The organism is Halomonas sp. AOP7-B1-5, assembly GCF_052353045.1.
GTDB classification, from domain to species: Bacteria; Pseudomonadota; Gammaproteobacteria; order Pseudomonadales; family Halomonadaceae; genus Vreelandella; species Vreelandella colorata.
Genome location: NZ_JBQTDC010000016.1, coordinates 1 through 57,467 on the forward strand (window position 1 = coordinate 1; position 57,467 = coordinate 57,467).

The 57,467-nt window shown below is 54.9% G+C and carries 52 protein-coding genes and 1 pseudogene (1 of these 53 running past the window's edge); 41 read left to right on the forward strand and 12 right to left on the reverse strand.

What is annotated here, in order from left to right; genetic code table 11:
• Positions 1-123: 123 nt before the first annotated feature.
• The 5 genes from ACT3XD_RS09660 (at position 124) to ACT3XD_RS09680 (ending at position 6,596) form a co-directional block, all read left to right on the forward strand.
• Entirely contained in the window at positions 124-633 is a 510-nt protein-coding gene (locus ACT3XD_RS09660; protein ID WP_192536825.1) for a CinA family protein, read from the forward strand.
• A 78-nt stretch (positions 634-711) separates the two neighbouring features.
• Entirely contained in the window at positions 712-1,536 is an 825-nt protein-coding gene (gene nadE, locus ACT3XD_RS09665) for an ammonia-dependent NAD(+) synthetase (protein WP_192536826.1), read from the forward strand.
• Between the two features lie 80 nt (positions 1,537-1,616).
• Complete coding sequence (locus ACT3XD_RS09670; protein ID WP_192536827.1) at positions 1,617-2,765, forward strand: exonuclease SbcCD subunit D; 1,149 nt, start codon at positions 1,617-1,619, stop codon at positions 2,763-2,765.
• A complete protein-coding gene (locus ACT3XD_RS09675; protein WP_192536828.1) occupies positions 2,762-5,824 on the forward strand; it encodes an AAA family ATPase in 3,063 nt (1,020 codons plus the stop codon). Before ACT3XD_RS09670 ends, ACT3XD_RS09675 begins: the two co-directional genes overlap by 4 nt.
• Before the next feature lie 52 nt (positions 5,825-5,876).
• Positions 5,877-6,596 carry a tellurite resistance TerB family protein gene (locus ACT3XD_RS09680; RefSeq protein ID WP_192536829.1) on the forward strand — a complete coding sequence of 240 codons (720 nt, stop codon included), beginning with the start codon at positions 5,877-5,879 and terminating at the stop codon, positions 6,594-6,596.
• An 88-nt stretch (positions 6,597-6,684) separates the two neighbouring features.
• On the opposite strand, the gene ACT3XD_RS09685 is transcribed toward ACT3XD_RS09680, so the two are convergent.
• A complete protein-coding gene (locus ACT3XD_RS09685) occupies positions 6,685-8,067 on the reverse strand; it encodes an NAD-dependent succinate-semialdehyde dehydrogenase (protein WP_192536830.1) in 1,383 nt (460 codons plus the stop codon).
• Positions 8,068-8,317: 250 nt separating this feature from the next.
• Entirely contained in the window at positions 8,318-9,214 is an 897-nt protein-coding gene (locus ACT3XD_RS09690) for a LysR family transcriptional regulator (RefSeq protein ID WP_192536831.1), read from the reverse strand.
• A gap of 129 nt (positions 9,215-9,343) precedes the next feature.
• Between ACT3XD_RS09690 and ACT3XD_RS09695 the strand changes: the two genes are divergently transcribed.
• The 10 genes from ACT3XD_RS09695 (at position 9,344) to ACT3XD_RS09740 (ending at position 22,175) form a co-directional block, all read left to right on the forward strand.
• The gene (locus ACT3XD_RS09695; protein WP_192536832.1) at positions 9,344-10,855 is read left to right on the forward strand and encodes a CoA-acylating methylmalonate-semialdehyde dehydrogenase; all 1,512 of its coding nucleotides are present in this window, start codon (positions 9,344-9,346) and stop codon (positions 10,853-10,855) included.
• Between the two features lie 37 nt (positions 10,856-10,892).
• Positions 10,893-12,548 (forward strand): GMC family oxidoreductase, encoded by a 1,656-nt coding sequence (locus ACT3XD_RS09700; protein ID WP_192536833.1) that lies wholly within the window; start codon positions 10,893-10,895, stop codon positions 12,546-12,548.
• Between the two features lie 208 nt (positions 12,549-12,756).
• Positions 12,757-12,963 (forward strand): cold-shock protein, encoded by a 207-nt coding sequence (locus tag ACT3XD_RS09705; protein WP_018916514.1) that lies wholly within the window; start codon positions 12,757-12,759, stop codon positions 12,961-12,963.
• Between the two features lie 192 nt (positions 12,964-13,155).
• A complete protein-coding gene (locus ACT3XD_RS09710) occupies positions 13,156-14,925 on the forward strand; it encodes an SLC13 family permease (RefSeq protein WP_192536834.1) in 1,770 nt (589 codons plus the stop codon).
• Between the two features lie 92 nt (positions 14,926-15,017).
• A complete protein-coding gene (locus ACT3XD_RS09715) occupies positions 15,018-15,683 on the forward strand; it encodes an alpha/beta hydrolase (RefSeq protein WP_192536835.1) in 666 nt (221 codons plus the stop codon).
• A gap of 121 nt (positions 15,684-15,804) precedes the next feature.
• Positions 15,805-16,437: a Na(+)/H(+) antiporter subunit B gene (locus tag ACT3XD_RS09720; protein ID WP_192536836.1), complete on the forward strand. Its 633-nt coding sequence runs from the start codon at positions 15,805-15,807 to the stop codon at positions 16,435-16,437.
• A complete protein-coding gene (locus ACT3XD_RS09725; protein ID WP_192536837.1) occupies positions 16,434-17,924 on the forward strand; it encodes a complex I subunit 5 family protein in 1,491 nt (496 codons plus the stop codon). The genes ACT3XD_RS09720 and ACT3XD_RS09725 overlap by 4 nt, the downstream gene beginning before the upstream one ends.
• Positions 17,921-19,426, forward strand: coding sequence for a proton-conducting transporter transmembrane domain-containing protein (locus ACT3XD_RS09730; protein ID WP_192536838.1), 1,506 nt, complete (start codon positions 17,921-17,923; stop codon positions 19,424-19,426). The genes ACT3XD_RS09725 and ACT3XD_RS09730 overlap by 4 nt, the downstream gene beginning before the upstream one ends.
• A complete protein-coding gene (locus ACT3XD_RS09735; protein WP_192536839.1) occupies positions 19,423-21,192 on the forward strand; it encodes a proton-conducting transporter transmembrane domain-containing protein in 1,770 nt (589 codons plus the stop codon). The genes ACT3XD_RS09730 and ACT3XD_RS09735 overlap by 4 nt, the downstream gene beginning before the upstream one ends.
• Positions 21,192-22,175, forward strand: a complete 984-nt coding sequence (locus tag ACT3XD_RS09740; RefSeq protein WP_192536840.1) for a YihY/virulence factor BrkB family protein — start codon at positions 21,192-21,194, stop codon at positions 22,173-22,175. The genes ACT3XD_RS09735 and ACT3XD_RS09740 overlap by 1 nt, the downstream gene beginning before the upstream one ends.
• Before the next feature lie 100 nt (positions 22,176-22,275).
• Here ACT3XD_RS09740 and ACT3XD_RS09745 read toward each other — a convergent pair whose 3' ends face one another.
• Together ACT3XD_RS09745 and ACT3XD_RS09750 are read right to left on the reverse strand one after the other, a co-directional pair.
• Positions 22,276-23,685 carry a PhoH family protein gene (locus tag ACT3XD_RS09745; RefSeq protein WP_192536841.1) on the reverse strand — a complete coding sequence of 470 codons (1,410 nt, stop codon included), beginning with the start codon at positions 23,683-23,685 and terminating at the stop codon, positions 22,276-22,278.
• 179 nt (positions 23,686-23,864) lie between these two features.
• Positions 23,865-24,734 (reverse strand): LysR family transcriptional regulator, encoded by an 870-nt coding sequence (locus ACT3XD_RS09750; protein WP_192536842.1) that lies wholly within the window; start codon positions 24,732-24,734, stop codon positions 23,865-23,867.
• Between the two features lie 125 nt (positions 24,735-24,859).
• Between ACT3XD_RS09750 and ACT3XD_RS09755 the strand changes: the two genes are divergently transcribed.
• A complete protein-coding gene (locus ACT3XD_RS09755; protein ID WP_192536843.1) occupies positions 24,860-25,726 on the forward strand; it encodes a cation diffusion facilitator family transporter in 867 nt (288 codons plus the stop codon).
• Positions 25,727-25,851: 125 nt separating this feature from the next.
• Complete coding sequence (locus ACT3XD_RS09760; protein ID WP_192536844.1) at positions 25,852-26,121, forward strand: hypothetical protein; 270 nt, start codon at positions 25,852-25,854, stop codon at positions 26,119-26,121.
• Positions 26,122-26,253: 132 nt separating this feature from the next.
• Here ACT3XD_RS09760 and ACT3XD_RS09765 read toward each other — a convergent pair whose 3' ends face one another.
• Positions 26,254-26,439: a DUF3008 family protein gene (locus ACT3XD_RS09765; RefSeq protein WP_018916526.1), complete on the reverse strand. Its 186-nt coding sequence runs from the start codon at positions 26,437-26,439 to the stop codon at positions 26,254-26,256.
• 122 nt (positions 26,440-26,561) lie between these two features.
• On the opposite strand from ACT3XD_RS09765, the gene ybaK reads away from it, so the two are divergent.
• From ybaK to ACT3XD_RS09795, 6 genes and pseudogenes are all read left to right on the forward strand, one after another.
• A complete protein-coding gene (gene ybaK, locus ACT3XD_RS09770; RefSeq protein WP_192536845.1) occupies positions 26,562-27,029 on the forward strand; it encodes a Cys-tRNA(Pro) deacylase in 468 nt (155 codons plus the stop codon).
• Between the two features lie 93 nt (positions 27,030-27,122).
• On the forward strand, positions 27,123-28,520 hold the full coding sequence (gene dbpA, locus ACT3XD_RS09775) for an ATP-dependent RNA helicase DbpA (protein WP_192536846.1): 1,398 nt from the start codon (positions 27,123-27,125) through the stop codon (positions 28,518-28,520).
• 151 nt (positions 28,521-28,671) lie between these two features.
• The gene (locus ACT3XD_RS09780; protein ID WP_192536847.1) at positions 28,672-29,547 is read left to right on the forward strand and encodes a PA4780 family RIO1-like protein kinase; all 876 of its coding nucleotides are present in this window, start codon (positions 28,672-28,674) and stop codon (positions 29,545-29,547) included.
• Positions 29,548-29,643: 96 nt separating this feature from the next.
• Positions 29,644-30,679 (forward strand): annotated as a pseudogene (locus tag ACT3XD_RS09785) (AbrB family transcriptional regulator).
• 37 nt (positions 30,680-30,716) lie between these two features.
• A complete protein-coding gene (locus ACT3XD_RS09790; protein WP_318782730.1) occupies positions 30,717-32,585 on the forward strand; it encodes an ABC transporter ATP-binding protein in 1,869 nt (622 codons plus the stop codon).
• Positions 32,586-32,663: 78 nt separating this feature from the next.
• Positions 32,664-33,671 (forward strand): zinc-dependent alcohol dehydrogenase family protein, encoded by a 1,008-nt coding sequence (locus tag ACT3XD_RS09795; RefSeq protein ID WP_192536848.1) that lies wholly within the window; start codon positions 32,664-32,666, stop codon positions 33,669-33,671.
• A 77-nt stretch (positions 33,672-33,748) separates the two neighbouring features.
• Here ACT3XD_RS09795 and ACT3XD_RS09800 read toward each other — a convergent pair whose 3' ends face one another.
• The gene (locus ACT3XD_RS09800; RefSeq protein ID WP_192536849.1) at positions 33,749-34,015 is read right to left on the reverse strand and encodes a hypothetical protein; all 267 of its coding nucleotides are present in this window, start codon (positions 34,013-34,015) and stop codon (positions 33,749-33,751) included.
• A 154-nt stretch (positions 34,016-34,169) separates the two neighbouring features.
• On the opposite strand from ACT3XD_RS09800, the gene ACT3XD_RS09805 reads away from it, so the two are divergent.
• Together ACT3XD_RS09805 and ACT3XD_RS09810 are read left to right on the forward strand one after the other, a co-directional pair.
• Complete coding sequence (locus ACT3XD_RS09805; protein WP_192536850.1) at positions 34,170-35,357, forward strand: hypothetical protein; 1,188 nt, start codon at positions 34,170-34,172, stop codon at positions 35,355-35,357.
• 8 nt (positions 35,358-35,365) lie between these two features.
• The gene (locus ACT3XD_RS09810) at positions 35,366-36,223 is read left to right on the forward strand and encodes a mechanosensitive ion channel family protein (RefSeq protein ID WP_192536851.1); all 858 of its coding nucleotides are present in this window, start codon (positions 35,366-35,368) and stop codon (positions 36,221-36,223) included.
• A gap of 83 nt (positions 36,224-36,306) precedes the next feature.
• On the opposite strand, the gene ACT3XD_RS09815 is transcribed toward ACT3XD_RS09810, so the two are convergent.
• Positions 36,307-37,038: a YebC/PmpR family DNA-binding transcriptional regulator gene (locus ACT3XD_RS09815; protein ID WP_192536852.1), complete on the reverse strand. Its 732-nt coding sequence runs from the start codon at positions 37,036-37,038 to the stop codon at positions 36,307-36,309.
• 202 nt (positions 37,039-37,240) lie between these two features.
• On the opposite strand from ACT3XD_RS09815, the gene ACT3XD_RS09820 reads away from it, so the two are divergent.
• Both ACT3XD_RS09820 and ACT3XD_RS09825 read left to right on the forward strand, forming a co-directional pair.
• Positions 37,241-37,864: a LysE family translocator gene (locus ACT3XD_RS09820; RefSeq protein ID WP_192536853.1), complete on the forward strand. Its 624-nt coding sequence runs from the start codon at positions 37,241-37,243 to the stop codon at positions 37,862-37,864.
• Between the two features lie 108 nt (positions 37,865-37,972).
• Positions 37,973-38,458 (forward strand): glutathione peroxidase, encoded by a 486-nt coding sequence (locus ACT3XD_RS09825; protein WP_192536854.1) that lies wholly within the window; start codon positions 37,973-37,975, stop codon positions 38,456-38,458.
• A gap of 17 nt (positions 38,459-38,475) precedes the next feature.
• On the opposite strand, the gene ACT3XD_RS09830 is transcribed toward ACT3XD_RS09825, so the two are convergent.
• Positions 38,476-38,862: a DUF7079 family protein gene (locus ACT3XD_RS09830; RefSeq protein ID WP_192536855.1), complete on the reverse strand. Its 387-nt coding sequence runs from the start codon at positions 38,860-38,862 to the stop codon at positions 38,476-38,478.
• Positions 38,863-39,022: 160 nt separating this feature from the next.
• Between ACT3XD_RS09830 and fabV the strand changes: the two genes are divergently transcribed.
• The 12 genes from fabV to astB all read left to right on the forward strand — a co-directional run bounded on the left by fabV (position 39,023) and on the right by astB (position 52,259).
• On the forward strand, positions 39,023-40,219 hold the full coding sequence (gene fabV / locus ACT3XD_RS09835; RefSeq protein ID WP_192536856.1) for an enoyl-ACP reductase FabV: 1,197 nt from the start codon (positions 39,023-39,025) through the stop codon (positions 40,217-40,219).
• Between the two features lie 205 nt (positions 40,220-40,424).
• The gene (locus ACT3XD_RS09840) at positions 40,425-40,676 is read left to right on the forward strand and encodes a hypothetical protein (protein ID WP_192536857.1); all 252 of its coding nucleotides are present in this window, start codon (positions 40,425-40,427) and stop codon (positions 40,674-40,676) included.
• A gap of 33 nt (positions 40,677-40,709) precedes the next feature.
• On the forward strand, positions 40,710-42,206 hold the full coding sequence (locus ACT3XD_RS09845; RefSeq protein WP_192536858.1) for an FAD-dependent oxidoreductase: 1,497 nt from the start codon (positions 40,710-40,712) through the stop codon (positions 42,204-42,206).
• Positions 42,207-42,306: 100 nt separating this feature from the next.
• Positions 42,307-42,870: a PRC-barrel domain-containing protein gene (locus ACT3XD_RS09850; protein WP_192536859.1), complete on the forward strand. Its 564-nt coding sequence runs from the start codon at positions 42,307-42,309 to the stop codon at positions 42,868-42,870.
• A gap of 245 nt (positions 42,871-43,115) precedes the next feature.
• Positions 43,116-43,667, forward strand: a complete 552-nt coding sequence (locus tag ACT3XD_RS09855; protein WP_192536860.1) for a hypothetical protein — start codon at positions 43,116-43,118, stop codon at positions 43,665-43,667.
• Between the two features lie 195 nt (positions 43,668-43,862).
• Positions 43,863-44,684 (forward strand): PRC-barrel domain-containing protein, encoded by an 822-nt coding sequence (locus tag ACT3XD_RS09860; RefSeq protein ID WP_192536861.1) that lies wholly within the window; start codon positions 43,863-43,865, stop codon positions 44,682-44,684.
• 199 nt (positions 44,685-44,883) lie between these two features.
• The gene (locus ACT3XD_RS09865) at positions 44,884-45,858 is read left to right on the forward strand and encodes a GlxA family transcriptional regulator (protein ID WP_192536862.1); all 975 of its coding nucleotides are present in this window, start codon (positions 44,884-44,886) and stop codon (positions 45,856-45,858) included.
• Positions 45,859-46,032: 174 nt separating this feature from the next.
• Positions 46,033-47,247, forward strand: coding sequence for an aspartate aminotransferase family protein (locus tag ACT3XD_RS09870; protein WP_192536863.1), 1,215 nt, complete (start codon positions 46,033-46,035; stop codon positions 47,245-47,247).
• A gap of 38 nt (positions 47,248-47,285) precedes the next feature.
• The gene (locus tag ACT3XD_RS09875) at positions 47,286-48,368 is read left to right on the forward strand and encodes an arginine N-succinyltransferase (protein ID WP_192536864.1); all 1,083 of its coding nucleotides are present in this window, start codon (positions 47,286-47,288) and stop codon (positions 48,366-48,368) included.
• Positions 48,368-49,396, forward strand: coding sequence for an arginine N-succinyltransferase (gene astA, locus ACT3XD_RS09880; RefSeq protein WP_192536927.1), 1,029 nt, complete (start codon positions 48,368-48,370; stop codon positions 49,394-49,396). Before ACT3XD_RS09875 ends, astA begins: the two co-directional genes overlap by 1 nt.
• A gap of 17 nt (positions 49,397-49,413) precedes the next feature.
• Positions 49,414-50,886, forward strand: coding sequence for a succinylglutamate-semialdehyde dehydrogenase (gene astD / locus ACT3XD_RS09885; RefSeq protein ID WP_192536865.1), 1,473 nt, complete (start codon positions 49,414-49,416; stop codon positions 50,884-50,886).
• Complete coding sequence (gene astB, locus ACT3XD_RS09890) at positions 50,883-52,259, forward strand: N-succinylarginine dihydrolase (protein ID WP_192536866.1); 1,377 nt, start codon at positions 50,883-50,885, stop codon at positions 52,257-52,259. The genes astD and astB overlap by 4 nt, the downstream gene beginning before the upstream one ends.
• A 65-nt stretch (positions 52,260-52,324) precedes the next feature.
• On the opposite strand, the gene ACT3XD_RS09895 is transcribed toward astB, so the two are convergent.
• Entirely contained in the window at positions 52,325-53,251 is a 927-nt protein-coding gene (locus ACT3XD_RS09895) for a DMT family transporter (protein ID WP_192536867.1), read from the reverse strand.
• A gap of 109 nt (positions 53,252-53,360) precedes the next feature.
• Between ACT3XD_RS09895 and ACT3XD_RS09900 the strand changes: the two genes are divergently transcribed.
• Positions 53,361-53,849, forward strand: a complete 489-nt coding sequence (locus ACT3XD_RS09900) for a MarR family winged helix-turn-helix transcriptional regulator (protein ID WP_192536868.1) — start codon at positions 53,361-53,363, stop codon at positions 53,847-53,849.
• 36 nt (positions 53,850-53,885) lie between these two features.
• Here ACT3XD_RS09900 and ACT3XD_RS09905 read toward each other — a convergent pair whose 3' ends face one another.
• Positions 53,886-54,764 (reverse strand): LysR family transcriptional regulator, encoded by an 879-nt coding sequence (locus ACT3XD_RS09905; RefSeq protein WP_192536869.1) that lies wholly within the window; start codon positions 54,762-54,764, stop codon positions 53,886-53,888.
• Between the two features lie 88 nt (positions 54,765-54,852).
• Between ACT3XD_RS09905 and ACT3XD_RS09910 the strand changes: the two genes are divergently transcribed.
• Positions 54,853-55,605: an NAD(P)H-dependent oxidoreductase gene (locus ACT3XD_RS09910; RefSeq protein ID WP_192536870.1), complete on the forward strand. Its 753-nt coding sequence runs from the start codon at positions 54,853-54,855 to the stop codon at positions 55,603-55,605.
• A gap of 137 nt (positions 55,606-55,742) precedes the next feature.
• On the opposite strand, the gene ACT3XD_RS09915 is transcribed toward ACT3XD_RS09910, so the two are convergent.
• Positions 55,743-57,131: an ATP-binding protein gene (locus ACT3XD_RS09915; RefSeq protein ID WP_192536871.1), complete on the reverse strand. Its 1,389-nt coding sequence runs from the start codon at positions 57,129-57,131 to the stop codon at positions 55,743-55,745.
• 45 nt (positions 57,132-57,176) lie between these two features.
• A protein-coding gene (locus tag ACT3XD_RS09920) for an alpha/beta hydrolase (protein ID WP_192536872.1) crosses the window boundary here: on the reverse strand, positions 57,177-57,467 show its end. Its footprint extends 717 nt past the window's final position; 291 of the gene's 1,008 nt are visible here — the last part of the coding sequence; its start codon lies beyond the right edge, outside the window; the stop codon is at positions 57,177-57,179.

Below are 57,467 nucleotides of genomic sequence, written 5' to 3' on the forward strand. Positions count from 1 at the left end.
CGCGCCTAAGCACTCTATTAACAAATAGTGAAGTTGGTAACCAAGCCTTTAACCCTCTGTAAGAACGGCTACATTTCAATAGAAGTGCAAATAAAAGGACGTCGTTTGGATAGGAGTAATGCAATGGAATTGCTTAAGCAGATTACTGATTATCTACAGCAGCAAAACCTCAAATTGGCCACCGCCGAATCATGCACTGCGGGGCTGATCGTCTCTGAGCTGGCCCGTGTGCCTGGCAGTGGCCAATGCATTGATTGCGGCCTGGCAGTTTATTCACCGGAAGCGAAAAATCGCTACTTATCGGTCAGTTTCGATACGGTTGATACGTACGGACTTACCAGTGAAGAAACGTCCCGAGAAATGGCTTTGGGCGCACTTAATAATAACGATGCCAACGTCACCGTGGCCAACACTGGCATTGCAGGCCCTGAGCCGCATGATGATATTCCCGTGGGTACGGTATGTTTTGCCTGGGCATTTCGCCACGACCACAAGGTTTACATGATCACTGAGACGCGCCGCTTTTCCGGTGATCGTAACGAGGTACGCCTAGCCGCCGCGCACTATGCATTGGAGTGTATTCCTCGACATCACAGCAGTGTACTGGAAGGTAGCGCACCACTGGATGAGTAGAACCGAATCCATTTCTGCTCTAGCCTGAATCATACGCTATCCGCTATGGATTAACGTTCGACCCGCAAGGAGGCCAAGATGGTAGATCGGCAGGCAACCCAATCGCATATTCAAACGGTTTTACAGGTAACGCCGCGTATTGACCCTCAGCAAGAGGTTGATAAGCGCGTTGATTTCTTATGTCGTCAAATGATCGATACAGGGCAGCATGCGCTTGTATTGGGCATTAGTGGCGGTGTGGATTCCACGGTAGGCGGTCGTTTGGCGCAGCTGGCGGTTAATAGGGCGCGTGAGCAGGGTGTAGATGCTTCTTTTTACGCAATGCGGCTGCCTTATGGTACCCAGCAGGATGAAGACGATGCGCAGAAGGCGCTGTCGTTTATCGAACCCGACCATGTGCTGAGTGTTAACGTTAAACCGGCAAGCGATGCCCTTCTGGCCGCACTGGAAGAGGGCGGGCTAACGTTTAGAGACGACGCTCACCGCGATTTTGTGCTGGGCAATATCAAGGCGCGCCAGCGTATGGTGACGCAATATGCGGCGGCGGGAGCGCGAAGCGGCCTGGTGGTCGGCACGGATCAAGCCGCCGAAGCGCTAATGGGCTTTTTTACCAAATATGGCGACGGTGCCTGTGACGTTGCGCCACTCACCGGGCTAACCAAAAGCCAGGTTCGTGAAGTCGGTGCGGCGCTGGGCGCACCCGCCGCTTTGGTTGAAAAGCAGCCCACTGCTGACCTGGAAACGCTCAAACCCCAGCTGGCGGATGAAGTGGCGCTAGGCGTAACTTATGTCGATATTGATGCCTTCCTGGTTGGCGATGCCATCAGTGATGAGGCGTACACCACCATCATCGACACCTATACCCGCACTGAGCATAAACGCCAGCTGCCCAAGACCCCTTGAGTGTTTCTCACCAGTAAAGGCTAAACGCCGTCAGGTTAGGTTGTTATGATGCTACCACCTAACCTGCTGTTGAGCCTGCTATGCGTCTACTCCACACCGCCGACTGGCACTTGGGAAGGTTGTTTCACAACATCTCACTGCTTGAAGACCAGCGCCACGTTCTAAACCAGCTGATCGAGATCGTTGACCGCGAAGGCGTAGACGCTGTGCTGATTGCAGGCGATATCTATGACCGCTCGGTGCCGCCTGCCGCGGCCGTCACGCTACTCGATGATGTGCTGGGTGAGCTTTGCCAAGCGCGTGGCTTGCCGGTAGTGATGATTTCCGGCAACCACGACGGTGCCGAGCGCTTGGGCTTTGGCGCACGCCATCTGCGTCAGGCTGGGCTGCATATTCTTTCTGACTTGAGCGCATGCGATACCCCTACTACGCTCGCCATCAACGGCGTCGAGGTGGATATTTTTGGCGTGCCTTACGCCGACCCCGAATACGTACGCAGTCAGTTCGGTGAGCTGGTCCGCGACTTTGCTAGCGCCCACCGTTACCTGCTAAAGCGTATTGATGGAAAGCGCCATGCTACCCGCCCGACCATACTGATGAGCCACTGCTTTGTAGATGGCGGCAGCGCGTCTGATTCCGAGCGCCCGTTAACCCTTGGCGGTGCAGAAAGCGTTGCCTGGGAGCCCATGCAGGGCTTTGACTATGTCGCGCTTGGTCACTTACATGGTCCGCAATACCGCGGCGGCGAGCATGTTCGCTACAGCGGCTCGCTGCTTAAATACAGTTTTTCCGAAGCTCGGCAGCGTAAAGGCGTTACGCTCGTGGATATGGGCAAAGAGGGCATTACCGGCATTGAGCATCGCCCGCTGGTGCCCAGGCGTGAAGTGCGCGTGCTGGAAGGCGAGCTTGATGAGCTGTTGAGGCAGGGGCGCGAGGACCTTTGCGTTGATGACTATCTGCTGGTTAGGTTGACCGACCGCCACGCCATTTTAGACCCCATGGGCAAGCTTCGCGCGGTTTACCCTAACGTTTTGCATCTCGAAAAGCCTGGCATGCTGGGCGGGCAGCAGCGTCAGCAGCTGGACCGCGAACGGCTGCGCTTTAATGCCTTGGACATGTTCAGCGACTTCTTCGAACAAACCAGCGGTGACACCATGAGCGCTGACCAGGCGCGCGCCATGAGTGATTTGATTACTTCCCTCAGCCGCGATGAAGAGGGCCAGCCATGACGCCACTCGTACTCACCATGCAGGCTTTCGGCCCCTTTGCGGCAGAGGAGAGCATCAACTTTGCTCAGTTGGGTAGAAACCCGCTGTTTTTGATCAACGGCCCGACAGGCGCCGGAAAAAGCTCGATTCTGGACGCCATCTGCTTCGCGCTTTATGGCCAGACCACCGGGGAAGAGCGCTCGGGCACCCAGATGCGCTGCGACCAGGCCGCCGATACGTTGCTAACCGAAGTAACGCTGGATTTTTACCTGCGTGGAGAGAGCTATCGGGTGCGCCGCGCCCCTCAGCAGGAACGCCCTAAAGCGCGAGGCGAAGGGACGACAACGCAAAACGCGGAAGCCCAGCTGTGGCGGCTAACCGCTGAAGGCAAGGAAAATCAGTGCCTCGTCGCGCGTAGCGTTAACGATGCTACCGCTCAAGTGCAGGCGCTATTGGGGTTGGATGCCAGCCAGTTTCGTCAGGTAATGGTGCTGCCCCAGGGAAAATTCAGAGAGCTGCTGCTGGCGGAATCAAAAGATCGCGAAAAGATTTTTTCCCAGCTGTTTCAAACCCAGATTTTTCAACGCATCGAAGAGCATCTGCGCACGCAGGCCAATCAAATAGAGCGGGCGGTGAAAGATCACCAGCACCGCGTGCAGGGCATTCTGGATGCAAGCGATAGTGAAAGCGAAGCAGCGCTTATTGAAGCGCTGGAAACGCTGGCGCCAGAGCATCAGGCTGCGGAACAGGCGTTAGCCATTGCCAAACAGCAGCGTGAACAGGCAGAGGCTGCCGAGCGACAAGGACAGGAGTGCCAAGCGCTTTTTGATCGCCATGCGGCTCTGGGCGCAGAAAAAAACCAGCTGCTACACCAACAGCCAGAAATAGAGCGCGCGGAGCAGCGCCTAAGCGCCCATGAACAGACCCAGGCGCTGGCCGAACCCTTTCACCGTGTGCAAACGGCGCAGCAAACGGCAAGCGCTACCCAGCAGGAGCGCATTCAGGCACAAACGGCCGTCGAAAAACAGCAGGCGACGCATCAACACGCTCAGCAAGCGTTACACCAGGCACAAACCCGCTACCAGCAGTTGCCGGAACGCCGTGAACAGGCGGGTCGTTTACAGCAAGCATTGGAGCAGTTTCAGGCGCTCACTGGTGTAGAGCAGTCGCTGCAGCAGGCGCAACAAACATGGCAAAGCCTGCATCAAAAGCTTGACCAACAAACGCAGCAGCGCAACACCATCGCCGAGCAGGGCGAGGCGCTTGCCGCCAAGCTAAAAGCGGAACAGATAGAGCGCAATAACCTCGCGGGCTGCGGTGAGGTATTAAAAAGCCGTCAGGCGCTGCACGCGCAGCGGAAATCACTGGCCGGGCTTGAATCCCAGCGCACTGCCTTGGCTGAGCAAGTGGCTCAGGCGGCAAGCGATATTGAGCATCATCAGCAAGCGGTTGAACGCTATAAGCGTCGCGCCACAGAACAGGAGATGCACTGGCATCATGGCCAGGCCGCGCTACTCGCCGCTCGGCTGCAAACCCAGCAGCCTTGCCCGGTGTGCGGCAGCTGCGATCACCCCGCGCCCGCCATACAAGAACAGCCCCCCGTTACCCAAGCGGATGTGAAGCACGCACGCACGGAGTATGAACAGGCGCACCAAGCGCTGATGCAGGCTCAACAGTTGCAGCAGCGTTTGGCCCAACAGCTTAAGTATAACGATGAGCAGAGCGAGTACTTGCGTCATACGCTTGGCGAGTGGGGAGCCAAGCCGCTAAGCGCGCTGGAGGCTGCCTGCCAGGAGAGCCAGCAGCATGTTGAACGCTATCAAGTGCTTACCCAAGAGCTTGCGTCGCAGGAACGTACGCTTGAACAACAGCGCAGCGAATGGAAAGCGCTGGATAGCCAGATAAAGTCTCAACAGCCTGAGTTAGAGGCCGCCCAAAAGCGCTGCCATCAGTTGGAAGCCCAATGTGAGCAACTGCGCAGGGCGTTGCCCGAGCCACATGGGTCACTTGAGGCGCTGCAGGCAGAGCTTGGCCGTGTGCAAAGCGACATTCAGCAGTCTGAGGCGGCGTGGCAATCTGCTCAGGAGAGTGCTCATCACGCACAAACGGCGCTGGCCCGCGCTGAAACCACGTTGTCAGATATTGTTCAGCGCGCCGCCGCCGCGACTCAGGTGCTAAGCACGGCCCAAAGCGAATGGCAGCTGGCGCTAAGCGGTAGCGCTTTCAACAGCGACACTGACTTTCTTCAAGCCCGCCTGGAAGCGCCTGAGCGGCAAGCGCTTATTGAAAGCGTCACCCACTTTCAGCAGGCATTGGCCAAGCTGGATGGTCAGCTTGAGGCAAGCCAGGCACGCCTTGAGGGCCTAACACCGCCTGATTTGACAGCCTTGACTGAGCAAGTGACTGCCGCGCAGGCGCATGAGCAGGTTTGCGATCAAACCTACCAGCGCTTGACGGCGCGAATCGCACAGCTAACCGCCACTCAGCAAAAGCTCAAGGCTGCCCACGCTGCCGAGGCGGAGCTTGAAGCCGAGTATCGGCTGTGGGGAACACTGAGCGAGATCGCCAATGGACGCACCGGGCATCGCATTAGCCTGCAGCGTTTTGTGCTTGGGGTACTGTTGGACGACGTACTTATTCAGGCATCCGAGCGGCTGGTGCGGATGAGCCGGGGGCGTTATCAGCTGGTACGCCGTGAAGACCCTTCCAAGGGTAATAAGGCGTCTGGTTTGGAGCTTGATGTTGCCGATACGTATACCGGTAAAAATCGGCCCGTTGCGACGCTTTCGGGCGGTGAATCGTTTATGGCTGCATTGTCGCTGGCACTGGGGCTTTCTGATGTGGTGCAGGCCTATGCGGGTGGCATTCAGCTCGATACGCTATTTATTGATGAAGGCTTTGGCAGCCTGGACCAGGATGCCCTCGATCAAGCCATCGCCATGCTGAGCGAGCTGCAAATGGGCGGGCGCATGATTGGAATTATTTCTCATGTCAGCGAACTCAAAGAGCAAATGCCGGTTCGTATAGAAGTACGTGCCAGCCGACAAGGCAGCACGGTGCAAGTACAAGGCGTTTTATAGCGTTTTAAGTGCACTAAACTCAGTTCTGTCTATCAGCTCAAGGAGTACAGGGATGAACGCAAGTAAAATTCTTCAGCAGCTTATGCAGCAAGCTGGCGGTAGTCAGAAAAGCGGCAGTGGTGTCGATGTTAAAGGCATCCTCGGTGGGCTTTCTAAACAGTTAGGTGGCAGCAGCCAGGGTGGTAGCTCCTCTAGTGGTTTTGATGTTAAGAGCCTTTTGGGCGGTGGCGCCATGGGCATGCTGGTCGGCTCCAAACGTGGCCGTAGCATGGGCGGTAAAGCGCTCAAGTATGGTGCTATTGCAGGTGTTGGCATGTTGGCCTGGAAGGCCTGGCAGAATTCACAGGCCGCCAAGAATCAGCCAGCCACCAGTAGTGAAGCAGAAGGCGAGCGCGTTGATGTATTAAGCGGCGAGATTCAAGAGCGCCGTAGCCTTGAGCTGTTGCAGGCCATGATAATGGCGGCCCGCGCCGACGGGCATATTGATGAGCAGGAACAGGCGCTGATTACGGAGCAGATTGATGCGCTAGGGGCTGATCAGGAGATGCATAACTGGGTCGAAAGGCAGCTAAAGGCTCCGCTGGATGCCGAAGCGCTTGCCCGTGAAGCCGACTCGCCCCAGGCCGCCCGGGAAATGTATTTAATGAGTGTTGCGGTAACTGATGACCAGAACCCCATGGAGCGCGCCTGGTTGGATCAGCTGGCACAGGCGTTAAAGCTTACTCCAGAGGTCACCCAAGAGCTTGAGCATCAGGCTCAGCAGGCGGGCTGATAGCATTTTCATTTTCACATTAAAAGCGCCGCCAGGGTGCTGGCGGCGCTTCATTTTACCGGTGGCAATCGCCTAACGGCGTTACCGATTATTCCTGAACGACAATAACGGATTTCGCATTGACGAATTCGTGCATACCAAAGCCGCCGTGTTCGCGCCCATAGCCTGAGTCCTTGACCCCGCCAAACGGCATTTCCGGGGTGGCAACACCAAAGCCATTGATAAACACCATACCGGTATCGAAGTACTTGCTGGCAAGCTCCGTGGCACGCTTGGTATCTTTGGAGATGATTCCGCCGCCCAGACCGTAACGGCTGTCGTTGGCGATGCGCATGGCGTCTTCATCGTCCTTGGCACGAATCAGTGCTGCCACCGGGCCAAACAGTTCGTCATCGTAGGCGGGCTGGCCTGGGGTGACGTTATCTAGCACGGTCACCGGATAGAAAGCGCCTTTACCGGTTGGCTTTTCGCCGCCGCAGAGTATTTTGGCGCCTTTGCTGACACTCTGCTCCACCTGTTCGTGCAGCGCATCGCGCAAATCCACACGCGCCATCGGGCCAAGGTCGGTGTCGCTAGCGTTTGGATCACCGACTTTTAACGATTTCATTTTCTCTACAAAGCGCTCTTTAAAGGCTTCGTAGTTGGCATCTGTGACCACAAAGCGCTTGGCTGCCACACAGGTCTGGCCGCCGTTGAATATCCGGCCCTGAACGCAGGTATTAACCGCGACCTCAAGATCGGCGTCATCAAGTACCAAAAAGGCGTCGTTAGAGCCCAGCTCCAGCACGGTCTTTTTCAAATGCTCAGCTGCCTTGGCCGCCACTTTACGGCCTGCGCCGTCGCTGCCCGTGAGCGTCACACCGCGTACGGCTTTGTGAGCGATCACTTCATCAGACGTATCGTGGGATATGACCAGCGTGCGGAAGACGTTTTCAGGCAGGCCTGCCTCACGGTAAATCTTTTCAAGCAACAGGCCGCTGCCGGTCACGTTTTCAGCATGTTTTAGCAGTACGCTGTTGCCCGCCATGATATTGGCGATTGAGTAGCGTACGACTTGATACGCCGGGAAGTTCCACGGCTGAATGCCGTAAATAACACCCATCGGTGAGTAGGTAATAAGGCCGCGTTCGCCATTGCCGGGCTTGCGCTCTTCATCGGCCAGTTTTGTCGGGCCGTTCTCTGCCGTGTAATCGCAGATTCCAGCGCAGAGGTCAACTTCCTGGCGAGCTTGCTCAGGTGGTTTGCCCATCTCTTTGACCATTAGATCGGCCAGTTCATCTTTATGGGCGTTTAACGCTTCGCCGATCGCTTTAACGACCTTGGCGCGCTGCTCAAGAGATTTTAAACGCCATTCAAGAAATGCCTGATGGCTTGCTTCGACAACCTGCTTCGCCTGGCTGGAATCCATCAGCGTATAGGTATTTAGCGATTCACCGGTAGTCGGGTTAATGGTCGTGATGCTGTTGCTCATAAGATCTCCTATCTTTAGATCAACGCGTATCGTTAGATCAACGCTTCAATGTCCATATCGGTTAAAACCGACTGGTCTAATCAAGGTGGCTATCTACCTTAGTAGACAATCAGCCTTTATGCGTAATAGTGGGGCAGTAACATTTTTAAAGAGTTCGGAAAGCGCTAATAAAAAGCTAGCAAGCTCTATATCAATTGTTGCGTGACGTATTTATCGCTAATGGCCCAGCCCCGCTTTTTAAAGCCAGTACTTAAAGAGAGGGCCATACTTCGCCCAGCGTACGTAGAGCTGCATCAATGGTTGGTTCTTCTGCGCGGTCTTTACGCCAGATCAGGCTAAGTGCGCAAGGCAGGCGAATATCATTGGCAACGACAAGGCCGCTTTCCTGACGCTCGGTCATGGCCAGAGCGTCGCGTGCCAGGCTCAAGCCAACGCCCGCGCGGACTAAATCGAGCATGCAGGCTTCTTGATCGACTTTGGCAACGCGGTTGGGCGTGGCGTCACTGCTGGCAAGCGCGTGGTGTAAAAGGCGGTGATGGGCCGAGTCCTCGGGCGTGACGATCCAGGGCAACCGGGCCAAGGCTTCCCAACGTGTATCGGCCAACTGGGCATCCCAGCCCATTGGGGCAACAACATAATAGTGAAAATGAGTCAACTCGCGCCAAGCAAGCGCTTCATGGTTGGTACCCAGGCCGGGCGGCGCCAGATAAAACCCTACATCCAGATCACCTTGCTCAACACGTCTTAACGTACTGCCGCTCATTCCGTGATGAAGCTCGGTTTCAAGCTGCGGTGCCTGTGTCATTAAGCGGCGCAAAAAAGCGCCCAGGCGAATAAATTCCGGGTCGACAATTGTACCTATCTTGAGCTTGCCTCTTGGTGTGCTGTGCAGGGTATTGGCCGTTTGCTCAAAAGCATAGGCGCTGGCCAGGGCTTTCTCGGCAGAGGGGAGGAGGGCATGGCCATCGGAGGTTAACGCTAAGCCCTGTGAGCGGCGTTCAAACAACGTAAGCCCCAGATTTAGCTGAAGCTGCTTCAACTTTAGACTGATAGCCGGCTGGGTAAGGTGCAACTGTTCCGCCGCGCGTGAGACGCTGCCTAGCCGGGCCACAGTCACAAATGCCCGTAGCGTCGCATATTCGTGCATATCGCCTCCTCGTTATTATTTTGTTATTAGCAGAGCTTATATCCCAATTTAAATTTACTCAATTGCTTGCAGAAGCAATCACGCTAGTCTGGGGAGATCTAATTTGCTCTGCTTATAAAGGTAGCCGTGATGACAACAACAGCAATTCAGCACTTTATTAATGGCCAAGTCAGCGACGGGAGCGCAGGCGATGCTCAGGATGTGTTCAATCCGGCCACCGGCCAAGTAACCGGCCGCGTTACCCTAGCGTCGTCAAGCGATGTGGATGCGGCCGTAAAAGCAGCCAGTGCAGCGTTTCCTGTGTGGGCCGATACGCCTCCCATTCGCCGGGCCCGGGTGTTATTCAAGTTTCTGGAATTATTGAATACCCATAAAGATGCCTTGGCCGAGGCGATTACCCAGGAGCATGGCAAGGTATTTACCGATGCTCAGGGCGAGGTGGCGCGTGGAATCGATATTGTCGAGTTTGCCTGCGGCATCCCCCAACTGCTTAAAGGTGACTACACCGAGCAGGTGAGTACCGGTATCGATAACTGGACTGTCCGCCAACCGCTTGGCGTTGTGGCGGGTATCACGCCGTTTAACTTCCCGGTGATGGTGCCGATGTGGATGTTCCCAATCGCCATCGCCACGGGTAACACCTTTATTCTCAAGCCCAGCCCGCTCGACCCTAGCGCTTCATTAATGCTGGCAGATCTTCTAAAGCAGGCCGGTTTACCCGATGGCGTGTTTAACGTGGTGCAGGGGGGGAAAGAAGCTGTCGAAGCCTTAATCGATCACCCCGAGGTAAAAGCGCTCTCGTTTGTCGGCTCTACACCAATTGCCAACCTGATCTATGAGCGGGGCGCCAAACACGGCAAGCGTGTACAGGCGCTGGGCGGGGCGAAAAACCATATGGTCGTCATGCCCGATGCGCATCTCGATAAAGCGGTGGATGCATTAATCGGCGCTGCCTACGGCTCGGCGGGCGAACGCTGCATGGCGATTAGCGTGGCGGTACTGGTTGGCGACGTGGCCGATAGCGTGGTGGCCAAGCTTGCCGAGCGTGCCAAAACGCTAAAAGTAAAAGATGGCATGCAGCTGGACGCCGAAATGGGGCCGATCGTAACGTGCCAGGCCCTCCAGCGTATTACCGGCTATATCGAAAAAGGCGTAGCGGAAGGCGCAGAGCTGATTGTGGATGGCCGCAGCTTTGATACCGCCCAGGCAGGTGATGACTGTGCCGACGGCTTCTGGATGGGCGGAACGCTCTTCGATCACGTCACGCCGGAAATGACGATCTATAAAGAGGAGATCTTTGGTCCGGTGTTGGTATGTGTGCGCGTGCCGGATATCGCCACGGCCATTCAGTTAATCAACGATCATGAATTCGGCAATGGCGTTAGCTGCTTTACCGAAAGCGGCAGCGTGGCAAGAGAGTTTGGGCGCCGCATTCAGGTCGGCATGGTGGGTATCAATGTACCTATTCCGGTGCCGATGGCGTGGCATGGCTTTGGTGGTTGGAAGCGGTCGCTGTTCGGCGATACCCACGCCTACGGTGAAGAGGGCGTACGTTTTTATACCAAGCAGAAATCGATTATGCAGCGCTGGTCAGATTCGATCGATAACGGGGCTGAGTTTGTGATGCCAACTGCCAAGTAATAAATAAGCAGTAATAAGTTGATGCGGAGCAAGGCGAATGACACAACAACAAACCTTGGCATTTGACTACATCGTGATAGGCGCAGGCACCGCAGGGTGCCTGATGGCCAACCGGTTAAGCGCCGACCCGAAGAATCGGGTACTGCTGGTCGAGGCGGGCGGGCGCGATAACTATCACTGGATCCATATTCCGGTGGGGTATCTGTACTGCATTAATAACCCGCGCACCGACTGGCTGTTTCGTACCGAGCCCGAGCAGGGCTTGAACGGCCGCTCACTGATTTACCCGCGCGGTAAAACCCTGGGCGGCTGTTCGAGTATCAACGGCATGATTTATATGCGCGGCCAGGCACGCGACTACAACCACTGGGCAGAAATCGTGGGTGATGATGACTGGCGGTGGGAGAACTGCCTGCCGGACTTTATGCAGCATGAAAGCCACTACCGGCTGGATGAAGGAGGCGATGCGGATGCCGAGCAGCGCGACTTTCACGGCGATGGCGGTGAGTGGCGGGTTGAAAAGCAGCGCTTGAAGTGGGATGTACTGGACGACTTTGCCGAGGCGGCCGTGCAGGCTGGTATCCCACGCACCCAGGATTTTAACCGCGGCAATAATGAAGGCGTTGCCTACTTTGAAGTAAACCAGCGCAATGGCTGGCGCTGGAACACGGCCAAGGCGTTTTTGCGCCCCGCGCTTAAACGTAAAAACTTGACGCTTTGGCACTCTACCCAGGTGAATCGACTCTGCTTTGAAAATGATCAGGGCAGCCCACGCTGTAACGGAGTAGACGTTACCCAGCGCGGTAAAAACCTGAACGTCCGCGCCAGTAAAGAAGTAATTTTGTGCGCCGGCGCCATTGGCTCGCCGCATCTTTTGCAGCTATCGGGTATCGGGCCTAAAGCGCATCTTGAAGAGCATGCCATTGAGGTGGTGCATGACCTGCCGGGAGTAGGCGAGAATCTGCAAGATCATCTCCAGATCCGCTCAGTGTATCGTGTCACCAATGCAAAAACGCTTAATGCTGTAGCAGGCACTTTGCTGGGTAAGGCAGGTATTGGCTGGGAGTATTTATGCAAGCGCACCGGCCCCATGAGCATGGCACCGTCACAACTTGGCGCTTTTACGCGCAGTTCTAACGAGTATGAGTACCCTAATATTCAGTACCACGTTCAGCCATTAAGTCTTGAGGCGTTCGGGCAGCCGCTGCATCCTTATCCGGCCATTACCGCCAGTGTATGCAACTTAAATCCCACCAGCCGCGGAACGGTGCGTTTAAAAAGCCGCAACCCTTCCCAGGCCCCGGCGATTGCGCCCAACTATTTAAGTACGCCTGAAGACCGCAAGGTAGCCGCAGATTCGCTCAGAATGACTCGCCGGATTGCCGAACAGCCTGCGTTTGCCAAATACGCGCCGGAGGAAGTGAAGCCTGGTCCTGCGTATCAAAGCGATGATGAACTGACGCGTTTGGCCGGCGATATTGGCACCACTATCTTCCATCCGGTAGGCACTACAAAAATGGGCCGTGCAGATGATCCTATGGCTGTGGTAGATGCAAAATTAAGAGTGCATGGCATCACAGGACTACGCGTTGCCGATGCGGGTATCATGCCGACCATTACCAGCGGAAACACCAATTCTCCGACCCTGATGATCGCCGAAAAAGCGGCTAAATGGATATTAAATGAGATTTAGAATAAAACTTGTTGCATAAAGTTTTTTTTTCAGCATAGTGTTGACGTGCGGCTGAGTTAAGCGCATGCTTCACGCAGTTGGTTAGCAAGTCGAACGTTGTCAGCAGTATCGAACGCCTAAGCGTGAGTCTGGTGAAAGTTTCTTGTTCTACCCACTGCAATTCGGGTATTTCCCGGCTTTACATTAAGCTACATCGAGGATTTCGATCATGGCAACTGGTACCGTTAAGTGGTTTAACGACACTAAAGGTTTCGGCTTCATTTCTCCGGACGACAATGGCGACGACCTGTTCGCGCACTTCTCCGAAATTCAAGCTGACGGTTTCAAAACTCTGCAAGACGGCCAGAAGGTTTCCTTCGACGTCACTCAGGGTAAAAAAGGCCTTCAGGCTTCTAACATCAAAGTTGTGAACTAAGTTTCACTATTGATGTTTGCAGCTAGCGGTTAACGCTAGTTGGCTTAAGACCCCGCCATGTGCGGGGTTTTTTGTTTGGCAAAGAAAAACTTTTTATTCTATTTCGATATTTAAATGTTTCTAAAAATAACTTTTTAGAATATGAGGTTGGCGTCACAATAGCGCATGCTTTTTTGTTAGGGATGCTGCGTTATGACGCTGGATGCTTGGATTGCGGTCGCTGTTGTTATCACTATTTTTCCGTTAATGAGCGTATCGCGGTTAGGGCCGGATATTATTCTGCTGGGCGCCGTTATTCTACTAATGACGCTGGGCGTGATTGATCCTACCCAAGCGCTAAGCGGCTTTTCCAATAGCGGCCTGTTCACGGTCGCCTTTATGTACGTGCTGGTGGCCAGCATCCGCGAAACGGGCGGCATCGATCTGATTATTCGCTATGTTCTGGGGCGGCCGAAAAGCGAACGCGGCGCCTTGGTTCGGCTCCTGCTACCGGTTGCCTCGTTAAGTGGTTTCTTGAATAACACACCCGTAGTCGCTACCTACATACCGGCTGTGATGAGCTGGAGCCGTCGGCTGCGGCGCTCACCTCAACGGCTACTCATGCCGTTAAGCTTTGCCTCCATTCTGGGTGGCACTATCACGCTGTTCGGTACCAGTACCAACTTGGTCGTGCATGGGCTGCTGGTTGATCGTTACCCTGATTTGACCATGGGGCTGTTTGATCTTGCCTGGGTGGGGATCCCTGTGGCCGTGGTGGGGCTTACTTACCTGATCATGTTGGGGCCGCGCCTGCTGCCTGCCCGTGAGGGCTTGGGGAATGCCTTTGCCAATCCGCGTGAGTTCACCATTGAAATGGAAGTCGATCGGGAGGGCGTCCTGGTCAATCGCACGGTCGAAGAAGCAGGCTTGCGCCATCTCCAAGAGCTTTTTCTGGTTGAAATCGAGCGCGATGGCAACGTGGTAGGCGTCGTGGGGCCTGGGGAGCAGTTAAAGGGCGGCGACCGGTTGGTGTTTGCCGGTACCAGCGATGCCGCCGTGGAGCTTCAGCAGATTCGTGGCCTGATACCCTCGCGCGATAGCGCTTCAAGCCTGGAAAAAGAGTTTAAAGAACGCCGCCTGGTCGAGGCCGTAGTCTCCAACCAGTGTCAGTTTATCGGTCAGCGCATTCGCGACGGGCGCTTTAGAACGCTTTACGGGGCGGCCGTACTGGCGATTTGCCGAGGCGGCGAAAGGGTCACCGGTAACCTTGGGCAGGTACGTTTGCAGTCTGCTGACGTGCTGCTGTTGGAAGCTCGCCCGCCGTTTATCGAGCGTCATCGACAGTCAAAAGACTTCCTGCTGATCAGTGAGTTGAACGGCTCTGCACGGCCGGTTCATGAAAAGGCGCCGCTGGCCTGGGGAATTTTATTAGGTGCGGTGCTGCTGGCGGCATTCGGCGTGGTGAGCATGCTAAATGCCGCCATGCTGGGCGCGGCACTGGCGCTTGTTACTGGCTGCTGCTCGGTAGAAGCGGCCAAGCGCGGGCTGGATAGTCAGGTGCTTTTAACTATTGCTGCATCGTTCGGGGTAGGGGCGGCGCTGCAAAGTTCGGGAGCGGCTGACGCTATTGCCGGTGGCGTTTTGAATATTGTGGGCGGTAATCCGTGGCTGCTCTTGATAGGCACTTACTGTGTGGTCGCGCTATTGACTGAGCTGGTGACCAATAACGGCGCTGCCGTGATTATCTTCCCTGTGGTGATGGCCGCCGCCGAGAGCCTGGGAGTAAACCCCATGCCGTATGTGGTCGCCGTTATGTTTGCCGCTTCGGCCAGCTTTTTAACCCCGATCGGCTATCAAACCAATTTGATGGTGTATGGCCCCGGCGGCTATCGTATCAGTGATTTTCTACGCGTAGGCGGTGGTTTAAACGTCATTACCGGGGCAATCGCGCTAGCTCTGATTCCTCTGGTGTGGCCCTTTTAAGCTCGGATGTGGACCTTTTAAGCGCAAGTGCTCGCCGCCACTGCCGGTTTGCGCTAGGGTGCTTTTTTAATTAATACGTAAGGATGAGTAACATGACCGAACCTGGCGAACTGATTATTGAGCCGCAAAATGGGCAGCCCGCCGATGCCTGCGTGTTTATTATTCATGGCTTGGGCGCTGATGGGCATGATTTCGAGCCGCTGGTACCCGCGCTTAACCTTCCCAAGGATGCCAGCGTGCGTTTTATCATGCCTCACGCGCCACGGCTGCCGGTCACCGTTAACGGCGGGATGGTCATGCCTGCCTGGTACGATATATTAGCTATGGATTTAGGCCGTAGGGTGGATGAAGCGCAGCTCAAACGCTCTGCTGAACGTATTCAGGCGCTGATTCAGGAGCAGATCGATCAAGGTATCGACAGCCAGCGGATTATCGTGGCGGGCTTCTCGCAGGGTGGGGCGGTTGCCTATCAGGCGGCGTTATCGTTTCCGCTGCCGTTAGGCGGGCTGTTGGCCATGTCAACCTACTTTGCCACGGCGGACAGCATTGAAGCCAGCGAGGCGAACCAGCACATTCCTATCGAAGTACATCACGGCAACTTTGACCCGATCGTGGCGGAGAGTTTAGGCCGTGCGGCGCTTGAGCGGCTCAAGACGCAGGGCTACACAGTTAACTACCGTCAGTACCCGATGGCTCACGCGCTTTGCCCCCAGCAGGTAGGCGATATTGGCCGCTGGCTAAGTGAGCGTTTAGCGTAAGGCTGCGTCGACAAGTGATCAAAAGGCAGGCACAGTAACCTATCGAAAAGCCGGGGCAAGGATAGCAAAGGCAGTGATAGCGTCCCTTGATGTAATAGAAGTCCTATTAGCGCTTTGTCTTATGACAACAGCGCTGTTGTGTTTATTTGATCGCCATTTGGTGCGTGCCTGCTGTTGCTTTGGGGTGTTTACCCTGAGCATGGCGCTTGCCTGGCTGACATTAGGCGCGCCTTGGCTAGCGATTGCAGAAGCAATCATTGGCGCGCTACTCACCGTACCCTGCTTTTTTTACGCGTTAGGCATCTTTCCCGTCAGCTCGTCTGCTTTACCACGCTACGATCACTTTAAAGAGCCGCTGACACGGGGCATGACTCGCACGCTGTTGGCGCTTGCCTGGTGTGTCATGGTTGGCACAGTCATCCGCTTTGTACTCCCCGCCATGGTTTATTCACCGCTTGAGCATCCGCTGCTATTCGTTGGTGTGGTGATCGTTGCCACTGCGATGGGCGCTTTTGCCTGGCATCGGCATTTATTACGCCGTCTGCTGGCGTTTAATGTGATGGGTTCCGGTGTGTTTTTACTCTTGGCGGGAATGGCGGGAACGAGCGTGCAAGGCCAGGCGCTGATTACCATTGGGCTGGTGGTCGCTTGGCTTGGCTCCTTGCTGAGCGCCTTGTTGATTCGAACGCTCTATCTGCGCGAAGGGCCAGCGGCATTACTGGGTGCCAGCGAGCCACAGGAGTCGAAGCAATGATGTGGCGATTTGGTCTAGCAGACAGCACGTTTGAGCCGCTGTTAACCAGCCACTGGGCGTTGGCCATTGCCTTGTCTATGCCGCTTGTATTGGGTGGTTTGGCGGCGGTATGGCCTCCAAAGCGCATGTGGGTAGTGGCCCTGGCATGTGCTCCACTGCTGACGTCTGGGCTTTTATTATTGGTCGACTTTACGCAGATAGGGTTGCTGCGTTGGCAAGGGGAGGTGCTGGGAGTCAGCATTGGGCTGCGCCTTAATGGGGTAAGCATACTGCTGTTACTCTTGACGCAATGGCTGGGCGCGGCATCGGCGCTCTATACGCCTGGCCTGCTAAGCGTTTCGCCGCCGGAACGTCTAGCCCGCTGGCTGTGGCCGCTGATGGGCGTGGTAGTTAGCGCGCTTTCATTGGTTTGGCTTGCGACAGACCTTATTACGCTCTACCTCGCATTGGAGCTGATGGGGTTGGCAGCCGTCGGCATGTTGTTGCTGTCAGGTAAGACGCCAGCGCTTTTCGCCAGCATGCGCTATTTACTGCTCACCCTGGTGGGATCGCTCGCCTACCTATTAGGAGTGGCGCTGCTGTTGGGCTACTGGGGGCAAGTTGATTTAGCCGGGCTTGCGCAGGTGGTTGAGCCTGGCCCGGTTACCTGGGTTGCTGCGGCGTTGATCGGTGGTGGGCTGGCGTTAAAGGCTGCTCTGTTTCCGCTGCACGCCTGGCTTTCCCCGGTGCATGCCAGTGCCTGGACACCGGTGAGCGCGCTGCATGCAGGGCTTGTAGTTAAAGCCTCGCTGTTTGTGTTGCTGCAGCTGTGGAGTATTTTGCTACCGGATACTTTTTGGGCGCCTCGTCTAGTCGCCTGGATGGGGATGCTGGCGATTATTTGGGGCGGGTTAATTGCCTGGCGCGCCGAGTCTCTTAAAACGCTAGTGGCTTCATCAACGGTTGCCCAGCTTGGTTACTTGATGGTGGTATTTCCGTTGTTGTTAGGCCCAAACGTCGGGCCGCTTGCCAAGGCGCTGGCCTGGGAAGGGTTTTGGCTGCAGTTGATGGGGCATGCGTTAGCCAAAGCCGCCATGTTTCTGGCCGCCGGCAATTTGATTCTGGCAACCGGTGAAACCACGCTGAAGGGGCTTGCAGGCTGTAGCCGCAAGCTGCCGCTTTCGTTATTAGTGTTTGGCATTGCTTCGGTCACATTAATGGGGCTACCGCCTAGCGCAGGCTTTACGGCCAAATGGCTGCTGTTGCAGGCCATGGTGATATCCCAGCAGTGGTGGGCGGTGGCCGCGCTATTAATCGGCACGCTGTTAACGGCTGCGTATGTTTTTCGGTTTTTCCGCTACTCCTTTATGGAAACTGCCCCGCGCCACCACTATCAGCCGCTTTCCCCGGGTATGGATATCATCGCGCTTTGCCTGGCATTGGCAGCCTTTGTCTTGGGACTGCTCGCTCACTTCCCGTTAGAACTTCTCCATGGGGGTAGCTTATGAACGCCGCCTGGCTACCTTTAACGGCGATTGCCGCCTCCCTGTTGGCCGCGGTTATCATTTTCTCCCTACCTGAAGAGTCAAGGCGGCTGCGTACCAGCATTAACTTGCTGGCCGCCGTGATTAAAATCACGCTGGTCACGTTGATGATTCAGCGGGTAGTGGCGGGCGATGAGGCTATTTTCAGTTTTCAGATAGTGGGCAATATTGATTTTGTCCTGCGTGCTGATGCGTTGGGGGTGATGTTTGCCGGGCTGTCGTCACTGCTTTGGCTGTGCACGACGGTTTACGCTATCGGATATCTGGAAGGCACTGCGAACCGTAAGCGCTTCTTTGGCTTCTTTAGCCTGTGTGTGGCGAGTACGTTGGGCATCGCGCTTGCGGGCAATCTATTTACCTTTCTGATTTTCTACGAAATGCTGACGCTTTCCACCTATCCGCTGGTGGTTCATTCGGGCACTGATAAGGCCCTGAATGCGGGGCGGATTTATCTGCGCTATACCTTGACCGCCGGTGTCGTGCTGCTTTTCGGCGTGGTGCTGTTATATAGCGTAACGGGCGAGCATTCGTTTGCCTCTGAACGAGGCCTGGGTGACTACCTGGGCGATCACCGCACTTTACTCACGTTTATCTTCGCCCTGCTGGTGGGCGGGTTTGCCGTGAAGGCCGCCATGGTACCGCTGCATGGTTGGCTGCCCAGGGCGATGGTGGCGCCTGCGCCGGTCAGCGCGCTGCTGCACGCGGTAGCCGTGGTAAAAGCCGGCGCCTTTGGGATCTTGCGGGTTATTTATGATCTTTACGGTATCGAGCTAAGCGTTGAGCTGGGCGTGACCACAGCCCTTGCCGTGGCGGCCTGTATTACCATTATTTATGGCTCGGTACGGGCCATCGCTCAGCACGAGTTAAAGCCTCGGCTCGCCTTCTCTACCATCAGTCAGGTGTCGTATATCGTGCTTGGCGTAAGCTTATTTGGCCCCTTTGGAACGATCGGTGCGCTTGCCCATTTGTTGCACCAGGGACTTATGAAGGTGACGCTGTTTTTCTGTGCGGGCATCTATGCAGAAGAGCTGGGCATTCACCGTATTGATGAGATGGACGGGGCTGGTAAGCGCATGCCGCTTACCAGCTTGGCCTTTACGGTGGGGGCGCTAGGCATGATTGGTTTACCCCCCTTCGCTGGGTTTATCACCAAATGGTATTTGGGCATTGGCGCCATTCAGGCTGAAATGTACTGGGTCATTGCCGTACTTGTTGCCAGTAGTGCGCTAAATGCGGCCTATTTTCTGCCGATTGTGTATCGCCTGTGGTTTCGCGTGGGGCCTGCCCACGGCCATGGCAACTGGCCAAACGAGCAGCGCTTGGGGCGGTTGGAAACCCACGGTTGGCTGCTTTGGCCGGCGGTGTTTACCGCGGTGATCAGTTTGGCAGCGGGGCTGCTTGCCGGGCTGCCGTTTAGCCCGCTGGACTGGGCAACCCGGGTAGCGGTAGGGGAGTATTTACAATGATAACACTGCTGCTGGTAAGTGCACTCTGCTGGCCGCTGTGCGTAATGCTGCTGGGGGTATGGCAGGCCTATCGTACTCCCGCTGTTCAGCGGCGTTATTTCTCATGGTGGTGGTTAAGTGCGGCGTGGCCCGCGCTCTTGCTAGCTTACGTAGGCGAATCCCAGTGGATAATCGATGCCTGGATGCTGGGCGGGCAGTGGTCGCTTAATGCGCTTAGCCGCCCATGGCTTGCGTTCACGGCGCTGCTTTGGAGCTTCGCGGCCTTTCATGCCCGGGGTTACTTTGCCAAGGAGCAGGCAAAGGCTCAGACGGGCGATCATGCTGCTGAACGCCGCTTGCTGCGCCTGGCCCTGCTATGGCCACTGACGTTTGTGGGCAATGTTTTGCTGATTATCGCCCAGGATATCGCCAGCTTTTACCTGGGGTTCGCGGTGATGACGTTTGCCGCCTACGCCCTGGTAATACATACCGGCACGCCTGAGGCAAAGCTGGGCGCGAAAGCCTATCTGATACTGGCAATCATCGGTGAAAACTTAATTTTGGGTGGCCTGCTTTGGGCGGCGGGCAGTGCAGAAACGCTGTTGCTAGAGGGCGTGCGCGAGGAAATCGCTACCGCCGAGCATGGCGCTCTGATGGCGGGCTTGCTGTGGCTGGGGCTGGGCATTAAAGCAGGGGTCATCGGCCTGCATGTATGGCTACCGCTGGCGCATCCTGCTGCCCCGGCACCGGCCAGCGCCGTATTGAGCGGGGCGATGATCAAGGCGGGATTGCTCGGCTGGATTTATGTACTGCCCCTTGGGGAGCCCGCCATGTCAGAAGCGCTAGTCCGTCTGGGCGAAATAATCCTGGTAGCGGGATTAGCCGCGGCTTTTGGAGCGGCGCTATATGGCGTGTGGCAGCGTCATCCCAAAGCCATACTTGCCTACTCCAGTATCAGCCAGATGGGTATGCTCACCGCGATGGTGGCCATGGGGCTGGCGGCGCCAGACGTATGGCCTTTGTTGTTACCGGGCGTTGTGCTGTTTGCTGCTCACCACGCGCTGGCGAAAGGTGCACTGTTTATGGGCACCAGCATTAGTGAACACTTACCTCGCTGGCCATTAACGGTCGTTTGGATATTGCTGGCACTCCCCGCATTATCGCTTACCGGGGCGTTTGGCGCGGGCTTGATCAGCAAGTGGACCGTGAAGAGCGCTCTTTATGAGATGCATCATGAGCAGTTGATTACGCTATTAACCTGGGCAGCCATGGGCACATCAGCACTGGTAAGCGTTAGCTTATGGCGCCAATGGCAGCAGCGCAGCGCAGGCGGTAGCCATCCGGGGCAGTGGGGCGCCTGGCTTGCGACACTGGTCGCTGCGCTAATTACCCCGGTGTGGCTGCCACTGCCCGAGGCAAGCGTTGCCATCCCGCCGTTGAAAGAGTGGGTTAGCCTGATATGGCCGCTACCTGCTGGGGTTTTAGTGGTTGGGTTTGGCTGGCTATTAACGCACCGCCTGCGTATCGGCACGCCACCTGCCGGTGATTTGTGGTGGCTTTATGCACCGCTCGGTTACACAGTGGTGAATGCGCTGCGCTTAAGCGGCGCGTGGCTTAAGAATGCTAAATCGACATCTGTTGATATCACTCTATTGATTGAAAAGCAGGTAATGAAGCGCTTAACTCAACTAACGGGCATGGAAGGCTGGATGCGGCACCATACGAGCGGTTTGATGATGGCGCTCGCTATCACACTGGCACTGTTACTAATCTGGGAAGGGGCGTAATGAGTCACGAGAATGCACCGAACCATCGGGGACGGGATGCCGAGAAGCCAGATGAAATTACGCGCCGGGGTTGGTTTGACATCGTGTGGCGCGTGCTGCGCACCGCCAAGCGTGACCGTCTTACCATGCTGGCCGCTGGCGTTGCGTTTTACGCATTGTTAGCGCTATTTCCAACCATTGCCGCAGTGATCTCGCTGTGGGGATTACTGTTCGACCCGGTTGAAGCGGGTCGGCAGCTTTATGAGATAAGCCGCTTTATGCCTCCGGATGCGGCAGACCTTATTGACCAGCAGACCCAGGCAGTGGTTGAAAGTACCGAATCAGGCAGCGTGATGACGGTGCTTGTGGGGCTTTTGGTCGCGATGTATATCGCCTCCAAAGGGGTAGGTGTGCTCGTGGTGGGACTCAATGTGGTTTATGGCGAAAAGGAGCGGCGTAACGTCTTTCTTCGTGGCGTTGTATTAACACTGCTGACGTTTGGGCTGATCGGCATGACGCTTATATCGCTTGGCTTTATCGCTATCGTACCGGTGCTGGTCGACGCATTAATCGTGGAACCTCCCTTTGATCAGCTATTTAAGTGGCTGCGCTGGCCTGCGTTATTGGTCATCATGAGCTTTTTAATTGCCTTATTGTATCGGTTTGCGCCGTATCGACGAGCAGCGCAGTGGAGCTGGTTAAGCTACGGCACGCTGTTGGCCACCATATTATGGCTATTGGGATCGGGTGGGCTTTCCCTTTATGTGCGCTTCTTCACAAGCTTCAGCGAGCTTTACGGCTCACTGGGCGCGGTGGTGGTGTTAATGATGTGGTTTTGGCTTTCTGCCTTTGTGGTATTGCTTGGCGCAGAAGTGAACAGTGAGATGGAGCGCCAGACCTATAGGGACACCACCATAGGCGAGGATCGTCCATTAGGTGAACGCGAAGCCTTTGCCGCCGATACGCTAGGTGTTGAAAACCCTTGGAACGGTGATAAAGAATAAACCCGCCAGTAGCTAGCTGGCGGGTTTCCCGTACGCTTATCGAGGATATTTACCCTCGCTATAAGAGCGCTAAATAAGGCTCTTTACAGAATAAAACTCTTTATAGAAGTTCTTCAGCCGCCAGCGCCAGACGCGAGCGCTCAACGCTTTTAAGCGTAATGTGCCCGGCATGCGGCCAATCACGGAAACGCTCGACCACGGCCGCCATGCCGCAGGTATTGGCGGTCAGGTAAGGCGTATCGATTTGCCCTACGTTGCCTAAACAGACAATCTTGGTATTACGCCCGGCTCGGGTCACCAGCGATTTAAGCTGTTTAGGAGTAAAGTTCTGCGCCTCGTCAATAATCAAAAAGGTGTCGTTTAAGGTGCGCCCGCGCATAAAGCTAGGCGAGCGAATTTGCACCCGCGAGCCGATCAGTTGCCGTGTGGCGCCATTATCCCAGGTGGATTCCCCTTCGTCATTGCGCAGCAGGTTGTCCATATTGTCGTGGAAGGCACCCATCCACGGCGACATTTTCTCCTCTTCAGTGCCGGGCAGAAACCCGATGTCCTCACCCATGGGAATAGGGGCGCGGGTAAACACAATGCGTTCAAACTGCTTGGTATCCAGGGTCTGCTGAAACGCTGCCGCCAGGGTCATGAACGTTTTGCCCGTGCCTGCATTACCGGCAATCGTCACCAGGTCGATGTCCGGGTCCATCAGTAGGTTAAGGGTAAAGTTTTGACGACTATCGTGAGCGTGAACTCCCCATACGCCGGAGTGGTGGCGGTAGTTGGTTAAGAGCTGCAAGCGGGCTGATGAGGGGGAAAGCTCACGGATAATGGCTTCAAACTCGGCGCCGTTTTCGCAATCGGATACCAGCATCCCCAAGTGCCAATGGCGGGGCATGTCACCACTTAGCTGATAAAACGTATGATGGTCTACCCGTTCAACGGTGACATCGACATTGAGCGTTTCCCAAAGCGTGGCGCCATCATGCCCGGCATCGGCATAGATCTGGGCACCTTCGATCATCGCGTCACTATCTGAGAATGCCCGGTCGTTAAAGTAATCTTCTACCGGTACCTTAAGTGCCGCGGCCTTGACGCGTAGATTGATGTCTTTGGTGATCAGGATGACGGACGCGTCAGGGCGTTCGTCACGCAGGCGACAGGTTTCAGCCAAAATGCGGTTATCGGGGCTATCGTCTAATGCATCGAACGGTTTCAGGTCGTTGTAGCACAAAAAGTGCAGGCGCCCGGTTTCCCCACTGATCCGGGGGATGGGAATGCCGCGCTGAATTTCATCAAAAGTAACTTGGTTGGTAAGGTCAGAGAGCGTACGGCTAATTTGCCGTGCCGTACGGGCGATTTCTCGAATTCCGTTTTTGTGCTTATCCAGTTCCTCAAGGACAGTCATGGGGATAACCACGTCATGCTCGTCGAAGTGATAGAGCGCAGCGGGGTCATGGATCAGGACATTGGTGTCCAGGACATAAAGCCTAGTCGCTTTCTTATCGAGTCTTACCATCGGTGGAATAACTCCTTGGTTGACGGCAACATCGACACTGGCAGTTACATCTTACGCCTATATGACACTTGCCTGTGTCGTTCCTCTGGCGTGTCCTTAAGTCTCCTTCTTTAGCACTTTTTTATAGCGTGGAAGGCAATCGCGTTTTTTTCCACTGCTATATTTCAACGAAGTGACCGTTAGCGCGTATTACCTAGAAAACGCGCCACATTATTTAGTAGCGCGGTGGCCACTACACCAAGGTTTTCGCCCTCAACGTAACGGTAATAATGGCTGTCGAGCGCAAGGTCATGATTAAGCGCGCAAAGCGTTTTTTTCTTGAGCGCCTCCTTCACCAGCGGATAGGGGAGCAGCGCCCAGCCCGTGCCGTTAATGACCGCGTCGCGAATCACCTCAAACATGGTGAATCCCAGGTAATTAGCCGAAAAAAGCGCTTCGCTGACCAGTTTGTCGTCCTGAATATGGGTTAGGCACACCTGAGTGTATTGCGCCAAATCATCGCGATTAACGCTGGGTAGCCGACTAAGCGGATGCTGAGGGGAGGCGACTAAGCGCATCCCTACCGGCGCGAGATTAGCTGCGCTGGTAACCACGCCTTCAGCAGTATATAAACCAAAAGCGATATCCACCGTTTGGCGCAAAATAAATTGGCTGTGCTCTTGTGGGGGAACGAGATAGACCGATATGGCCGTTAACGGAAACTGCTGCTTTAAATCGTGCATTACCTGGCGCCAGAACCGCTCGGGAAGCGCATCGTCGCGGGCGATGCACAGCTGGTTTTCAACCCCTTGCAGGTGCTGGTGGCAGTGCTTTTTAATGCGGCTGGCGCTGGTCAGCAACCGGTAACAGTCGGGCAGTACACTTTCACCTACCGCCGTGAGCGTCAGGCTATTGCCCGAGCGCTCAAACAGCGCCACGCCCAGGCTATCTTCCAAGGCATGGACAGCGGCACTTAGCGTACTTCGCTTTATGCCTGATTGACGGGCAGCGGCGGCAAACGAGCCGTGCTCGGTGACCTCAACAAACGCTTGAACTTGTTCAGCACGCATATTAGAGCCTTGGATATAAGCGCTAATTTTTTTAGCGCTGAGTGATTCGTTTAACGTTAGCACAAGCGCTACTATGCGCCACGATTTCCTATTGGCTTATTCCACCTTGATATGGAGTTTTTAGCGTGACCCCCTTTGTTGCCGAGCGCCGAGCGCTACGATTTTCCGCCATTTCGGCAAGCCTTTTTGCGTTAACCGGGCTTGTGCTGGGATTGGCCAGCGGTTCCATTACGATTTTATTCGATAGCGGCTATTCGCTTTTGAGTCTTGCCTTGGCGTCACTCTCCCTGCTTGCTCTGCAGCAGGCGCGTAAACCGGCGGATGATCACTACCCCTTTGGGCGGCTGACGGTAGAACCCCTTGCCGTACTGCTCAAAGGCGTAATGATTGCGCTGGTGTGCCTGTTTTCGATGGTCTCCGCGGTGTGGAGCCTGTTGCAGGGTGGTCGCCTGGTAACACTTGATCTGGCCATTCTGTTCAGCCTAGCCAACGTAGGTGGCTGTTTGCTGACCTGGTGGTGGCTGAAGCGTTACGCGCAGATCGCCCGCTCATCGCTGTTGGCCGCCGAGCTGCGCCAGTGGCAGATGGACACTGGGCTGAGTGCGGCCGTCATGTTCGGTTTTGCCCTTACCTGGCTGTTAACCCTGACCCCCTGGGCCAGCTATGCGCGGTTTGCCGACCCGGTGATGGTGCTGATCATCGCTGGCTACTTTCTGCCCATGCCGGTTCGTATGATACGCGGAGCGCTGCGCGAGCTTATGTTTGGCGAGCCCATGGGCAGCATACGCCAGGATATGGTGGAGGAAGTCGCGGATTTTGATATCGCCAGTGATGATGTACGTATGGCCCAGGTGGGCAGTTTTCTGATGGTGGATATCCAGCTCGACAAACAGCAAATCGATGATGCTGAAGAGATTGTCGATAGCGTTGAACAGCATTGCTTACAGCGTAATTTACGTCCGATTACCAGTATCACCTTGGTGACTACTTAAGCCACCACTTAAGACACTACGTAAGCCTTCAAGTAAAAAGATTGACGCTATACGAGTGGGATGATATCTAGCGCTACCGACAAACGGTGTCGGCCTAATATCGTACTTTTGAGGGTTTACTAAACATGCCACTGCGCCGCTGTTTGCCCGTGCTGCTAGCAACTGCTCTGATTGCTGGCTGCGCAAGCTCCACCGTTGCTCCGCGTTACACTACCGACAACCCGGACGTAATGCGTATTGGCGGGGAGCGCCCTGCTAATGCTGACCCACGCACTGAAGATGCCGGTTCTTTCTGTATGGAAACTACCGAGCGTTGGAATGAACATGGCCGCACGCCCGATGGACAAACTCTATGGGCCAAAGACACGCTACGTCGTGTCGTGCCCTGTCAGTAAGAGCCTGTCAGTAAGAATCTGTTAGTAAAAGCAATCCTGTAATCAGCATAACGCCAGCCCGATAAGCTGGCGTTATGCTATAAAAGCGAATATCCACAGTGCCTATAGCTAAACGCTTGCACCTATCAACGTTCAATCGCCTTTTTTGTCAGGCTTGCCTTTGCGCTCGGTGCTTGCCATCTCCTCAAGCTCCTCTTCGCTCATTGAGTCGTACATTTCTTTGGAAGCATCGTAAAGCTCGCTTGGCTTGGTTTCCCCACGCTTGGCGGAAAGGGCGGCGCCTGCGGCTTTTTGCTGGGCTTTTGATGTGGCTGGCATAATAAACTCCTGTTAGTTGACTTCCCTTCAAGGCTTACGCTATTTAGCCTAGCAGGCAGGTATAAGCTTTCCAGAGCCCAACAGCCTCGCTATCCATGTTTACTAATCATTAAGAGAACCTCATGACACCGGCCATTAATACGGCAAAAAAAGCGGGCATCCCGTTTGAACTTCATGAATACCATCACGACGCGGCGGCGGAGTCTTATGGCCTGGAAGCCGCTGAAAAGCTAGGAGTTGCTGCCGAGCAGGTATTTAAAACCCTGGTGGTGAAGCTTGATGGCAAGGCGCTTGCGGTGGGCATTGTGCCAGTGACCGGGCAGCTGGGCTTAAAGCAGATTGCCAAGGCGGCGGGCGCTAAAAAAGCCGTCATGGCCGTACCGGCTGAGGTAGAGCGTACCACCGGTTACGTATTGGGCGGAGTAAGTCCCTTAGGCCAGAAAAAACGCTTGGCCACCTATATTGATGCCTCGGCACAGGAGTTTTCTAAGGTGTACGTTAGTGCCGGACGGCGAGGACTTGAAATTGAGTTGGCACCTGACGACTTGGCCACCCTATGCCAGGCCGGTTTTGCGCCCCTTGCGGTATGACAGACACGCAGGGCGCGGCACTTTCTGGTATGGTGCTTTACCTTATAGTAATTACCTTTTTACTGGCCGTTAAACGGCCCTGCAGGTTTTATTGTGTCAGACGCCTCCTTCTCGTCGCTTGCCTTGCCGGCAGCGCTGCTTACTAACCTTGAATCATTGGGTTATCACCAGATGACGCCGGTACAGGCACAAAGCCTGCCGCCTATGTTAGCCGGGCGTGATGTGCTTGCTCAAGCTAAAACGGGGTCGGGTAAGACGGCCGCGTTTGGCTTGGCGTTATTGGCAGAGCTGCGCGTTGATGCGTTTGCCGTGCAGGGTTTGGTGCTTTGCCCGACTCGGGAGCTTGCTGATCAGGTGGCCGAAGAGCTGCGGCGTCTGGCGCGGGCCATGGCCAACGTGAAAGTATTGACGCTTTGCGGCGGTGCTCCGTTCGGCCCTCAGTTAGGCTCTTTAGAACACGGCGCGCATATTGTGGTGGGTACGCCTGGGCGTATCGATGAGCACTTGCGCAAGGGGTCGCTGACCCTAGGCTCGCTAAGTACCCTGGTGCTGGATGAAGCGGATCGCATGCTGGATATGGGCTTTCAGGCCACCATTGATGCCATCATCGCCGAGACGCCGGCTGATCGCCAGACGCTGCTGTTTAGCGCAACGTTTCCTGATGAGCGCGAAGCAGGCGGTTTGGCAACCATGACGCGCGGCGTGATGGTTGATCCTGTCACTGTCAAAGTGGCCGAGTTGCATGACGCCACCACCATTGACCAGCACTTCTACGAAGTACCCAGTGAAGACGCCCGCTTTGCTGCGCTTAAACAGCTTTTATTGGTCAATCGTCCGACCACCAGCGTGGTGTTTTGTAATACCAAGCGTGAAACCCAGGCCGTCGCCGATAGCCTGGTGGATGCTGGTTTCAGCGCCGTAGCGTTGCACGGTGACTTGGAACAAAAAGACCGCGATCGTATCCTGATACTCTTTGCTAACCAAAGTGCCTCAATTCTGGTGGCGACCGATGTCGCCGCCCGTGGGTTGGATATCGCACAGCTGGACGCGGTCTTCAACTACCAGATTGCTCGTGAGCTGGACGTTCATGTGCACCGCGTCGGCCGCACCGGGCGGGCAGGGGCTAGCGGTATTGCCTGCACGTTGGTAACCCCCCAGGAAACTTACCGCCTTGGGCGGCTGGCCGAGCTTTTAAGCGAGCAGTTAACCACTGAGCCGCTGCCCAAAGCTAAGCAAACCACACCGTTTGAGCCGCCCATGGCTACCCTGCAACTGGCAGGCGGTAAAAAGGATAAGCTACGCCCAGGCGACATTCTGGGCGCGCTTACCAGCGAAGGCGGGTTGCGCGGTGATCAGGTGGGTAAAATCAAAGTGCTGGCCCGCAGTGCCTATGTGGCCGTAGAGCACTCTGTGGCCCACAAAGCGCTCGCCAAGCTTGAGCGAGATAAGCTGAAAGGTCGGGCTTTTCGCGTTCGTCGAATTCGGTATTAAATACTGCTGGTAAAGAGACAGCGTTAAAAATAATTGGTATTAAGAACGCTGGTATTGAAAAGCGTTAGTATTTAAAACATGTGTATTAAAAACGCTAGTATTCGATATCGTTGGCCATGTCCATTCATTAAAGGAGCCATTACCGCTAACCATGAAGACACCCAAACGATTACAGCCCCTGGTCGATGACGGCCTGATCGATGAGGTGCTGATGCAGTTGATGAGTGGCAAGGAAGCGCAGGTTTACGTTGTACGCTGCGGTAACGACGTGCGCTGTGCCAAGGTATTCAAAGAGGCCAAACAACGTAGCTTCAAACAGGCCGTGCAATATCAGGAGGGCCGTAAAGAGCGCAATAGTCGCCGTGCGCGCGCCATGTCGAAGAAAACCCGCTACGGTCAAAAAGAGCAAGAGCAGGCGTGGTTGACCGCCGAGGTGGATGCGCTTTACCGGTTGGCGGCAGCCGACGTGCGGGTGCCCAAGCCCTACGGCTTTGTCGATGGCGTGCTGCTGATGGAAATGATCACAGACGCTGAAGGCGATGTGGCACCGCGCCTGGACGATGTCACGCTGACCCATGAACAGGCGCTGCGCTACCACGATAAAGTCATCACTGATGTAGTGCGTATGCTGTGCGCTGGCCTGATCCACGGCGACTTGTCGGAATTCAACGTGCTGGCGGATGCCGAAGGCCCGGTCATTATTGATTTGCCTCAGGCCGTTGATGCCGCCGGTAACAATAGCGCCGCCGCCATGCTTGAGCGTGATGTGGATAATATGCGTGCCTATTTTGGCCGCTTTGCGCCTGAGCTCTTAACCACTCATTACGGTAAGGAGATGTGGGCGCTATATGAATCGGGCGAGCTGCATCCGGATAGCAAACTGACGGGCCACTTTACGTTCGCGACCCACATTGCCGATGTGAATGAACTGATGGAAGTGATCGACGATGCCAAGGAAGAAGAGGCCGAACGTCAGGCGCGCATGCGTGATGACGGGGATGATGACGAGATCCCACAGCCGTACTGAGCCCACGATCGACAACGATTAGTGATAAACTGACCGTACGATTAGCAGGTTAATTATTTAACCGATTGAGATGGGGCTCAGTAACAAGGAGTGGCTGTGAAAGGTATTAAGGTAAGCTCGGGGACCGCAAAAGGGTTGTTAACGTCGTTAACCATTGGCGCTATTGGTGGCACGTTTTTTCAACTCACCGGCTTACCGCTTGCCTGGATGCTTGGCCCTCTGATTGCCAACTTATTGGTTTCCTCTCAAGGCATTAACGTGGTGGTGCCAGAGCGGCTGCGCAATATTTTTTTGGCCGTGATGGGGCTGGTGCTGGGCAGTCAGGTGACGCCGGAACTTGCTCAGCGCGTGATTGACTGGCCGGTGTCGGCGGTGTTGCTAATACTTGGCATTGGCGCTTCAACCGCTGTGGCCTCGGCCTGGTATCGGCGCTGCGGGTTTGATTCGGTAAGCGCATGGTTTGCAGCGGCCCCCGGTGCCATGACCGCGATGATTATTCTGGGCGACAAATGTGGTGGCGACCCTCAACGTATCGCAATTGCCCAGTCGCTACGCGTTATTTTAGTCATCCTGTTTACCACCGCTCTTTTGGGCTTATGAAGGCGGTGGCGCGGGCACAGCGCCTCATACGAGCGGATTTGAACACGCCTGGATGCTATTACTGATTCCTATGTTGTTGCCGCTCGGCCGTTGGCTACGCTTTCCTACTCCCGCCTTGCTGGTTCCCTTACTGACGGCTGCCCTGCTTTCAGGACTTGATATCGCAAGTCTGGCGCTACCCCCGTGGGGCATGAACCTCATGCTTTGGGTGCTGGGCAGTGCCATTGGCTCGCGCTTTAAAGGCATGACGCGGCGGTTATGGGGCCGTTATTTATGGCAGTCGGGCGTTGCTACGCTGCTTGCCTTAGCTGTCTTGGCCTTGTTCGCCGAGCTGATTCATCAGTTCGTGGGCGTGGGGCGTGATGTGGCACTGCTGGCGCTGGCGCCAGGTGGAATAGGCGAAATAGCCATTTTAGCGGTGGCGCTTAATATCGATCCTGTATTTGTCGCTTTTCACCATCTACTGCGCATGGTGCTGCTGATGGCCTTTGCACCGTTTTGGGCACGCTGGCTTTTACGCCGCCAGGCTTAACCCTCTTAATGATCGATGAGTAACGTAAGGAATCTCCATGTTTTCTCGTGTGCTGCAGCCGCTGTTTCGTTACTTTGAAACCCGTGTAGATCCTTATCCCATGGGAGACGTGCAAACGCCTCCACAGGGGTTAATACCTTTTATCAAGCACTTCTCACGCCCGGTATTGCCGCTGCTGATTGTCATGACGCTATGCACCGCACTGGTGTCATCGGCTGAGGTGTTTTTCTTTAGCTACATGGGGCAGCTGGTTGATTGGCTTGGCAATGTCGAGCGCGAAGGCTTTTGGGCCGCAAATGGTCTTTGGCTTGCTGGGGTAGGGGTGGCGATCCTTATCGGGCTACCGCTTTTGGTGTTGGCCCAGTCGTTGATTACGCATCAAAGCATTTTTGGCAATTATCCCATGATTGGCCGCTGGCTATCGCATCGCCACATGCTCAATCAGAGTCTGGCCTTTTATCAGGATGAGTTTGCCGGACGCGTGTCCCAGAAAGTAATGCAGACCGCACTGGCCATCCGCGAAACGGTCACCAAGGTAATGGGCCTTCTGGTCTACGCTATTGTGTACTTTACCGGGGCGGCGATTCTCTTGGGCCGAGCCGATTTATGGCTATTGCTGCCCTTGGGGCTTTGGCTGATTGGCTACTTGGCGATCATGCGCTTTTTCGTGCCCCGGCTGCGTGATGTATCCATGGCGCAGGCGGACGCGCGCGCCCAGATGACCGGCCGCGTGGTCGACAGCTACAGCAATATTCAAACCATCAAGCTATTTGCCGATACCGAGCGCGAGCAGCGCTATGCCCGAGATGCCATGGAAGGTTTCATGGACACGGTGCACCGCCAGATGCGCCTGGTTACCATCATGAGCGTCTGCTTGACCCTGCTGAATACCGCGTTATTGGTCGGTACGGCGGGGATGGCGATTAGCACCTGGTATTTTGACGCCATATCGCTTGGCGTATTGACCGTGGCGATTGCGCTGGTGATGCGGATTCGGTTTATGTCTGACTGGATCCTATGGGAAGTGGCGGGGCTGTTTGAAAATATCGGCACCGTGCAGGATGGCATGAATACCATCGCCCGCGAACCTACCATCCGCGATGTACCTAATGCGCCTGAGCTTAATGTACCTGCTGGCGAAATCCGGTTTGACGACCTGCGCTTTAGCTACGAGCAGGCTAAGGGCGAAAACCGCACGGTGTTTGACGGCTTGAATTTGACTATCGCGCCGGGTGAAAAAATTGGCCTGATTGGCCGCTCTGGGGCGGGTAAATCGACCCTCGCTAACCTGTTGTTGCGTTTTTATGATGTACAGGGCGGACGCATTCTGATCGACGGACAAGATATCGCGCAGGTAACGCAAACCTCTCTGCGTCACCAAATTGGTATGGTGACCCAAGATACCTCGCTACTTCACCGCTCGCTGCGCGATAACATTCGCTACGGCACGCCTCAGGCAAGCGATGAGGATGTGTGGACCGCCGTATGCCGTGCCCATGCCGATGCGTTTATTCACGACCTGGTAGACCCGCACGGCCGCCGCGGGCTGGATGCCCATGTAGGTGAGCGGGGCGTCAAGTTGTCCGGCGGTCAGCGTCAGCGGATCGCCATTGCCCGCGTGCTTTTGAAAAATGCACCTATCCTTGTATTGGATGAAGCTACGTCAGCACTGGATTCTGAAGTGGAAGCCGCTATTCAAGAGCAGTTGGATACGCTGATGGAGGGCAAGACCGTGATCGCGATCGCGCATCGGCTCTCGACCATTGCCATGCTCGACCGATTGATCGTAGTGGAGCAGGGGCGCATAGTCGAAAGCGGTACTCATACTGAGCTGCTCGCGCAAAACGGCATCTATGCCGGCTTGTGGAAGCGTCAGTCGGGCGGCTTTCTTGGGGTAGATGTGTGAGAAGCTCTATCCTCTGCTAACGTATTTGCCTCTGCTAACGTATTTTCCAAGGAATGATGGAATAAAGGAGATCGCGCTATGCAAGTCGTAACGCTCACGGCCCCCGGTGGGTTAGATAAGCTCAAGGTACAAGACGTATCGCCCCCTGGCGCCCCTGGCCTGGGCGAGATTCGTGTTCGTGTGCACGCAAGCTCGCTCAATTTCCACGACTATGGCGTGGTGGCAGGCAAGATGCCGACAGCCGATGGGCGTATTCCTATGTCTGACGGCGCAGGCGTGGTTGAGGAGGTAGGTGATGGCGTTAGCGAGTTTGCGGTAGGTGACCGCGTCGTCTCGACGTTTTTCCCCGACTGGCTTGAGGGCCCTGCCCGAATTGCCGATTTTACGACGACCCCAGGCGACGGCGTGGATGGCTATGCTTGCGAGCAGGTCGTTCGTCCGGCGCAGTGGTTTACCCGTCAGCCGAAGGGCTATAGCCACGCTGAAGCCGCAACGTTAACCACCGCAGGGCTCACTGCCTGGCGCGCTCTGGTAGTGGATGGCGGTTTAAAAGCGGGCGATACGGTGTTGGTGTTGGGTTCCGGCGGGGTATCTATATTTGCACTGCAGTTTGCCCGCATGATGGGGGCACGTGTCATTGCCACGTCTTCTTCCAATGAGAAGTTGAAGCAGCTTAGGCAGCTGGGCGCAGCACACACCATTAATTATAAAGAAGAGCCGGAGTGGGGCAAAAAAGTTAACGCGCTGACCAACGGCCAGGGTGTCGACCATATTGTGGAAGTCGGTGGACCCGGTACTCTGCCGCAATCCATTGAAGCGATCAAAATTGGTGGGCATATTTCGCTGATTGGCGTATTGACTGGGCGCCAGGGCGATATTCCTACCGCTAAGTTAATGGCTAAACAGGCGCGCTTGCAGGGGTTGATTGTAGGCAGCCGCCGCCACCAGCTTGAAATGATTAAGGCCATTGAGGCGACCAGCATGCGCCCGATCATTGATCGTGAGTTTGTGTTAGCCGACATCGCGGAGGCATTCCGCTACCAAGAGGCAGGCAAGCATCTGGGTAAAATTTGTTTAACGTTCTGATTGGCTCGGGCAATGGCATACCAGCACGGCCCAGAAGGGCAATGCTGGTAGTCACCGACACGTTGATAAGCTGATGTTTATTCAGCCAAACGGCTATATACAACGCCTTTGATTTCAAGCTCCCAAATATGATCATAAGGTACGGTGATGCTATCTACCTCGTCCGAATCATCATGGCTTTTGCGAAGCTGGGCTTCGGGGATGACAGTTGCATCCATCCCTCGAGCCTGTTGAACGCGCGCACTGAACCGGTTGCCTTCCTGATCAATGAGTACGCGCTCTCCCGCCATACATTTCTCAAGCTTGGCGTATAGCTCCTTCTCGCTAACATGAACGATGCTCATGATCGCCTCCTCCGACACTCGATATTTGCGGGTAATGGATATCCCTATAAAGATTTCATTTTAGACGATAAGTTCGAATAGCCCCCAGCGACTATCGCCCGCATGCTAACCTTAATCTTGTTTATTTCATTTACGTTAGCCTTTAGGACGGACTATGGCGCAGCGCTTAGCAGAAACCGCTTCATCGCCCTGGGCGGTAGTCGAGCTTGATAAGTTTTGTACGCCCGAGCATACCCAAAAAAGCCAGTGGCGGCGCAGTCGACGGGCGATGTTAACTTGGCTAACCGGTAAACGCGCCGCCGAGCAGCAGGCGAAAGACGAGAATGAGCTGCGCCTGTTGCCGGAAGTTAAGCTAGCGCATTTGGTGCCCAGTATTGATTGGTCACCGGTCGCTGATAGTCTGACCCAGGCCCTGAGTGAGCCCGAAACCTCCCTCGAACCGATAGTGTTTTTTATCACACCTCCTTACGGCGGTCATGCCGCGGTGGTTAGCCATTGGGCGGAACAGCAGGGTATTCGCCGTATAATGCCGCCCAGCCATCAAGAGCTTACCGAAGGCAGCCTTGAATGGGTGGAGCGCTGCGGCCATCTAAATTGCTGGGCGCTGCCAGCGCTTGAGCGGCATATGCTGCGTCATACCCAAGGTCTTCAAGGCGTGCGCGCGTTTTTAGAACGCGCCCTAAGTGGCCGTTTGGGGCGCGGAGTGATTGGCTGCGATAGTTGGACTTACGCCTATTTACAGCAAGCGGTAGGCATTGAAGGAGCGCCAGCTTTTACCCTTCAGGGCATGGAGGGTAAGCAACTAGCCGATTACTTTGTAAGCATTGCCGATAACGGCCAGAACCGCCTGACGGTATATAGTACGCGCACGGGAAGGCAGGTGTTAACCAATCAGCCCGCTGATCAAAAAAAAGCGCAAGAGGCTGAACGTAAAGCCTCTACCCATAAGGAACTACAGCGTTTAGCGGCGCATTGTCGGGGCCATTTGGGCGTGGCATGGCACTATTGGCGTAAACGCTTGCGCGAACCTGCTCAAGAAGATGCCCCTGATGCATCAGAGTTATGGCTGCTTGATGCGCTTGCAGATGCCGAGCTGCCCGCAGACACCGGTGATGTGGCACTGCTGGTATTGCACGCTTTACTGCTGCATGGCGGTCTGGAGGACCAGGCGCTTGGCGATGTACTTCCGTTTTCTCACCATGAAGCATTGAACGCTCGTTTAGCGTTGACTCGCCAGGGAATACTTTCGCGTGAGGACGGGCGCTGGCAGGTAGCACCGTTAAGCTATGCCAGTGTCCGGCAGCTATTGGCTTCTCGCAATTATCTTGTCGACCCGTTATAGGAGCCTTGATGGACGATCAAAAGCAGTACGCTAAGCTGTTTAACGATATGGACAGCCAAACGGTTATTACCCTGGGCATCATTCTGGCAAGCGTTATTCTGCTGACCATTGCCAGCCAGCGGGGCTTGAGCTGGCTGGCCAATCGACTGCATGGGCAGGTTCGCTTTCGGATATTCGCGCTGGTGCCGCTAACGCGCTTACTGATCCTGCTGACCGCGCTGGCTATTGCAGTACCTATCGTGATCGAGCCTTCGCTGCGCAATATGGTGACGCTTCTAGGCGCTATCGGCCTGGCGATCGGCTTTGCCTTGAAAGATTACGTGAGCAGTCTGATTGCCGGGGTGGTGTCAGCCATAGAATTACCCTATCGGCCAGGTGACTGGGTGGATATTGAGGGGACATACGGGGAAGTAAAACATGTGGGAATGCGCACCGTCGAAATCCAAACCCCAGACGATGATTTAGTCGCGATGCCGCATTTAAAGCTATGGGACTCCGCCGTTTACAATGCCAATAACGGGGGGACTAGCTTACAGTGCGTGGCAAATTTTTATCTTCACCCAGAGCATGAAGCCGATGGGGTACGTAAAGCGTTGCGGGATGTGGCTCTGACCAGCGCTTACCTTAAGTTTGATCAGCCGATTATCATAGTGGCTGAAGAGAAACCCTGGGGGACGCATTACCGTATCCGCGCTTATCCCGTGGATCCGCGTCAGCAGTTTCTGTTTATTACTGATTTGACCGTGCGGGGTAAGCAGGTGCTTAGCCGGGCGGGCATCAAACCTGCACTGTTGCCGCCCGATGCTGCTCTGGATACGCCTAAAGGCGTGCCTGATGTGCATCGGCGCCAGCAGCGGACCCAATAACGATCTAGCTGCAAGCGTGGTTTGCAGCTAGATGGTGTTGGGGGGTGAAGGCTAGCGCTGAGATAGAAGATTGCTTGCGCTACTTATTCGCTCGCTTCAGGCAGCTCGGCACTATGGAAGACGTTTTGGACGTCGTCCAGATCGGTGAGCATGCCTAAGAATTTTTCGAACTGTGCCACGTCATCGCCTTCGAGAGGGGTGGTGTTTTGCGGCAGAAACTGAATCTCATCAATTTCAAAATCGAGCTCGCCGAACGCATTCAGTAGTGCTTGTTTGGCTTTGGCATATTCGGTGTGAGGCGCATAAACCGTTATACGTTCTTCTTCCTGCTCAATGTCAGCCACATCGACATCGGCTTCCATTAGCGCTTCAAGCACTGTGTCTTCTTCCTGGCCGACAAAGGCAAAAATCGCACAGTGATCGAACATGTGGCTAACGCTACCGGGCGTGCCAATCTTGCTTTTCGTTTTGGTAAAGCAGCCGCGTACATCACCGAAGGTGCGGTTAGGGTTATCGGTTAAGCAGTCGACGATCACCATGGCGTTGCCGGGGCCAAAGCCTTCGTAGCGAGCCGTCGCAAAGTCTTCTCCACCTGCGCCGCTGGCCTTGTCTAGCGCTTTATCTATAACGTGCGAGGGAACCTGATCTTTTTTAGCCCGCTCCATTAAGCCGCGCAGCGCAAGGTTGCCGTTCGGGTCTGATCCGCCGGCTTTTGCAACGACGTAAATTTCACGCCCGTATTTGCTGTAAACCTTAGTTTTTGCGTCGGCCGTCTTGGCCATCGATTCTTTACGGTTTTGAAACGCCCTACCCATATTGGAGTCCTTTATTAGCCGTGCCACGCCTGTCTTGACAGCAGGCGTCATTTTCATCGAAAAGGGGCAAATTTTACCCAACAGCGTACCATGCTAACAGCGTTATTTAAGAGAGGTGACGTTATACAATAGGCGGCCCGGCCGGTAACGGCATTGCTGTATTGAGACAATGAGCAATTAACAATTAAAGGAAAGGAAAAAAATGCCGTTTTCACTCTGGTTGTCATTAGCCGCTATCTGCGCCATGGGGGCAATGTCGCCCGGGCCTAGCCTTGCCCTGGTGCTAAAACATACCCTGGGCGGTGGTCGGCTGCCAGGCATTACCGCGGCTGTATTTCATGCAGCTGGGGTCGGGTTTTATGCGCTTTTGACCGTTTGGGGGCTAGGCGCGTTAATTACTCGTTCACCGGATGTTTTTCAACTGATTACCTGGGCGGGGGCGGCCTATTTGGCCTGGCTGGGTATCAAGGCATTGCGGGCCGGCAAGGCCGGGGTAATGAATCAGCAGGGGGTGGCAACCACTAGCCGACAGGCGGCCAGGGAGGGCGTGCTGGTAGCGCTGGGTAATCCTAAGCTGATTATCTTTTTTGTGGCGCTGCTGAGCCAGTTTGTTACCCCAGGTATGAGTATTATGGCAAAGATGATCGTCGTCTTAACCGCTATGCTTATTGATGGTGGTTGGTACGTGCTGGTGGCGGTCGGTTTGTCGCATTCGCGGGTCCTGCCGTGGTTGCAGCGCCATGCGCACTGGGTCAATCGATTGACCGGTGTCTTGCTGATAGCCCTGGCGCTACGAGTCGTTGCCGGACCAATCACCTTTGGTTAACCGAACGGTGTTAAGCAGGCTCATCAGCACTGTTGCGGGGCGCTGGTGTCAGCATGATGGTCATGGCAAAGTAGCGTTTATATTGCCTCGAAGGTTTAAGGCTCCATAATGACGATTTACGATCAAGATTGTTATAACCATCAAGGTCAGCCGTTTAATCTGCGCGCGCTGCGTGGTCAGGTGTTGCTGGTGGTCAATGTGGCCAGTCAGTGTGGTTTTACGCCACAGTTAAAAGAGCTTGAAGCGCTGTACCAGCGCTACCGCGACCGTGGATTCACCGTGCTGGGGTTTCCCTGCAACCAGTTCGGCCGACAGTCGCCGGAAAGCGCCGAAGTGTTTTGCACGTTTGGCGAGCAAACCTTTGGAGTAAGCTTCCCGTTGATGGAGAAGGTCAACGTCAATGGGGGCAACGCCCACCCGCTGTTTGTGTTGCTTAAAAAACAGGCCCCTGGCGTATTGGGCACCAAGGCTATCAAATGGAACTTCACCAAGTTTTTGGTAGGGCGTGACGGCCAGATAATTGCGCGTTTTGGCCCGCGAGACCACGGCCCCCCGTTGCGCCTAGCGCTGGAAGCCGCGCTTGATCGCGAATAAGACGTGGTTGGCGGCGTTCAAGGCTCTTGGCCTTTGGCAACCTGGACCCGGTTCATAAGCTCAACCCAACGGTGGCGTACCATCATGGTGGTCAGGCCCGAGAATAGCGCCCAGCTTTTGCGCCGCCAGCCTTTTAAGCGCAGGTTATGGCTGACCAGCTGCTGCATCAGTTTACGGTCATCGAATTGACGCCACTCGCTGGCAATCGACAGTTGATGGCGCGACATCACCGGGGCAAGCTCTAGGCGGAACATCCACTCAAGCTCTGAAAGCGTCATATTATGCTCTTGAATGACCTCCACCATGTGGGCGTAGTCGCGTTCGCGCGGTTCGCGGTCTAACCATAAAGGGGCTAGAGCAAGCCAAAGGTCGCCGCGCTCATCGACAAGCTGCTGTGCGTTCATGGGGGCCTCGTGGGCATTGAAAAAGAGAGGGACACTATCCTGCCGTGAAAGCCAGGCAAGCTCAAGAGCGGACAGCGCCCGCTTAGCCCGCTAGAATAGCGCTCATAGCGTAAGGCATAGCAATGCTGATAATGAAATCAAGCTGATAACGAGGTTCGATGTGATTATTAAACCCAAGGTGCGCGGCTTTATCTGCACGACGACTCATCCTAAAGGCTGCGAGCAAAACGTTCTTGAGCAGATTGAAGCGACAAGAGCCCGTGGTTTGGATAAAAGCGCCGGCCCGAAGAAAGTTCTGGTGATCGGGGCTTCCAGTGGTTACGGCTTAGCCGCTCGGATTACCGCAGCCTTTGGTTACGGTGCCGATACGCTGGGCGTGTTTTTTGAAAAGCCCAGCAGTGAAACCAAAACCGGCACCGCTGGTTGGTACAACAGCGCGGCGTTCGACAAGTTTGCCAAGCAGGAAGGTCTTTACAGCAAATCAATCAACGGCGATGCGTTCTCTTCTGAGGCGCGTGAAAAAGCCATTGAGCTGATCAAGCAGGATATGGGCGAAATCGACCTGGTGGTCTACTCACTGGCATCGCCCGTGCGCAAACTGCCGGATAGCGGTGAACTCAAGCGCTCAAGCCTGAAGCCGATCGGTGAGACCTACCGCGCTACGGCCATAGATACCAATAAAGACCGAATCATCGAAGCGGAAGTCGAGCCTGCAACCCAGCAGGAAATCGACGATACCATCACCGTGATGGGCGGCGAAGATTGGGAACTGTGGATGGACGCGCTGGACCAGGCAGGCGTGCTGGCCAAAGGTGCACGCAGCGTGGCGTTTAGCTATATCGGCACAGAAATTACCTGGCCGATTTACTGGCACGGCGCACTGGGTAAAGCCAAGGAAGACCTGGACCGTGCGGCCACGGCTATCGATGACAAGCTTAAAACCAGCGGCGGTGGTGCTAACGTCGCGGTTCTCAAATCTGTCGTTACCCAGGCCAGTGCGGCTATTCCGGTGATGCCGCTGTATATCGCCATGGTGTATCGCATCATGAAAGAGCAGGGCGTGCATGAAGGCACTATCGATCAGTTGAATCGCCTCTTCGGCGAGCGCCTTTACGGTTCAGACATGAGCACCGACGAGAAGGGTCGGCTGCGCCTGGACGACTGGGAACTGCGCGAGGATATTCAGCAGGCCTGCCAAGACCTCTGGCCGGAAGTGACTACCGAAAATCTGTTCGATATCACCGACTACGCAGGTTACAAGCACGAGTTCTTGAAGCTGTTTGGCTTTGAACGTGACGACGTTGATTACGAAGCTGACGTGAATCCCAACGTTGAGTTCGACGTGGTCAGCTTGTAAGTAAGAAGCTTTAAAACATTCGTACTGTTGGTATTCTCAATTGCCGGGCCTTTGCGCCCGGCAATTTGCGTTAGGCGCCGTCAAGGCCGTTAGCGGCAGGTACAAAATCAACCGCTGTTAAACTTTTAGTGCTGGGTAGGCAAGTTATTAAAGGTTCTGCCATGGTTAAGAGCAGAGTGTTACGCGCTTTTGCCAAGGAGGAAATATGACCCGTACAGCACGAGTGGAGCCGATTAGTAGAGAACAGGAAGACGCGATCATCGTCTCTGGATGGCGCGTTGTTGATGTTACCGAACCCGATGCCCCCCAAGAAATATCCCAGCACGCAACCGAGCCGCAAGCGATCGAAGCGGCACGCCGCTTTGAAGCCGAAACCTCACATGAACCTGGTTCAGCGCCTGACGATACCCAGGATTATGATGCGACTGACCCAAATGCCGGTAAGCACTTCTCATAACAAGATCATTTCAATTTCTGGTCAGGAGGCGTCATGAAATCGATTTGGCAAGCAGGTGTGGATGATCCCTGCCATTTCCCCGCGTTAACTGACAGTATTGAAACGGACGTAGTCATCGTAGGCGCAGGGATCACAGGCCTAACGACGGCACAGCAGTTAATGGAAAGTGGGAAACGCGTAGTGATTTTAGAGGCTCACCGCGTAGGCAGCGGCTGCACAGGAGGAGCGACCGGTAATTTATATAGCTCAGTATCAGCGGGGTTGGCGCAACGCGGGGTCAAGTGGGATGACGATACCATCCAGACCATCGTTGACGCGCGCGCAAGCGCCATTGATTTAATTGAGGAGACGACTCAGCGCTTTAATATCGACTGCCAGTTCAAGCGGGTTCCGCTTTATCGGCTACTCACAGAAAATGACCAGGCAAGCACCGATGCATTGGAAGCCGAGTGCGAAACTATGGTGCAGGCTGGCCTGAAGGCTAGATTTTGTCTGGATATGCCGGCGCCATTTCCAGCCACTCAGGGTATTAGCGTTGGCCACCAGGCGCAGTTTAACGCTTTTCACTACGCTCAAGGGCTTGCCAAAGCGCTTAGCCAGCGTGGCGTGAGTATTTATGAGCAAAGCCCTGTACGCGATATCGATTACCAGCACTGCATCGTTAAAACCGATAACGCTGAGATTCAAGCCACCGAGATCGTTTTAGCAACGCACACCCCGAAAGGAGTGAACATGTTGCAAACCGGAATGATTGCCTCCCGTGAGTATGGCGTTAGTGCCAAGCTGAACGCCGGATCTTTTCCTGATGGCATTTTCTTTATGCTCGACCCCTTCCATTCCATACGCAGCTATCACTTGAACGGGAAACACTACGTTATGGCGATTGGGGAAAAGCATCAAACAGGAGAGGAACAGTCGGAGCGCAAACACTTTGAGGCGCTGCATAGCTACTTAAACGCACATTTTGATGTGGGCGAGATCGAATACGAATGGTCTGCTCAGCAGTACAGCTCTGGTGATGGCTTGCCGTATATCGGACGAACCTTGGCCAGTGACCATGTGTATGTAGCCACCGGCTTTGCCGCCGACGGCCTGACCTGGGGCACGGTCAGTGGAAAGATAATCGCCGATATCATCCAAGGGCGGGATAACGCCTGGTACCGCTGCTTTGACTCGCAGCGCTTTACGCCGGTTAACTCCGCCGAGCACTGGCTCAAAGAAAACATTTCCGTGGTGAAGCACTTTATTAAAGATCATTTCGGCACAAAAAAGCTCAAGGAGCTTGACGAGGTGGCGCCTGGCCAGGCAAAGGTCGTTACCTTGCATGGTGAAAAATTGGCTGTCTATCGCAATGAGGCCGGTAATTTATCGGTTCTTTCGGCCATTTGTCCGCATTTGAAGTGCGTGGTGCATTGGAACGATGCTGAAAGAACTTGGGACTGTCCCTGTCATGGCAGTCGCTTTGATATCCAGGGCGAGGTGATAGAAGGACCTTCCCTGCATCCGCTTGAACACCGTCACTCAAGTTAAGGCTATCAGGTTAAGTGAGGATGTAGGCTTTTCCTAATATTGGTTATTTGCAGCCCAGTCGTCTAACTTGTAAGAGTACGTTTAATCAAGGAGAAACACTATGAAACGGACTACGCTAGCTATCGCCATTGCTGCACTTTTTACAGGAATGTCAGGCAGTCTTCATGCTCAGGATGCCCAAGCAGAACCAGATGATGAGCAAAGCGCCATTGAGCAGCAGGAAGAAGCTGTAGATGAACAGACAAATGCTGATGACGAGCAGCCCGCAGCGATGCAGGGTAGTGGTTACCCCAGGTCTTCTGCGGACACGGACGACGAAGAGAATGATCCCAACGATTTAATGTCACATCAGATTCGTGATCTTGAAGGCAAGTCAGTCGTTAATCAGCAAGATGAAGAGATCGGCGGAATTCTGCGTATCGTTGAGCATAAGGCGTCTGGCGATTTATATGCCGTTATCTCTATTGGTGGAGTGTGGGGTATCGGCGACGATGAAGTTGCCATGCCGCTAGAAAATATTGAGATGCAAGATGATCAATTGGTTACCAATACCACTTACGGTAGCGATGAGATAAAAGCGTCAGCAGAAAAATATGATAAAGAAAACTATAGTCAAATAGACAACAATATGACGCTAGACCAAGCCCAAAAGCATCCTAATTGAGGCGGCTAAATGATGTGGCTAGCAAAAAAACCACGCTAGCCGCTTATAAATAACCCAGGTTAATAAAGGCGCCTTATTTTGTTCTTTATAGAATGAAATAAGGCGTTTTTTATGAGCTAATTTAACTATCAACTAGTTAGCTGTTAACTTTCATTCAAGTTTTAAGAATGACCGTTTTCAGACTGTGTTATCTCTCATTCATTAACTAACTTCTAAAGAGTAAGGCAATCCAAGGAGGATATCACATGAAGCGGACAATTCTAGCCATTGCCATTGGTGCGATCTGTACAGGCGTCTCAGCAGGCGTTTTAGCCAATAATGATACGTCTGGTTCCAGTAGCGGTGGTCAAATGACCCAGAACCAGGATGCAGGTCAGCAACAGAGTACTGATACGCTCGATAGCCAAGGGCAAAGTAATCCAGAGCCTCGTACCGGTACTCAGGGGCCACAACGCGATTTAGGCGACGGTGATCTGGATATGCAGGATAGAGAAAATCCTGATAGTCAGGAAGAGCAAGGCGAGCCCAGAAGTTCCCAAGATCAGCTGGGTGCAGACAGCACTGGAGGAGACAGCACTGGAGGAGACAGCACTGGAGGAGATAGCGCTGGCGGTGCAGACGCAGGCAGTCCGGGCAGTGGTGATACCGGTGGCACAGGTACGGGGAGTACCGGCGGTGGTGACACTGGCGGCACAGGCACGGGTGGTACCGGTGGCGGTAACACAGGCGGATCAGGCACAGGTAGTACCGGTGGTACAGGCGGTGGTACCGGTTCAGGCAACAGTGCCTCGCAATAATATAAAGTGTAATTTTAACGCTCTACTTCGCCTAAGTAGGCGGGGTAGAGCGTTTACTCTTTAAGGGATGCGTTTAAATATAGAGATGGTTAATTAATAATTATTAACTTTTGTCATAATTTCACTTCAGCTTTGATCTAAAACGCTTATCTCTACTAGCCTTTTTAAGTGTAAGCCAACCCAAGGAGAGACATTATGAAACGGACAACACTAGCAATTGTAATTGGCGCCATTTGTACAGGACTATCAGGTGGCGTTCTCGCGCAGGATAATAACCAGAATGACACGGATGCTTCTGAGCGCATGACCCAACAGCAAGATGCTACGGCGCAAACTCAACAGCAAGGTTCGGCAAGTGAGCGAAACGCTGAGGCCCAATCTAGCGATGAAACCATGGATGTTCAGGTCGACCAGGAACCCGCAGAAGTGAAGGTGCAGCAAGAGTCCCCTGACATTAAAGTAGAGCAGTCTCAGCCCGAAGTGACGATTGAGCAGCCCGAACCTGAAGTGACTATTGAACAGCCCGAGCCGAACGTAACGGTTGAAGAGGCTGAGCCCAATGTTACCGTTGAGCAAGGCGGCGAGCCTGACGTTAATGTCGAGCAAGCTGACGATGCTCAGGTCGACGTTAATAACGACGACGAGCAGGAACGCCAGCGCGCCGATCAGGATAACCAGGGCCAGAACGATTCGTTAATGAATTTACAGGTTAGTGACTTAGAGGGCATGGCCGTCGTTAACCAGGAAGGCGAAGAGATTGGTGATATTCAGCATATCGCTCAGCATAATGATTCAGGCGACCTGTACGCCATTATCTCGGTAGGTGGTATCTGGGGCTTTGGTGCAACAGACATTGCTCTGCCTGTTGACGAAATGCAGTTCGAGAACGATCAGCTGGTGATGAATACCGATTATGGCAGCGATCAGATCGAAGAATCCTCTGAAGATTACAATGAGGACAGCTATACGCAGGTCGATAGCGAGATGACTCTATCGGAAGCGCAACAGCAGCAGTAATAGGATTGAAAACAGCCGAGCATTTCTGAATGCTGCTGGGAGGGCAAGGCGTTTACGCCTTGCCCTTTTTTATATTCATTCTTGCTGGGTGACTATACCATCGGCATCGCGACGTCTTTTTCTATATAGGGTCTACAGGCACTGCCCAAAACTGTGCAATTGGGTAAGATGGTGCTTCATTTTCTGACGGCGATTTGGCATGCAGCCCAACCCCATAACTTCCTCATTAACATTTGCGCGCCAGCGCATAGGGGTATTGCTGCTGCCTGGGTTTTCAATGCTTTCGCATGCCAGCGCCGTTGAGCCACTACTTATGGCCAATCAATTGAGCGGGCAGGTGCTTTATCAGGTATTTACGCTAAGTAATGATGAGCAGCCTGTACGAAGCAGCGCCCAACTCACCTGCAATGCTGACTACACTCTCAAGCAGTCGCCGCCTAATTTGGATATGATTTTGATCTGTGCACCCTCTCCACTGCCTTATGCACTCCCGGCGAACCTAGTGGAATGGCTGCGTCAGCAGCATGGGCGCACACTATTGGGAGGCTTGGCCGGTGGGGCGGAGGTACTGGCGCGTGCGGGGTTGCTAGAAGGCTACCGAGCGACCTTGCCCTGGCAGCGTTTTGCGGCATTTTCCCAAGCCTATCCTCAAGTAACGCTCTCACAGCAGCTGTTTGAAATCGACCGCAACCGGCTTACCTGTGCCAGTGGCACGGCCGCGCTGGATATGATGTTGACCGTTGTTCGCCAGCAGCAAAGTGACCACTTGGTTGAACAGGTATCTGAGCACTTTATGTGCGAGCGTATTCGCATGGCCGATGAGCGCCAGCATGTGCCGCTGCGTCATCGCCTGGGCCATGCTCCACAAAGCCTGGTCGATGCGGTTACCCTGATGGAAGCCAATATTGAAGAGCCGCTTTCCACTCTGGAGCTTTCGGAACATTTAGGGATTTCTCGCCGCCAGCTTGAGCGGCTATTCAAAAAGCATCTTCAGGCAGTGCCCAGCCGTTATTACCTTAACTTGCGCTTGCAGGAAGCGCGTAAGCAGCTGCGCGAGAGTGACCGCCCTGCAGGCGATATCGCCTTTGCGACAGGGTTTTCCTCGGCTGCACATTTTTCAACGGCTTACCGTAATCATTTTGGGTTAACCCCGCGGGAAGAGCGTTTGGGCTAATGCTTGCTCACAGCGCACAATCTGCAGCACTGAAATAACGCCAGACATCCTAATCACAAACAACCTGAAGTATGTGCAGGTTTTCATAATTTACCGTCCCATTACTGAAAGCGGGCGACCTCGTGAGCCCCGTATACTGATTCGACTGATTATTTCTATTGGAGAGTTTGCCCCATGAGCACGATCCCGACTCGGCAGGATTTTGATCACTACATGACCCCCAACTATGCACCGCAGCAGATTATCCCGGTGCGCGGAGAAGGTAGCCGATTATGGGATCAGCAGGGGCGTGAATATATCGACTTTGCGGGCGGCATTGCGGTGAACTCGCTGGGTCACTGTCACCCTGTATTGGTTAACGCGCTGAAAGAGCAGGGCGAAAAGCTCTGGCACCTTTCCAATATCTATACCAATGAGCCTGCGCTTAAGCTGGCCAAAAAGCTGGTCGAATGCACTTTTGCCGACAAGGTGTACCTGTGCTCTTCTGGCGGTGAAGCCAACGAAGCGGCGCTTAAGCTGGCACGCCGTTACGCTGTAGATAATTACGGTGAACAGAAAGACAAGATCATTTCATTCAACCAGTCTTTCCATGGCCGCACGCTGTTTACCGTGAGCGTGGGTGGCCAGCCCAAGTATTCCCAGGGTTTTGGCCCGGTGCCTGGCGGCATTTTGCACGCTGAGTTTAATGATCTGGAAAGTGTGCGTGCGTTAATGGGCGATGACACCTGCGCGGTGATGGTCGAACCCATGCAGGGCGAGGGCGGCATTTTGCCCGCCACTCCAGAATTTTTGAAAGGCCTGCGCGAGCTGTGCGATCAGCACAATGCTCTGCTGGTGTTTGATGAGGTTCAAACCGGCGTTGGCCGTTGCGGTACGCTTTATGCCTACGAGCGTTATGGCGTGACGCCGGATATTCTCACCAGTGCCAAATCGCTGGGTGGTGGCTTCCCCGTCGGCGCAATGCTGGCAACCGATAACGTCGCCAAATCACTCGCCTTTGGAACCCATGGTTCTACCTATGGCGGTAACGCCCTGGGTTCAGCGATTGCGCTGGCTGCTCTGGAATTTATCGATACGCCTGACGTGCTGGAAGGCGTGCAAAAGCGCCATGATCTTTTCCGTGAGCATCTGGAAACTATTAATCGCAAGCACGGCGTATTTAAAGAGATTCGCGGTATGGGGCTGTTGATGGGCGCCCAGATGTCGGATGCCTATGAGGGCCGTGCCAAGGACATTCTGCCGTTGGCCATCGAGGAAGGCGTAATGGCGCTGATCGCAGGCCCTAACGTACTTCGCTTGGCGCCTTCGCTGGTAGTGCCTGAGGCAGACATCGCCGAAGGCATGGCCCGCCTGGAGCGTGCGATTGAGCGTCTTGTTGCCAACGCATGAATTCGCCCACGGCGACATCGAGAGAGGGGGCGTCAAAGATGCTGGTCATTCGTCCGGTAAAAATGGCGGATTTAGAAGCGCTGGTCATGTTGGCAGAGCACGCGACTCCCAAGCTCACCAACTTACCTGCTAATCGTGAACGTCTGGAGGAGCGCATTACGCGCTCCCTGGCGTCATTTAATGACGAGATCGAATTTCCGGGTAACGAGCACTACACCTTCGTTCTGGAAAACAGCGCGCAGGTGGATAAAGCGGGTAATGGGGAAGTGCTCGGAACCGCTACCATTCGTGCCCAGGCGGGCGCCAGTGAAGCCTATTATACCTATCGTCAGGAAACGCTGATCCACGCCTCGCAGCAGCTAAACGTACGCCGCGAAGTACAAACCCTGGCGCTTTCCCATGAAGTGTCTGACGCCACGCTGCTTTGCGCCTACTCGTTAAATCCGCGCTATAAAGGTACCAGCGCGGAAAGCCTGCTTCGCCGTGCCCGGCTGATGTTTATTGCCCAGTACCCCGAGCGTTTTTCGCGCATATTGGCCGTGGCGTTTCCCGGGTACCTGGATGCCCAGAACGAATCACCTTTTTGGGAAAGCGTGGGCCATCACTTTTTTGCCCGCAGTTTTCACGATATCAATCATATTGCGGGAGTGCGCTCCAAAAGCTTTATTGCCGAGGTAATGCCGCAGTTTCCGCTGTATCTGCCACTGCTTACTCCGCCAGCCCGGGCCGCGATTGGCCGGGAGCATCCCGCCCACGAGGACGCCTTGCAAGAAATGCTGGCGGAAGGGTTTGTGCGCTCGCGCCATGTGGATATTTTCGATGCAGGCCCGATTGTCAAAGCCGAGCGTGAGCGTCTCGCCACCTTTTGCCGGGCTGCCTGGCATCCGGTGCGAATTCGCCCGGAAAGCGCCTTGCCCGATGCAGAGCCTGCCTTGATTGCCAATCAGGCGCTGGATAACTTCCGCTGTATTGTGACGCGCTACGCGCTTTCGCCCACTGGCCAGCTGATGCTTTCAGAAGCGGATGCCAAACGTCTCGGCGTGGAAGAAGGCCGGGCTGTGTTTGCCGCGCCGCTCACGCTTCCCGCGGCGGTGGATGCCTTTGATGAAGGAGAACTATGATGCGCATTCGACCGATTGCCCGGGCTGACGCCGATGGGCTGCTGGCGCTTGCGCAGCAGGCGGGGGTGGGGTTTACCTCGTTGCCTAGCAATCGCGAGTTTCTCGCCGGCAAAATTGAGTCCTCCGTTCGCGCATTCGAAGAGCGCACGCCCGTCAACGACCGGCTTTACTTCTTCGTATTGGAAGATGAAGACAATGGCGAGCTGGCCGGCTGCTGTGCGATTGAAGGTCAGGTAGGCCATGAAGTGCCTTTCTATAACTATCGGTTGGGCACCCTGGCTCATTCATCGGTACAGCTGGATTTGCACCGCACCATCGATACGCTGTTTCTAAGTTCTGATCATACCGGGGATGCAGAAGTCTGCTCGCTGTTTTTGCGCCCGGAATACCGCGGTGAGGCAAACAAGCATCTGCGCAACGGTGCGCTGCTCTCCAAAGCCCGCTGGCTGTTTATTGCTCAGTTTCGTGATCGCTTCCCCGAAAAAGTGCTCGCGGAAATGCGTGGCGTGTTCGATGAGCAGAACCGTAGTCCCTTCTGGGAAAGCCTGGGCAAGCATTTCTTCCCCATGGACTTTAATGAAGCCGACCGGCTCACGGGGCTGGGGCAGAAAAGCTTTATCGGCGAATTGATGCCGCGCTTTCCCATTTACACCACCTTTATGGCCGAGGAGGCGCGCGCGTGTATTGGCCAAGTGCATCGTCATACAAGGCCCGCGCTTGAAATGCTCAAAAAAGAGGGGCTGCGCTGGGAAGGCTACATCGATATTTTTGATGGCGGCCCGACGGTTGAAGCCTATATCGATGACGTGCGGGCTGTGCGCAATTCACAGCTTTATCAAGTTGAAATAGCCGCTGATGCCTCTGAGGAGAGCGTTAGCCGCTGGCTGGCCGCGACCACAAGCATGCAGTCCTTTACTGCCGCATGGATAGGCCGTGCGCCCACGCGTGACACGATTGTTTTAAGCAGCACAGAAGCGCAGCGTCTTGGGGTTACCTCAGGCGATACCGTTCGGCTTCTGGAAACCTAACAGACGAGGAGAATACGATGCAGGCCCAACAGCAGCAGCTTATCAACGGCGTCTGGATGGACGGCGCTGCAGAATCGCTAAACAAGTACGATCCTGTGTCAGGCGAGCTACTCTGGCAAGGGGGGGCGGCCAGCCGTACTCAGGTCGAGAGTGCGGTGAAAGCCGCACGCAACGCTTTTCCTGACTGGGCAAAATTACCCTTTAGCGAACGCCAAGCCCTCGCCGAACGCTTTGCCGACGTCGTCAAAAGCCGCTCTGAAGTGTTAGCGACAGCAATTGCCAGTGAAACCGGCAAACCGCTTTGGGAAGCACGCACCGAAGTAGGCGCGATGGTTGGCAAGATAGCGCTTTCGATTAAAGCCTACACTGAGCGCACCGGCGAGCGTGAAAAACCGGTAGGCAGCGCCAAAGCGGTCCTGCGTCATCGACCTCATGGCGTCATGGCCGTATTTGGCCCGTATAATTTCCCAGGTCACTTGCCCAATGGTCATATGGTGCCCGCTCTGCTGGCGGGCAATACCGTGGTCTTCAAACCCAGTGATCAAACACCGCTGACCGCCGATTTAACCCTGCAGTGCTGGCTTGAGGCCGGGCTGCCCGAGGGCATTATCAACTTGGTACAGGGCGGTGTGCCGGTGGGGCAGGCGCTTTCCGCGCATCCCGGTATTGATGGCTTGCTGTTTACCGGCAGCGCCAAGGTTGGCGGCATGTTACAGCAACAGTTTGCAGGCCAGCTGAATAAAATTCTGGCGTTAGAGCTGGGCGGTAATAACCCGCTGGTGGTCAAGGACATCGACGACGAACGCGCGGCCGTGCTCACCATTTTGCAGTCGGCTTATCTTTCCGGCGGCCAGCGCTGCACCTGCGCGCGTCGGCTTATTGTCCCGCAAGGCGAGCAGGGCGACCGGCTTATTGAGGCGCTCTCTGAAGCGATTGCCAAACTGCATGTGGCCGGACCGTTTGAAAATAATCCCGAGCCGTTTTATGGCGGCTTGGTAAGCGTTGCCGCTGCGGATGGCTTATTGGACGCTCAGGAATCGTTGGAAGCTTTAGGCGGCACGGTGATCAACCGCATGCAGCGCCTCAAAAAAGGCACCAGTCTGCTCAGCCCGGCGTTAATTGATATGACCGGTCTGGATGTGCCTGATGAAGAGTACTTCGGCCCGCTGCTTAAAATTCATCGCTATAGCGATTGGGATGAAGCGCTCAAGCTTGCCAACGATACGCGCTACGGGCTTTCGGCCGGGCTAATTGGCGGTGATCAAGATGATTGGGCTGATTTCCTGCTGCGCATTCGCGCGGGGATCGTGAACTGGAACCGCCAAACTACCGGTGCCTCCGGTGATGCGCCTTTCGGCGGTGTCGGCGACAGTGGCAACCATCGTCCCAGCGCTTACTATGCGGCGGACTACTGCGCCTACCCGGTGGCTTCCATGGAAGCCGATAGCCTGGAAATTCCCGAAACCTTACCGCCGGGAGTCAGCCTATGAGCGGGGCGGCGAACAGCAGCGCGTATGGCGTGCACGAGGTCAATTTCGACGGTTTGGTAGGCCCGACACATAACTACTCGGGGCTGGCTGTGGGGAATGTGGCTTCCATGAGCCATGGTGGCCTGGTCTCCAATCCCAAAGAGGGCGCGCTGCAGGGGCTTTTAAAAATGAAGTCGCTGATGGAAGCGGGCTACGCCCAGGGCGTTTTGCCGCCCCAGCAGCGCCCGGATATCGGCGCGCTGCGCGACTTGGGTTTTAGCGGCAGCAATCATGACGTGCTTACTCGTGCCGCCGCTGATGCCCCGCAGCTGCTGCGTGCCGTTTGCTCGGCTTCCAGCATGTGGACGGCCAATGCAGGCACCGTTACACCCAGCATCGACGCGCCGGATCGCCGGGTGCACTTTACCCCGGCCAACCTGCAGTCAAGCTTTCACCGCTTTCTCGAGCCGCAAACCACGGGGCGCGTGCTGCAAGCCATTTTTCACAGTGAGCAGCACTTCGCCCATCATCCTGTGCTGCCTGCTACGCCTGCATTTTCCGATGAGGGGGCAGCCAATCATACTCGCCTGTGTGGAGAGTACGGTGAGCCGGGCGTGCATCTGTTTGTGTATGGCCGTCAGGCATTTGGTGACGTGCGTAGCGGTGAGCGCGAACCCAAGCGCTATCCCGCCCGCCAAACGCTGGAAGCTAGCCAAGCCATTGCCCGCCAGCATGGTTTAAGTGAAGCGCAAACGGTGTTTGCCCAGCAGCATCCAGATGCTATTGATGCGGGCGTGTTCCATAACGATGTCATCGCCGTGGGCAATGGCCCCGTGCTGCTGTATCACGAAATGGCTTTCCTGGACGAAGAGGGCACGCTCGACGAGCTGCGCCGCAAGATGACGACGCCCTTGATTCCCGTTCGCGTACCGATTGAAGCGGTAAGCCTGGAAGACGCAGTGGCGTCTTACCTGTTTAACTCGCAGCTGCTTTCCAACCCGGATGGCACCATGACACTGGTCGTACCCAGCGAATGCCAGGAGCGTGAGGCGGTCTGGCGCACCGTTCAAGACTACCTGCTGGCAGGCAATAACCCGATCAGTGACGTAGTGGTGAAAGACGTCAAGCAAAGCATGCGCAACGGCGGCGGCCCCGCCTGCCTGCGCCTGCGCGTCGCGCTGTCAGAAGCCGAGCGCGCAGCCCTCACCGGTCGTGTTCTGCTCACCAACGATCTTTATGAAGATCTCACTGCCTGGGTCAACCGCCACTACCGCGACCGTCTCGCCACACAAGACCTCGCCGACCCGAAGCTTGCAGAAGAATCCCTCACCGCGTTGGACGAACTAACGCAGCTGCTTAAAATCGGCTCGGTTTATCCGTTTCAGCTGGGGTAGAAAAATAGTGATGTGACGCCGCTCATTCAGCCGACTAACAACAAGGATTTTGCAGAGCAGCTTATCTAAGGAAGCTTTCTGGCTTTGCCAATATTAAGCAGGGCGATGCCTGTGCCTATCAGCAGCGCGCCGGGGAGTAAGCCCTCGGGTGCGGCTTCTCCCTGTAGCAATATCGCAACGGGTACACCAACCACTGCCCCGACGGAACCCAGTAGGCTAAGAAGCACCGGGCCACCCGTTTTTTGAAGGAGAAAAAGGAGTAAAAACTGGCCTGCAAACACCACTGATTGAAGGGCGATCAACAGAAGTGGAAGACGTTGCTCGGTTGGAACCTCAAGCGAAAAACCAGGCAGCAGGCCGACACTGAACAGAAAGACTGCTGCGGCTACTAGCATACCGGGCGCCAGCGCCTCGCCTGACACACCCGCTGGCCAGCGCAGCGTTCGGTAAAGATTGCCGATAGCCAACAGTACCGGACCCGTCAACGCCAGCAAAATCCACACATAGTCGGCATCAGGCGCGGAAAGCTTGTGAGCCGCCAAGGTGACGGCACCCGCGAGTGCGGACATAACACCCACTGCACGCATCATCTGGAAGCGTTCCAGCTTTAATATCAGCGCGCCAACGTAGGTAAGCAGCGGCGGCAATGTAATCACAAGGGCGACAAAACCTGCACCGATATGCGGAATAGCCGAGAAGAAAATCAGGTTAGAACCCGCCACGCCCACAAAGGCCGAAACAAGGTAGTACTCAAGCGTGCGGCCAGTGACAGGCGGCAAATTGCTGCGTAGCGCTGCTACCACCAGCAGAATTAAAGCCGCGCCGGCAATCGACCAAAATAGAAAGGCGAGTGGCGACAGCTGCGCTTCACCGGCCAGTTTAGCCAGGTTGGTTGAGAGACCAAGCAGCGCACCACCGGTGACAAGATAGATAAATGCGGCAAGCCGCGTATGTTTGGGAAGTGCCCCTGTTCTTGTCTTGGATGAATGCATAGCGTGGCTCTTTTAGTTGCTCTTAAAGACGATTTTTAAAATACCTTGATATCAAGGTATATGGCTTTTTACCTTGACGTCAAGCTAAAAGTCGGCAAGCATAAGCGTCATGGATCACGTCGATAAAATACTCGCCCAGTGGCAAAAAGAGCGCCCCGACCTGGATGTCGCCCCTATGGGCACGCTGGGCCGGATTAAGCGGCTGCACCAGAGCCTGATGCGTCGCATGGAGCAGACCTGGGCGGCGTATGGCCTTAACGACTCAAGCTTTGATGTACTGGCCACGCTGCGCCGCGAAGGCCCGCCTTATGCGCTTTCACCCAGCGACTTAATGGCCTCCACCATGGTGACATCCGGCACCATGACGCATCGGCTTCAGCAGTTGGAAAAAGCAGAATTGATTGAGCGTGTCAAAAACCCCGCCGACGGGCGAGGCTTTCTGATTTCGCTATCGGATCAAGGATTTGCGTTAATTGACGAAGTCGTTGCTGCTCATGTGGCGACACAGGCAGAGCTGGTCAGTGGCCTAAGCGATGAACAGCGGACGCAACTTGATGCGTTGCTTAAGCAGTTTTTGGCAGAATTTGAGCCCGCATAAGGCGTATCACGTCTGCTTGGCATATTAGCGGGTGGGTTAATCTGCTTGCTCGCATACTGCTTTCGTTATCGCTTTCATGAAAACCTGCACTCTGGCTGCATAGCGTAAATCGGGGTGAGTTAGAAACCAGAGCTGGGTAGTAAGTTCTTCCACTGGCTTGGTAAGCCTGATTAGCTCCTCGTCATGATCCCCAAGGTAGCAGGGAAGTACCGCAATGCCTGCTCCCTGGCGCACGGCCAGCTGTATTCCCAGCATGCTATCCAATTTGTAGCCCGTGCTTTTACCCATCATCCATTTCTCGAGCGTTGCATCGCCCATATGCGTATCTGGGCCTATCCAGCTTTCACCGTCGAGCGACGTAGGATCCAGCGGTACAGGCGTCGTTTGCCAGCGCTTTTTCTGTCCGTAAATGGCTAAGCAGATATCGCTTAGCTTGCGGCCCACAAGAGTTTCCGGTGGGCTGAGTGTCGGACGAATGGCAATGTCCGCTTCTCTTCGCGATAGGCTTTGCAACTGGTTTGAGATCACCACTTCCAGCGTAATATCAGGATACTGTTGACGAAACTTGGTAAACAGAGGACATAGCCATCCTGCAAAAAGCGTGTCGGTAGTGGTGATGCGAAGGCTTCCACAAAGCTTCAGGTCTTGCCCAATAAGGCGGCGCTCAGCGCTATCAACCTCTATCTGAACACGCGTTGCCGTTGCCGCCAGATCTTCTCCTGCCAGTGTCGGGGTATAGCCATGCCGATGACGCTCAAACAAAGTGACGTTCAGGCGTTTTTCAATCGCGTTGAGGCGGCGAAATACGGTGGCGTGGCTGATACGCAGGTGCCGACTGGCGCCGGATAACGAGCCTGTTTGAGCGATAGCCAATATCACTTGAAGATCATCCCACTTTAGCTGCTGTTCACTCATGCAAACCTGGTTCTCTTTTTTGGGGAATGTTGGTGCAAATATGAGCAGGGTAGCCTGTCATTCAATCCAGCGACAGGTATGAAAGTTCATGAACGTATTGATTGTCACGGCTCATCCAGAGCCACATTCGTTTAATGGTGGGTTGGTCGATACCGCCGTCAATCAATTGAAAAAAGCAGGGCATTCGGTTGATGTGGATGATCTTTATGCTGAACGCTTCAATGCGATAGAGCACGCCGAACACTATTCCCAACGAGTTGATCAAGACTATTTCGCAGCACTAGATGAGCAGCGCCATCATCACAAAAATGCAGCACTGCCCGCGGATATCCAGCGCGAGTTGGCAAGGCTGGAATGGGCCGATCTGGTGATCTTTCAGTTCCCGCTATGGTGGCATGCACAGCCTGCGGTACTAAAAGGATGGTTTGATCGGGTATTGGTTTATGGCGGGCGCTACACAAGTCGCATGCGTTACGATCAAGGTTACTTTAAAGGCAAACGCGCCATGCTGTCGGTGACCGCAGGCTCACCGGAAGCCGCTTTTCAACCCTTTGGCCGGGCGGGCAATATGGTGGCCTGGCTATGGCCCATTCACTCATCGCTTTATTACGTAGGGTTTGACGTACTGGCGCCTCAACTGAGTTACGGCGTGCAGGGTGGCGGCATTAAGTATCAGAATGAGGAAGCTCTACGCAAGCATCTCAACGTCTGCAAACAGCGCTGGGCCGAGCGTCTAACGCACTGGGAGTGTGAAAAGCCGATACCGTTTGCCGGATGGGAAGACTGGGATGAAGAAGGCATGCTAAGTAAAACGGCGCCTCTTCGCTGGCGGCTAGGCTAAGGCTGCCTGAGGAAGAAAGTAAGAAAGAAAGGCAGAAAGGCAGAAAAGCCGATAGCAGGGAGGTTTTGCCTTAAGGTTTAGGTTTACCATCGCCACCGGCCCAGGCCGGTGACGTTGGTTAAAGACTTGCCAATCGTTTACTCATTGATCGCTTGAATGCGCCGAACGTGGTCGCCCCGAGGGTCATTTTCGCCGCGGGCCTTATTGACCGCGAATATGTGGCCTTGGCCATCGGCGTGAACGTGATTGGGGTAGGTGCCGCCGTCGATATTGGCGACAAGTTCACCCTCGCGGTTGAGGATGGCGAGCGTACCGGAGGCGCGGTTGCTCACATACGCCAAGCCACTATCGGCTTCAAACGCCACATTGAGCGGGCCAGCGCCGACCGGTACGTCGTGGACGATATCGCCAGATGCGATATCCACGTAAAGCAGATTGTCAGAGCCTTGCGAGGCCACCAGCAACTGTTCACTTTGCGCATCAAAAGCAACGCCGGAGGCGCGGTTGGCGTTGGTCAGCGTAATCACCTTTTCAACACTATCGTTTTGGGTATCGATGACTACCGCCTCGGGAGTGCTGATACTCACGGTAAACAAACGACCAGAGGCTTCATCCAGCGCCAGGCTCATGGGTGTGAATTGCTCACCACGTACGGATGATGAAATCTCGATCTGCCCGAGAGGTTCAAGGGTTGATGCATCGAACACCGATAGATAGTTTTCACCGGTCGCCGAGACATACGCCTTGCCGCGCTGGCTATCGATAATTACATCGCGGGAGTGGGGCACTGTTCCGGCGTCGAACTGTTTAACCAAAGATAAGTCGTCCTGACGATAGACCGCAACGGTATTTTCGCGGGTATTGGTCACCCAGACGTTGCCGTTGGCATCATCCACCCCCACGCCATACGCTGCAAAGACGCGTTCATCATCGTAATCGGGCACCTGGTGTGGCGTCACTCGAGCAATTACTTCAAGGGTATCAGGATCGACTTTAAGTAGTTCTGACTGAGTGACCGGCGGGCGTCCTACTGCGCGGGTGACGAACAGCGCACTGTTTTTAGCGCTATAGGCACTTTGATAGAGACCTGCAGGCAGGGCGGTATCAACCACATCAAAGGCGTCATCGCCGTTTAACGCAATGGGCGGCGAGATTTTAAGATCGACAATGCTGGCAGCATAGGGATTTTCGGCGATCAACACCAACGGGTGACGTCCGGGAGCGGCGTCTTCGGGCAGGGTAATGGTCGCGGTGAAGCTGCCATCGTCATCGGCGGTGTAAGCAGTATCGTTAAGTGGCGTATTGCCACGTGAAAGCTCCACGGTCTGGCCGGGGGTGAAATCACGACCCACAAACTCAACATCGCTGCCGGGAAGAATAACTGGCGTTGTGGCGTAAACGCTGCCCTTAAAATCGGTGTCGGGCTGGTCAAAGACTTGAGCCGATGCCACTGAAGGCAGGGTACATAAAGCGATGATAACGGCCGCTAAAGGCTTGAGGCGATAACCATTGGAAAGGCGTTGCATAGCGTTTGCTCCTTAAAACGTTGGGTAAAAAAGGGTGACGTATCGTCATCGGATGGTGCCGCGGGTGTTGCTGTGATCCGGTATGCCTACCACTTGATGAAGTGCGTCCATCAGCGATGCACGAAACGTCAGGCCATGGCTTAACTCTGGAAATTCGCGGTAGCTGGCCTGTATGCCGTGAACCTGTTGAAGCCGTTCGGCAAGCTTTTCGGTTGAGTCGGTGGGAACACTCGCGACGCGCCGCAGATGGGCCTGCACCCGTGGGTTACTCATATCGCGGTGGCGGGTATCGCGTGCGCGTTCGCCGCCGCCCATGCTTAACAGAACGCGCGCTGG

Coding starts and splice junctions, on each gene's coding strand:
- ACT3XD_RS09660 (WP_192536825.1), top strand. CDS start 124: ATGGAATTGCTTAAGCAGATTACTGATTATCTACAGCAGCAAAACCTC.
- nadE (WP_192536826.1), top strand. CDS start 712: ATGGTAGATCGGCAGGCAACCCAATCGCATATTCAAACGGTTTTACAG.
- ACT3XD_RS09670 (WP_192536827.1), top strand. CDS start 1,617: ATGCGTCTACTCCACACCGCCGACTGGCACTTGGGAAGGTTGTTTCAC.
- ACT3XD_RS09675 (WP_192536828.1), top strand. CDS start 2,762: ATGACGCCACTCGTACTCACCATGCAGGCTTTCGGCCCCTTTGCGGCA.
- ACT3XD_RS09680 (WP_192536829.1), top strand. CDS start 5,877: ATGAACGCAAGTAAAATTCTTCAGCAGCTTATGCAGCAAGCTGGCGGT.
- ACT3XD_RS09685 (WP_192536830.1), bottom strand. CDS start 8,067: ATGAGCAACAGCATCACGACCATTAACCCGACTACCGGTGAATCGCTA.
- ACT3XD_RS09690 (WP_192536831.1), bottom strand. CDS start 9,214: ATGCACGAATATGCGACGCTACGGGCATTTGTGACTGTGGCCCGGCTA.
- ACT3XD_RS09695 (WP_192536832.1), top strand. CDS start 9,344: ATGACAACAACAGCAATTCAGCACTTTATTAATGGCCAAGTCAGCGAC.
- ACT3XD_RS09700 (WP_192536833.1), top strand. CDS start 10,893: ATGACACAACAACAAACCTTGGCATTTGACTACATCGTGATAGGCGCA.
- ACT3XD_RS09705 (WP_018916514.1), top strand. CDS start 12,757: ATGGCAACTGGTACCGTTAAGTGGTTTAACGACACTAAAGGTTTCGGC.
- ACT3XD_RS09710 (WP_192536834.1), top strand. CDS start 13,156: ATGACGCTGGATGCTTGGATTGCGGTCGCTGTTGTTATCACTATTTTT.
- ACT3XD_RS09715 (WP_192536835.1), top strand. CDS start 15,018: ATGACCGAACCTGGCGAACTGATTATTGAGCCGCAAAATGGGCAGCCC.
- ACT3XD_RS09720 (WP_192536836.1), top strand. CDS start 15,805: ATGACAACAGCGCTGTTGTGTTTATTTGATCGCCATTTGGTGCGTGCC.
- ACT3XD_RS09725 (WP_192536837.1), top strand. CDS start 16,434: ATGATGTGGCGATTTGGTCTAGCAGACAGCACGTTTGAGCCGCTGTTA.
- ACT3XD_RS09730 (WP_192536838.1), top strand. CDS start 17,921: ATGAACGCCGCCTGGCTACCTTTAACGGCGATTGCCGCCTCCCTGTTG.
- ACT3XD_RS09735 (WP_192536839.1), top strand. CDS start 19,423: ATGATAACACTGCTGCTGGTAAGTGCACTCTGCTGGCCGCTGTGCGTA.
- ACT3XD_RS09740 (WP_192536840.1), top strand. CDS start 21,192: ATGAGTCACGAGAATGCACCGAACCATCGGGGACGGGATGCCGAGAAG.
- ACT3XD_RS09745 (WP_192536841.1), bottom strand. CDS start 23,685: ATGGTAAGACTCGATAAGAAAGCGACTAGGCTTTATGTCCTGGACACC.
- ACT3XD_RS09750 (WP_192536842.1), bottom strand. CDS start 24,734: ATGCGTGCTGAACAAGTTCAAGCGTTTGTTGAGGTCACCGAGCACGGC.
- ACT3XD_RS09760 (WP_192536844.1), top strand. CDS start 25,852: ATGCCACTGCGCCGCTGTTTGCCCGTGCTGCTAGCAACTGCTCTGATT.
- ACT3XD_RS09765 (WP_018916526.1), bottom strand. CDS start 26,439: ATGCCAGCCACATCAAAAGCCCAGCAAAAAGCCGCAGGCGCCGCCCTT.
- ybaK (WP_192536845.1), top strand. CDS start 26,562: ATGACACCGGCCATTAATACGGCAAAAAAAGCGGGCATCCCGTTTGAA.
- ACT3XD_RS09780 (WP_192536847.1), top strand. CDS start 28,672: ATGAAGACACCCAAACGATTACAGCCCCTGGTCGATGACGGCCTGATC.
- ACT3XD_RS09790 (WP_318782730.1), top strand. CDS start 30,717: ATGTTTTCTCGTGTGCTGCAGCCGCTGTTTCGTTACTTTGAAACCCGT.
- ACT3XD_RS09795 (WP_192536848.1), top strand. CDS start 32,664: ATGCAAGTCGTAACGCTCACGGCCCCCGGTGGGTTAGATAAGCTCAAG.
- ACT3XD_RS09800 (WP_192536849.1), bottom strand. CDS start 34,015: ATGAGCATCGTTCATGTTAGCGAGAAGGAGCTATACGCCAAGCTTGAG.
- ACT3XD_RS09805 (WP_192536850.1), top strand. CDS start 34,170: ATGGCGCAGCGCTTAGCAGAAACCGCTTCATCGCCCTGGGCGGTAGTC.
- ACT3XD_RS09810 (WP_192536851.1), top strand. CDS start 35,366: ATGGACGATCAAAAGCAGTACGCTAAGCTGTTTAACGATATGGACAGC.
- ACT3XD_RS09815 (WP_192536852.1), bottom strand. CDS start 37,038: ATGGGTAGGGCGTTTCAAAACCGTAAAGAATCGATGGCCAAGACGGCC.
- ACT3XD_RS09820 (WP_192536853.1), top strand. CDS start 37,241: ATGCCGTTTTCACTCTGGTTGTCATTAGCCGCTATCTGCGCCATGGGG.
- ACT3XD_RS09825 (WP_192536854.1), top strand. CDS start 37,973: ATGACGATTTACGATCAAGATTGTTATAACCATCAAGGTCAGCCGTTT.
- ACT3XD_RS09830 (WP_192536855.1), bottom strand. CDS start 38,862: ATGAACGCACAGCAGCTTGTCGATGAGCGCGGCGACCTTTGGCTTGCT.
- ACT3XD_RS09840 (WP_192536857.1), top strand. CDS start 40,425: ATGACCCGTACAGCACGAGTGGAGCCGATTAGTAGAGAACAGGAAGAC.
- ACT3XD_RS09845 (WP_192536858.1), top strand. CDS start 40,710: ATGAAATCGATTTGGCAAGCAGGTGTGGATGATCCCTGCCATTTCCCC.
- ACT3XD_RS09850 (WP_192536859.1), top strand. CDS start 42,307: ATGAAACGGACTACGCTAGCTATCGCCATTGCTGCACTTTTTACAGGA.
- ACT3XD_RS09855 (WP_192536860.1), top strand. CDS start 43,116: ATGAAGCGGACAATTCTAGCCATTGCCATTGGTGCGATCTGTACAGGC.
- ACT3XD_RS09860 (WP_192536861.1), top strand. CDS start 43,863: ATGAAACGGACAACACTAGCAATTGTAATTGGCGCCATTTGTACAGGA.
- ACT3XD_RS09865 (WP_192536862.1), top strand. CDS start 44,884: ATGCAGCCCAACCCCATAACTTCCTCATTAACATTTGCGCGCCAGCGC.
- ACT3XD_RS09870 (WP_192536863.1), top strand. CDS start 46,033: ATGAGCACGATCCCGACTCGGCAGGATTTTGATCACTACATGACCCCC.
- ACT3XD_RS09875 (WP_192536864.1), top strand. CDS start 47,286: ATGCTGGTCATTCGTCCGGTAAAAATGGCGGATTTAGAAGCGCTGGTC.
- astA (WP_192536927.1), top strand. CDS start 48,368: ATGCGCATTCGACCGATTGCCCGGGCTGACGCCGATGGGCTGCTGGCG.
- astD (WP_192536865.1), top strand. CDS start 49,414: ATGCAGGCCCAACAGCAGCAGCTTATCAACGGCGTCTGGATGGACGGC.
- astB (WP_192536866.1), top strand. CDS start 50,883: ATGAGCGGGGCGGCGAACAGCAGCGCGTATGGCGTGCACGAGGTCAAT.
- ACT3XD_RS09895 (WP_192536867.1), bottom strand. CDS start 53,251: ATGCATTCATCCAAGACAAGAACAGGGGCACTTCCCAAACATACGCGG.
- ACT3XD_RS09900 (WP_192536868.1), top strand. CDS start 53,361: ATGGATCACGTCGATAAAATACTCGCCCAGTGGCAAAAAGAGCGCCCC.
- ACT3XD_RS09905 (WP_192536869.1), bottom strand. CDS start 54,764: ATGAGTGAACAGCAGCTAAAGTGGGATGATCTTCAAGTGATATTGGCT.
- ACT3XD_RS09910 (WP_192536870.1), top strand. CDS start 54,853: ATGAACGTATTGATTGTCACGGCTCATCCAGAGCCACATTCGTTTAAT.
- ACT3XD_RS09915 (WP_192536871.1), bottom strand. CDS start 57,131: ATGCAACGCCTTTCCAATGGTTATCGCCTCAAGCCTTTAGCGGCCGTT.